Raw genomic sequence first — 54,453 nt, 5'->3', positions numbered from 1 at the left:
TGAAAACATGAGGCTCCCTCCCCATAAGACCAAGATAGTGGCCACCCTTGGACCGGCATCGATGAAGAAGGACACCATCGAGAAAATGATAAAAGCCGGTATGAGCGTTGCAAGGGTAAACTTCTCCCATGGCGATCTTGACCAGCACGCCCGAACGGTTGAACTTGTCAGGAAGGTATCGGAGAGGCTGAACCGCCCCGTGGCAATTCTTGGGGACCTTCCCGGCGTAAAAATCCGCGTTGGTGAAATACAGGGCGGTTCCGTTACGCTGAGACGGTGGCAGACGGTCGTTCTGACGACGAGGGACGTAATAGGGACCGAGGCCGAGATACCCGTCCAGTTCAAGGATTTTCCCCGGATGGTCTCCAAAGGGGACCTCATCTACCTGAGCGACGGCTTCATAACGCTCCGCGTGGAAGACGTTCGCGAGCAGGATGTGGTGTGTAAGGTCCTCGTGGGCGGAACGCTCTTCTCCCACAAGGGCATCAACGTGCCGAGGGCGAGAATGGCGATCGATGCGGTAACCGACAAGGACCTCGAGTTCATCAGGTTCGCCATCGAGACGGGCATAGATGCCGTGGGGGTGAGCTTCGTCGGTTCCGCCTACGACATCATAAAGGTCAGGAGGTTCGTCAGCGAGAACAACGGGGACCTGTTCATAGTGGCCAAGATAGAGAGGCCCGACGCCGTGAGGAACTTCGATGACATTCTCAACGCCTCCGACGGGATAATGGTGGCGAGGGGAGATCTGGGCGTTGAGATGCCGATTGAAAAGCTCCCGATCCTCCAGAAGAAGATGATAAGCAGGGCCAACGTTGCGGGCAAACCCGTCATAACCGCCACCCAGATGCTGGAGAGCATGACCGAGGAGAAGCTGCCGACGAGGGCGGAAGTTACCGACGTGGCAAATGCGATCCTCGACGGGACCGATGCGGTGATGCTCTCCGAGGAAACGGCCGTTGGAAAGTATCCCGTAGATGCCGTCAGGACGATGGCGAGGATATCGAAAGCCACGGAGGCCTACCGGGAATCCCAGTGGTCAACCCGCATACTCGAGTGGAAGATGACGGGCCTGAGCGAGAAAGGGCCCAAGAAGGGTACCATAAAGGACACGATCGCGAGGAGCATAATGGAGGCACTGACCTCGATGAACATCAAGTACATCCTGACCCCGACGAGGACCGGCGAAACGGCCCGCCTCATATCCCGCTTCAAGCCGAAGCAGTGGATTCTGGCCTTCGCAACGAGGGAGTCCGTTGCAAGGAGGCTGATGTTCTCCTACGGCGTTTACCCCTTCACCGTAAAGGAAACCAGCGAGGATGAGATACTGGACCTGATAAGGTCCCTCGGCATAGTGAAGGACAACGACGTCGTCCTCCTGACCAAGGGAACGCCGATAGGCAGAACCGCCGGGACGAACACCATCAGGATATTCATGGTATGAAGAGAAAAGGAACCCCCGGGGCTTTATTCCTCTTCCCTGAGCTTGAGGGAGGTGTGCTCCCTCTTCAGTTCCTCCACCTTCTCGATCATGTCCTCCACAGTCTCCTTGAGCCGAAGTGCCAGTTCCTCGAGCTCCTTCACGGTATTCTCGAGCTCCCTCTCGCGTTCCTCGACTTCTTCCATGGCCATCGCGAGGTTCTTCTCCCTGTCCTTTCTGTAGACCTCGACGTTCAGGCCCTCGTAGTCCCACAGGATGGAACCGTTCTCTATCCTGAAGGGTACCGTTATCCTCACGACGTCACCCCTGTCAACCCCGAGCTCCTGAAACCTTTCAAAGATCCTCTGGTTCAGTTCCCCCGCCGCCCTGAGAACTTCCCCCGGATCGACCTTCTTCTTCGTCAACGCAAAGAGGACGCGCCTCACCTTATGCGCGTATCCAGAAGCGCGGACGAAACCGGTGCTCAGCCTCATAGGGCATCCCGTAAAGGTTTTATCGTTTGATGCATAAATAACTACCGGTGATGGCATGAACGTCCTCATATTCGGCCCGCCCGGAAGCGGCAAATCAACCCATTCCCAGAGAATAACCGAGCGCTACGGTCTCACCTACATATCCTCCGGGGACATGATACGCTCAGAGATCGAGCGTAAGAGCCCCCTCGGGGTCGAGATGGAAAGGTATCTTGCGAGGGGAGAGCTGATACCGGACACGGTCGTCAACACCCTGATAATCTCCCGGCTCAGGCGCGATAGAAAAAACTTCCTAATAGACGGCTACCCGAGGACAGCGGAGCAGGTTCTGGCGCTCGAGAACTACCTCTACGACCACGGCATGAAGATAGACCTCGCCATGGAGATATCGATTTCAAAGAAGGAGAGCGTCGAGAGGATCTCCGGAAGGAGGATCTGTTCAAGCTGCGGTGCCGTTTATCACGTTAAATACAACCCTCCAAAGGTCCCGGGGAAATGCGACGTCTGCGGCGGAAGGCTCGTTCAGAGGGAGGACGACAGGCCAGAGGTGGTAAAAAAGAGGTACGACCTCTACGTGAAAAACATGGAGCCCATAATCAAGTTCTACAGGAAGCAGGGCATCTACGTCAGGGTGGACGGGCACGGTGGAATAGAGGAGGTCTGGGAGAGGATAAGGCCCCTTCTGGACTACATAAGCAACAGGGAATCCGTATCCGGGTAGGCAAAACTGCCTTAAAGGTTTCCGGGAATTAAAGACCGGTGATGGAAGTGAGGGTGAGGTTTTACGCGACTTTCCGGGAGCTTATGGGCACCAAGGAAGTTGAGGTCCACAGCGTTAAAACTGTGGGGGAGCTCATAGAGTACCTGTCAAAGCACTACAACCCTGAGATCAAAAAAGAGCTCCTTGAAACGGAGCGCGTCAACGAGCAGAAGCCCGTCGATGGAATGATACTCGTGAACGGGCACAACGTCCTCCACCTGAAGGGCCTTGAGACCGAACTGAAGGATGATGACGTCGTCCACATATTCCCTCCCGCGGGTGGTGGGTGATGGCCATAGCTGAGCTGTGCCTCTTCCCCCTTGGAACCTCCACGCCGGGCGTTGGAAAGTACCTCGAGCCCGTGATAGAGGTTATCAAGGCCAGCGGGCTCAAGTACAGGGTGTGCCCGATGGGGACGGTAGTCGAGGGTTCCGTGGAGGAGATTCTCAACCTCGTTAAGGCCTGCCACGAAGCCATTTTAAAAGCCGGGGCGAAGAGGGTCGTGATAAGCCTGAAGATCGATGACAGGATCGATAAACCCCTGACGATCGAGGGAAAGATGAGGGTCTAACATGGCGGAGTACTTCAACAGGATAGCCCGGAGGTACGACGACTGGTACGGGACGAAGACGGGCAGTTACGTGGACCGGACCGAGAAGTGGCTCGTTTTCTCGATGCTGCGCTCCAGATCCGGAAGGGCCCTCGACCTCGGCTGTGGAACCGGAAACTACACCCTCGAGCTTAAGAGGAGGGGTTTTGAAGTTATCGGTCTCGACGCCAGCGAGGGCATGCTCTCGGTCGCCCGTTCAAAGGGTCTGAACTGCATCAAAGGGGACGCCCGCGATCTGCCCTTCCCGGACGGGAGCTTTAACCTCGTTCTCAGCGTCACGATGTTCGAGTTCATCCACGAGCCCGAGGAGGTTGTGGAAGAGATATGGAGGGTTCTAAAACCGGGTGGAGAGGTGCTCATAGGCACGATGAACGGGAGAAGCGCGTGGTTTCTGTTCAAAAGGCTAAAAAGCCTTTTCGTTGAGACGGCCTACAGGTACGCCCGCTTCTACACACCGGGAGAGCTCGAGGATCTCCTCAGGAAGGCCGGTTTCAAGGACGTTGAGAGCGCCGGGGTGATATTCTTCCCCTCCTTCTGGCCCTTCCACGGCCTTGCGGAGAAAATTGACAGGAGGTTCTGCAGGGAATGGAAGAACATCGCGGCCTTTATAGCCGTGAGGGGGGTCAAGCCCTGAAGAGAACCCTACCAATAAGACTGGCGAGTCGGAACGGTCGAAAATAAGATATTGAAGAGAGGGTCAGCCCTCCCATACGACGTAGGCCTTCTTCGTTATGAAGATCGGCTCAACGCGCTTTCTGACCACGACGACCTTATCCTTACCGTACTTCTGGTAGAGTTCGTTGATGTAGGATTCGAAAACGTCCCGGGGCATCGATGCTTTAGCGGTTATCCCGTTGTCGCCAGCGGCGACGCTTATCCCCTTCTCCACCGGAACGTAGGCTACGATGTCCTGATGGGGTTCAAGGTAGAACTCATCCCGATAGATGTCCTTCCCGTTGGGCGCCACGTAATAGACGAGGCTCGCCCTCAGGTAGAGGTCAACGGTATGCTCCTTCCTGAAGGCGGCGGTGAGTTTGAGCTCACCGCTACTCCCTTCATCGAGAACGTAGCTCGGGTTAACGGATTTTCCGTCCACGTAGACGGGTCCGTCGAGCACCCCCACGGGGCCGTCCTGAAGGAGGAGGAAGCGGTAGCCGGTGGCGTTGGGCACCGTCAGGTTAACCTCTACCGGGACCTCGTTCAGGTGGTCCATGTTCAGCCCCCCGGCGAGGACTTCCCTCTCCACAAGCGAACTGCCGTTGTAGGCTTCGAAGATGAGCGTGGCGTTCTTAACGTCCCTTCCAAAGGCCGATATCCACAGCCTGAGCCTCTGCTCTCCAATGGGGAGCTTTCCGCCACTGAGGGTGCTGTAGAACGGCTCCCAGGTTCCGTTGTCGAACCTGTCGATCCTGTAAACCGCGAAGGGCCTGAACTCATAAGTGGAGACACCACCGGAGTTATGGGCCGGCTTGAAGTTGGCAAAGAGCTTCTGAGCGTCCCACTGCTGGAAGGAGAAGGGTATGTGGAACGCCAGCCGGAAGAAGTTGCTGAAGGCTATCTTCTGATAGGCCAGCAGCCCGTAATTGGAGAAGACGTAAAGGACGTAGGGGATGTCTCCACGGCCCGCTATCATCCGACCGTTCGTGAGATCGATGGTCATGGCGGGCTGGTAGGAGTACTCACCCGCGTTTATGTAAACGACCGTCTTCCCGCTCTCGTTTTTGTACTGGATGTAATTCCTCGGGAGGAGCTGGAACATCGGGTTGTGCTCGTATTCCCCGTAGGTTATGGCACCGCCGAGGTAGCTTATGGCGTTGAACTTGTATATGTCCTGCTGCCATGTTATCAGGTAGTTCAGTTCCCACGCCTCGAAATCCACCTCACTTTCGTTGCCGTAGTGGGAGAAGAAGTCCGCAACTATGTAACGCCTGTCGTAAGCGTGGCCACCGTCCGTGGCGCTCCTCCTGTGGCTGAGGAGGGAGCTCTCTATCCAGTAGCCGTAGTCCCACCAGCTCGTTGCACTGTCGAGGGAGTTGCTGTTGTTCCTGAGCCAGTTGAGTTCGTTCACCCAGTCCGTCGGAACCGACCCCCCGCTTTTCGCCGTGTTCTTCGCTATACCCCCCGTGTACTGGGCACCTATCAGCGGAAGCGGGACGAAGAGGAGCACCAGCAGGACCGCGTAGAGGGCTTTCGTGGAGACGCTTTCCCTCATGGCCTCAACGTAGAGGAAGATCTCCCCAACGGCCACTCCAGCGAGCAGGAGTATGGCTCCCGAAGCTTGAAACACGAAACGGACGGCTAAGATAAGAAGGTATACGGAACCGAGGTAGTAGGCGAAGAGGAATATCTCCTTATGGCCCGTAAGATCGTTCCTGACCAGCTTCCTCACGAACCTTGCGGCAACTATACCGAAGCCGACCACCGAGAGGAGGAACATCAGGGCGTCCTTACTCTTGACGCTGTAGTAGCCCTTTATCGTGTCCCAGTCGGTCTTTGCGAGCTCCGCCACCGTCTGGTAGAGCGGGTTCGACTGCGTGGCCCCCCCGAGGAACTTTGCAAGATCCCTGCCGAAGTAGCCGTAGAAAGCCAGAAAACCGACAACGGCTATGGCCAGAACCGTTCCAAAGCGATGCTTCCCGTCGGAGTAGTTGAGGCCGAACCTTTCACCGTAGAGCATTATCCCCGCCAGAAGGCTCAGGGCCACGAAGACCTCTATGGCGAAGATGAGGAAGCCCCTTATGCCCACGAAGCCCGTGTAGGAAAGGCCCAGCCCGAGGAGGAGCGACAGGCCGAAGAGGGGGAAGAAGTCCCTGACGAAGACCCTGAGGGCGTCGAGCTGGCCGAAGATGAAGTAAACGAGTATCGTGGTTCCCGCGAAGAGGAGGAGTATTCCAACGCCGAAGACGCTTCCTCCCCATGCCGCCATGTAGAGGACGCTTGCGATGAGGAAGAAGAGCCCGGAGGCTATTTTCTTCCAGTTCCACTCCTTCTCGTCGAGGTAAGCCATGAGCAGGAACACTGCTATAAGGAAGAACATCATGAAGGGCCCTTCACCGCGGTTGTTGCCCGAGTAGGTCTTGCTGAAGTTGGCGTAGGAGAACATCATGAAGGCGGCCGCCCAGAGGCCGGCCCAGTTTGAGTGGAGCTTCTTTCCGAGGAAGTAAATGGCTATTATGCTAACCGCCCCCACGAAGGGTGGCCAGAGCTTGAAGGCCCCGAGTTGATCGTAGCCAAATACGGAGACCACCTTATAAAAGGCCGCCTGTATGGTGTAGAGCCCAAGGTAACCGGCCGCCTTTACCCCCGTTGGGGGATCGGCGTAGGCGAAGTACTTCGGGATCCAGTCAGTTATCGCCTGCCTGTACATCTCGTAGTGGAAGAAGGTATCCGGGTCGAGAAAGGTCCTGTAGTTCGAGGTGAGGTTCCTTATCCTGAAACCCCAGTAAGCCAGCAGGAGGGCTATCAGGGGTAGCCCGTAGGCCTTGAACTTTTCATAGTAAGCTCCGGAAGAGGACTTTTCCCTCCTCCCCTTCCTTTTCTCCTTAACGTCCGTCTTGACCATTTTTACCACCTCATTCAACGGTAACGGATTTGGCAAGGTTCCTCGGTCTGTCCGGGTCGTTACCCCTCAGGACGGAGAGGTGATAGGCCAGAAGCTGCAGTGGAAGGGCGTAAACTATAGGAGTAAGGAGTTCGTCCATCCCGGGCATCTCGATGAAAACGTCCGAGATGTCGCGGAGCTCCGGCTCCTCCCCGAGGCCTATCACGTGGGCTCCCCTCGCCCGGGCCTCCTCGATGTTGGCCACCATCTTGTCGAAGGTCCTTCCACCCGGTGCTATCGCCACCACGGGAACACCGTTCTCGAGCAGGGCGAGGGGCCCGTGCTTCAGCTCACCGGCGCTCAGGCCCTCGGCGTGGACGTAGCTTATCTCCTTCAGTTTCAGGGCCCCCTCGAGGGCCGTGGGAACGTTTATCCCTCTGGCGATGTAGAAGAAATCCTCCCTCCCAAGGAGCCCTTCGGCGAGCTCCCTCAGTGCTCCATCGTGCCCGAGGACCTTCTCCATCAGCTCTGGAACGGCCTTAAGGTTCTCCTCCAGCCTCCTGAGTTCCTCTCCATCGGTTGTTCCGAGGATCCTCGCCAGCTCTATTGCCAGCATCGTGAGGACCGTCAGCTGGGTGGTGTAGGTTTTGGTCGCCGCCACCCCTATCTCCGGCCCCGCGTGGGTGTAGAGCGTAAGATCCGCCACCCTCGTGGCCATGCTCCCGACGACGTTGACGATCGCGAGAACCTTCGCCCCCCTCTCCTTGGCCAGCCTCATGGCGGCGAGGGTATCGGCGGTCTCCCCACTCTGGGTTATGGCCAGCACGAGGTCCCTCTCGTTCAGTATCTCACCGAACTCGTAACGGAACTCGCTTGCCTCCTCAACGATGGGGACCCTGCGGGTGAGCCTCTGGAAGAGGTACTTGGCGACGAGGCCCGCGTGGTATGAAGTCCCCATCGCCACGATGAATATCCTGTCGTATCCGGCTATCTCCTCGGCCACCTTCCTTACGACTTCGGCGTTCCCGTGTATGGCATCCCTCACGGCCCGGGGCTGTTCGTATATCTCCTTGAGGGTGAAGTGCTCGTAACCCGATTTCTCCGCCATCTCCAGATCCCATTCTATCTCCTGAACCTCCTTCTCAACGACCTCCCCCGTGTAGAGGTTCTTAACGATCCACGAGTCCTTCGTTAGGATGGCGTACTCCCCGTCGTCAAGGAAGACCGCCCTTTTGGTGTACTCAAGAAACGCGGGAACGTCGCTCGCGGCGAAGTTCTCGCCCCTCCCTATTCCCAGAACCAGCGGGCTCTCGTTCCTGACGAAGTAAAGCCTGTCCGGTTCCCCGGCGTATATTATGCCGAGGGCGAAGGAACCCCTGAGCCTCAGAAGGGCCCTGCGCATCGCCTCCTCAAAGCTCCCCCCTGACTTAAGCTCCTCCTCTATGAGGTGGGCTATGACCTCCGTATCGGTGTTGCTCCTGAAGGTGTGGCCCCTTTCCACGAGCCATTCCCTCAGGGAGGAGAAGTTCTCGATTATGCCGTTGTGAACGAGGGCTATCCTCCCCGTGCAGTCCGTGTGGGGGTGGGCGTTGGTATCGTCCGGAACGCCGTGGGTGGCCCAGCGCGTGTGTCCTATGCCGATCTTCCCGGGCATCTGGAGGAAGCCGAGCTTCTCCCTGAGCTCGTCAACCCTCCCTGCACCCTTCTTTATGTAAAGCCTCCCGTTATCCCCTGTGACGATACCCGCGGAGTCATAGCCCCTGTACTCGAGCCTCTTGAGTCCCCTGACTATAACCTCACAGGCCTTTCTATCTCCAACGTAACCGATTATGCCGCACATTGAATCCACTCTCCCCTTACTCCCTCCCCGGATAAACCCGGGGGGTTAAAAGGGTTTCTCACCTGAGCACGATATGGGGGATGGAAAAACCTTTATAGGGCGGAACGTACCTACGGGGGTGTGGCGATGGACGGAAAGCTCGACGACTTTCTCGCGAACGCGACCGGGAGTCAGGAAAGGGAACCGGATAAAAAGAAGAGGCGCCTGAAATCAACCAGTCTGGAATCTTTCCTACCCGAAGAACAGATAAACTACTTCAAAAAGCTCAGGATCGGCTCCAAGAAGATGAGGAACGCGAAGATAGACGGCCTATAATTCCTCGGCCACTATAGCCCTCTCGCCGAGTTTGAAGACGAAGGCCCTCCTTTCACCTCTAAGGTTCGCCTCTATCCTCTTTCTCAGCTTCCAGTAGTCCCGATCGGGCACGCTTACCCTGAGCGTTGCTCTGCCGAAACCCTCCCTCCTGAGGAGGTCGTTTATCCTGAGGGGATGGAACGGAACGATCCCAACTATGGCGTAGGTCCTTTTGAGATAGGGACTCCTGAGTTCTTCATCTCCCGTTGCAAGAACGCGCCTCTTCTCGCGCAGGAGCATCCTTACGTCCGCCCTCAGGGTGTGGAAGAGCTCGTTTATAAGGTCCGCACGATCGATGCCCTGAGGGATCTCGTAGAGGTACTCCCCGGGTTCATCCGACCATTCCACGATGTTCTCGAGGTTCGGATCGTTCTCGAGCCTGACCCCGGCCGGCAGGATCACGGCGCTCCTCTCGGCCCTGGCGAGGGGTTCGGTGTAGAAGGTCAGCCTGTTGAGGGCCCCGAAGAGGTCGATGTACTCGAACTCGCCCCGCCACGGGACCCTTTCGCGAGCCATCTGCGGCGGCAGGTCGAAGATGAACGAGTCGGTTCTGGCTCTGTAGAGCTCGTAAACCTTCAGGGGGCTCGGGAGCAGGTCCTCAAGCCTTCTCTCCGGCGCCTCGGGTGGTCTGGCCGGATCGGAGAAGATAACCTCCGCATCGATCCTCTCCACGGTTTCCGGGGACAGGGAATCGGCGTTGATGAACTCCACGTTGCTGACGCCGTAGATCTCGGCGTTCCTTCGGGCGAACTCGAGTTTTAGGGGGTCTATGTCAATCCCGTAGGCCCGCTTAACCTTCATGGCGTAGAAGATCAGCTGGATTCCAACACCGCAGGAGACGTCCGCTATGCTCTCAACCCCCATCTCACCCAGACGTTCGGCACGGTACCTCGCCACGGCCTCGTGGGTGGCGTAGCGAAGGCCCTCCAGGTCCATCCAGAGGTCGTTCCTCGAGAACTTGTCTCCGGCCCTTATTCTGGCCCTCGCCACCTCCACAACGAGCTCCCACTTCTCGCCGTGCTTCTCGCGGAGTTTTCTTTCCCTTCCGCCCTTTATCATCTCAACGGCTTCCTCGATATCCTCCGCGGTGATCCCTTCGAGCATGTTCTCCACTGGGAGAGAGACTTAAAAACGTTATCCGCCATGTTCCTCAGGTGGTGGAATGAACTGGAGAAAAATCACCTTCATCGTGCTTTCGGCCATCATGCTGGGGGGATCCTTCTGGTACCTCTACGACTTCGCCTCCCGGCCAGACCTGAGGGATTACATCGGTGACGAGGTGTGGTACGTCCCGGCGAGCAGGAACCTCCTCCACAGGCTCGGGGTTGAGCTCCACTACGTGAACGACACCACCGGCTCGGAGGGGATAAACGTCATCTTCTCAAACAAGAGTACCCGGATAAAGTACCAGTACGAGGTTGAAAAGCTGGCCATCCGCTACAACGCGACCTACGAGAGGGAATACCTCAAGTTCCCCGGCCTCTACTTTGAGATACCCGCGGGAAACGTTGGGGGCTTTTTGAGCGCCCTTTCGGAGAAGCTGCCTCCAGATGCCTACAGTGTGGTTAAGGGTTACAGGTATCCTGACAAGGAGAACATCCAGAACTACCTGAACACCGAGCACCCCTTCCTTGGAAAGGACCTCATAATGCTCGGCATGCTCATCGAGGACAGGCCGATAAACTGGCGCCTTCCGGGCATAGTGGCCTTCGTTTTGATAGCCATCCTCGTTATTTTAGCTACCTACAGGATTAGCGGAAGCTACCTCGCGGCTCTTATAGCGCTCCTCTTCACCATAGGGGACCCAACGCTCGAGGCCCCCGCAATCACCGCCATGCTTGACATCCACGTCGCCCTCTTCGTGGCCCTGTTCACGACCCTGCTCGTCTACGACATGAGGAAATCCTCCGCCTTCTCCCTCGGCCTCGCCGCCGCGGTCAAGCTCAGCGGGGCCTTCGGCTATCCGGTGCTCCTTATCAGGGCCTTCAGGGAGAGGAACCTGCGGAACTTCCTCCTCACCATAACCATTCTTCCCGGCATCGGGTTCCTCCTGCCGAACCTCGTGGCGATAGAGGGAATCGGCTTCGAGAAATGGCTGCGCGATCTTCTGGGCAGCTTTCGGTGGCACCTCTCCTCCAAGGGAGGCCACCCGGCCGCTTCGCCCGTCTGGGACTGGTTCATAAACAGGAAAGCCTTCCCCTTCCACTACAACCCCAACGTCTTCGCCCAGACCGATCCCTTCCTGCTCCTCAGCATGGTGCTCTTCCTGCTGGCCCTGCCGTGGCTTTACCGCAGGAGGGGAAAGCTACTGATACCCTACTCCGTCTTCTGGAGCATAGTTGCCCTCTTCGCCCTCCAGTACGTCCTCGGAGGAACGACGCAGTTCAGCTTCTACGCCACGATCCTCGTCCCGCCGGCGGCCATCGTCATGGGGGTCGCGCTGAAGGAACTCCTCCGCTGGGAGGCCTTTACCGATTCCCTGTGGCTCTATCTGGAGTGGCTTCTCGAGGTGAAGGACAGGATAAGGTTATGGCTGAGGAGATGAGCCTCCGATGAAACGGTCCAGCCCGTACTGTTTCCGGCTGGACTTCCTTCCTTTTATTTCCCCCTCGATCTTCCTCAGGGTTTTCCAGCTCCGCCTGACTATGGGCGGGAACTCACCGTGCTTTACGTAGTACTCCCGAAGGAATTCCCTCGTCCTCGGATCGCTCGGATAACCGCTCCCGATCTCGCCGTATTCCTCTCTGAGCCTCTCTATCGCCCTGTCACGGGTCACCTTTGCCAGTATCGAGGCCGCGGAAACGGGTATGAACCTGTCATCCGCCCCGTGCTCCGAGACTATTCTGGCCTTGAAGTTCAGCCTCGGCTCAATATCGGCGCCGAAACGGGCCTCTTTTACGTCCGCCGCGTCTACGTAAACGACGTCCGGCTTAACGCCCAGCGAGTTGAGGGCTCTGGCGAAGTTCTCAACCTCGAACTCGTTGAGCGTCCCACCGCGCGAATCTATCTCCTCGGGTGAAAGTTCAAGGATCACGTAATCGTCCAGAACTTTGATTATCTCATCGAAGAGCGCCGCCCTTCTCTTCGGCGTGAGCTTCTTGGAGTCCCTGACCCCGAGCTTCCTGAGTTCCTCGGTTTTTTCCTCATCAACCACAACGGCCGCCACCACCATGGGACCTATTACCGGTCCCCTCCCGGCTTCGTCGATGCCCGCGAGCTTCAAGCCTTCACCCCCCGGAGGAGAAGTCCGCCGTAAACCACTCCAAGCATTATCGTTGCCAGACCGCTCGGCGGTATGTCGGTCAGGTAAGCCAGAGCCACCGAGGAGAGCTGTACCGCAAGGGTGAGCGCCACGCTAACGGCGAGCACCTTCCTCACGTTCGAACTCACCATGAGGGCTATTGCACCGGGGAGGACGGCAACCACCTGCAGTGTGATCAGTCCGACCGTCTGAACTATCAAAGCCCCTGTCGCACCCACGAGGACGTAGAGGGTCATCAGGTAGGCCCCCACGTTGCCCCCGTAGCTCTCAATCCCCTCGGGATCGAAGCTGAGGTACAGGAAGTCCCGGTAGAGGAGGAGAAGGACGAAGAAGAGCAGTGCACCGCCGAAGACGAGCACCGTGAGGTCGTTCAGACTTATCAGGAATATCTCACCCGTGAGGTAGGAAACGATGTTCTGGCTAAGGGGAAAGTAGGGCCTGCTCGCCATGACCCTGTACAGAACGCCGAAGCCGAGGACGGTCAGACCCGCCACGAAGCTCGCAACTATCCCAACCGCTGAATCCGGGGAGAAGCCGGCCCTTTCGAGCCAGGCTATGAGGAGGACCACCAGAACCGTCACGATCAGGGCGGTGGCCGTTACGAGCGCGATGTTCGAGAGGAGGAGCCCGAGTATCATCCCGAGAACGGCGCCGAAGAGAAGTGCGTGGAAGAGGGCGTGGGTGAGGAAGGCCAGCCCCTTCGTGTTGATCAGGGGACTGAGCGTTCCGAGGAGGACGCTGACCACGATGCTGGCAAGGATCGCCCTCAGGAGATATTCGGGAATCAACTCATTTCACCCCCGTGGCGTGGACGTGCGCGTCCCCGGTTATGCAGAAGAGTCTGTCCTCAACGGGCACGACCCTCGCGAGGGGACCGTAGACGGACTTGATTAGGGAATCCTTCAGAACCTCTTCAGGCTTTCCAAAGGCTACCAGCCTTTTGCTCAGGAGCATGATCCTGTCGCCTATCTCGAGCAGGGGGTTTATGTCGTGGGTGGTCACCATCATGGTTATGCCCCTCTCGCGCTTTATTCTTCCAAGAACGGTTGCAACCTCAACTCTCGCGCTCGGATCCAGAGCGGAGAGGGGCTCGTCGAGGAGGAGCAGCTTCGGATCGCTTATCAGGGCCCTCGCCAGAAGAACCCTCTGTCTCTGTCCGCCGGAGAGCTCACGGAAGAGTTTTTCCTCAAGGTCCGACAGTCCCACGAAGCCAAGGACCCTTTTGGCCTTTTCTATGATCTCAGGTGGCAGTTTGAAGTGCACGAAGCCCCTCCTGTAAACGGCCCCCATGGCGACTACCTCCAGAACCGTCAGGGGGACCTTTACGTTTATCGTCTGGATCTGGGGGACGTAGCCTATCAGGTCCCTCGCCTCGCAGGGCGATCTATCGAAAACCCTGAGTTCCCCCGAGTACTCTCTGTGGAAACAGGCTATCGTTTTGAGGAGCGTCGTCTTTCCCGCCCCGTTCGGTCCGAGGAGGAGAAGCGTCTCTCCCTCTTTAAGTTCGAAGGTGACCCCTTCCACGGCTGGTCTGTTACCGTAGGTCACGGTTAGGTTCTCAGCTTTTACAACCGCCATCGGCCTCCCGGGTTTCTGGTTAAGGCGGCATCTTTTAAACCTTTACGTGCGGGAGAACCTGAAAGGGCAAACCGTTCGAGCGGTTAAAAAAAGCGAGCCGGAGGAAGGAAAATAAGAAGGTTCTGGGAGAGATCACTCAATGGTGTGCATCTGGGGGAGTGTTGAGACCTTTACTGGGGCGCCAAAGGCTCTATCCCCGGCATCTCCGAGTCCCGGGAGGATGTAGCCCTTTTTGTTGAGCTCCCTGTCCACCTTCGTGACGAATATTTCAACCTCTGGATTTTCCTTCTTTATCCGCTCTATCCCCTCGGGAGCGGCCAGAACTCCCAGAATTATGACCCTTTTTGGCTTCCCGTATTTTTTGACCTCTTCCAGCACCTTCGTTAGAGTCGAGCCCGTCGCGATCATGGGGTCCGCGATTATCAACGTGTCCTCAGGCTTTATCTGGGGAACCTTCACGTATTTCATCTCAATCTCAAATTCTGGCGCCTTCCCCCTCGAGGCTGAAATGATGCCCACCCTTGCGTTCTCAAAGACCTTTATCAGTCCTTCCATGAGTGGAATCGCAGCCCTTAGAACGGTTATTATCACCACGTTCTTTCTATCCTTCGCCACAACCCCTTCCGTTTCCTCAAGGGGGGTCTCGACCTTTATCTTCTCCACTTCCATCGTTTTCGTGAGCTCATAGCCCATGTACCTTCCGAGCTTCACAAGTCCCTTTCTAAAGGATATGCTGTCCGTATCCTTATCCCTCAGCTCCGTGAGTATCTCCATTATGAAGGGCGAATCCTCGAAGGAGTAAACCCCCTTCCATCTCTTATCCTCCATCATTTCCATCACCTCAACACCTGATCCAGTACCACAGCGGTCAGAGCTCCAACCGCCATACCCGATTCCAGTATGCTCCCTACAAGCCGGGGAAAGTGCTCCAGAAACTCGGGCGGCAGCTGGGGAGCTCCGAGCCCCAGTATGAGGGCGCTCGCTATTATCAGTGTGTTCCTATCGTTGAGCTCAACCCTGTCCTTTATTAGCCTTAACCCCGTTACGCTTATCATCCCGTAGAGCGCCGTCGTTAGTCCACCGAGCACCGGGGCGGGTATTGATGCCAGAATTCCCGAAAACTTCGGGATTAGAGAGGTTAAAATCAAAATCGCTCCTCCAATCTGCACAACCTGCCTGCTCGCAACCTTTGTTAGTGCAACGAGTCCTATGTTTTCAGAATAACTCGTGGTTCCACAGGCTCCCAGTGCACCCGCTATCATGCACGAGACCCCCTCGCTCATTATGCCCCTGTTTATGTTCGTGTTCTCTATGGGTGCCTCCGCTATCGCGGATATAGCATGGTAATCCCCGACGCTCTCTATTATACTCACCATGAAGGCGAAGAGGAGCGTTATTATTGCGGTTGCTTCGAAGGTCGGGGTTCCCCATGGAAGCGGCTTTGGAATGCTGAAGAGCGGGAGCTCTTTTACAAGGCTTAGATCGGCCATCCCAAGTATTAAACTAACCCCGTAACCAACAGACGCTCCTATAACAACGGGCATCGCCCTCAAGCTCCCCCTACCTCTGAGAGCTACGTATACTGTAGTTGCAAACGTTATCAGGGCTATTAGAGTCGCTTTTGGGATGCTCGCCCCGCTTGGGTCGGCATAGAAGTTGAACGTGTACTTCACGGCAACGTTGGCTAAGCTGAATCCTATGAGCATTATGGTGACTCCCGTAACCACAGGTGAAAAGAGCTTCTTGACCTTCCCGATTATGCCGAGACCACCGACCAAGGCTTCCAGGAGCCCTCCAACGAGGAGGGCTCCCTCAACCGCTGCCAGTCCAAGCTTTGCCCCTATGCTCATCAAACCCGGTATGAAGGCGAAGCTCGAGCCCTGCACTATTGGATAGCGTGAGCCCCACGTGGTCTGAAGGATCGTTGCTATGCCCATGGCCAGGAGCACTGCCTGAATTAAGAGCGCTATCTCCTGCGTCCGGAGTCCTATCGCTGTGCCCACAACAAGTGGCACCGTTACCGTCGCTCCAAACATCGCAAGGACGTGCTGGATTCCCAGAAGAAGGGCCTTTTTAGTTTCAACCTTCTCTTCGATTCCAACTTTCATTCCATTGGCCATTAAAGCCCGCTCGAGTGGAGTGGATTCTGGTTTAAAAAGTTTGCGGCAGGGATGCCCCGTGGCACAGTTCATTCACAGAGGTCCTATGCAAAAATTTTAAAAAACCGCCTCCTACTCCTGCTGAAAAATTTCTGCAAGGCTCAGGTTTATAAGGGTGGGCACCTATCTGCTGGAGGTGATGCTCATGGCGTATCACGGGGCAAACAACAGAAAAAAGAAGGACAACCGGCAGGTTCAGGGTGATGAGGTTATACGCGTTCGCCTGCCGAGGGAGGGGGAGCTCTTCGGAGTGGTTGAACAGGCACTCGGCGCGAGCTGGATGGACGTTCGCTGCGAGGACGGGAAGATCAGGAGGTGCAGGATCCCAGGCAAGCTCAGGAGACGGATGTGGACGCGCGTTGGTGACGTCGTCATAGTCCGTCCATGGCCCGTCCAGAGCGATAAGAGGGGCGACATAGTTTACCGCTACACCAGAACTCAGGTGGACTGGCTCCTCAGGAGGGGCAAGATAAGTCAGGACTTCCTTGCCGGCGGCGAAGGGCTCTTCTGAAGGGCAAGAGTGATGGGGATGCACGAGGATCTCATCGAAAGGGAGATCGAAAAGGTACTCGGCCTCAGGGAAAAACGGGAGAAGGGGGACGAGCTCTACAGGATAGTCAACGAGGTCTTCGACAAAACCACGAAGGAGAGCCTCGCCTATCTGCACAGGCGCGGGAAGATCGGAGAACTCCATGGGGTCATCAGCACCGGCAAGGAAGCCAACGTCTTTGCAGGCGTTGATAGCGAGGGGAATAGGATAGCGGTGAAGGTTTACAGGAGTTACACCACGCAGTTCAGGAAGATGTGGGAGTACCTTGCCGCGGATCCGAGGTTCGGCTACCTACCGAAGGACCTGAGGAAGCTCGTCTTCATCTGGACCCGAAGGGAGTACAAGAACCTTCAGCGGGCGATAAAGTACGCCGTAAGGGTTCCGGAACCGCTGGCCTTTCGCAACAACATCCTGGTGATGGAGTTCGTTGGGGATGAACTTCCAGCCCCGCGGTTGAAGGATGCGGAGAAGGAACTTGAGCCCCGGGACTTCAGGGAACTCTACGACTTCACGATCGATGCCATAGAGAGGCTCTGGAAAAGGGGAAGCATGGTCCACGGTGACCTGAGCGAGTACAACATCCTGATCCACGATGGACCCGTTATAATCGACTGGTCTCAGGCGACCGTAAGGAGGAACCGCATGAGCCTCGAACTGCTCAGGCGCGACCTGCACAACGTCATAAACTACTTCGGTAGGAAGGGCGTGGACGTTGACGATCCGGATGAGAAGTTCCGCGAACTCATCGAATAGAGGGTGAGGTTATGGACGAGTTTGAGAAACTCCTCAAAAAGTACGAACGTGTTGATAAGGACGGGGAACCGATCCGAAAGCCCCCCGCAGAGGGGACCTACGAGAGCCCGGGGGAGCAGGAGGAGTTTGTGAGGGTCCCGAAGAACAGGGTGGCGGTGGTCATAGGGAAGGACGGAAGGACGAAGAGGGAGATAGAGGAGAGGACGAAGACGAAGGTAGAGGTGGACAGCGAGACGGGAGAGGTGTTCATAACCTCCACCGAAGATACGGACGACCCTCTGGCGGTCTGGAAGGCGAGGGACGTTGTGATGGCGATAGGAAGGGGCTTCTCGCCTCAGAGAGCCTTCAGGCTCTTCAACGAGGGTGAGGTCCTCGAGGTTATCAACCTCCCCGACATAATAATCGGAAACGATAAAAACGCCCTTCCGCGGGTCAGGGGGAGGATAATCGGAAGGAAGGGAAGAACGCGCGAGATCATAGAGGAGATGAGCGGAGCGGACGTTAGCGTTTACGGTAAGACCGTTGCGATAATTGGCAATCCGGTTCAGGTTGAGGTCGCAAAAACCGCGATAGAAAAGCTCGTCAGAGGCTCCCCGCACGGCGCCGTTTACAGGTATCTGGAGCGGCGCAAGAAAGAGGTTGAAATGGAAAGCCTCAGCTACGAGGCCTCTGGTGAAGAAGAAAAACCCGGAGAGGAGTGAAAATGGCCGAGGCGAATCAGCTGTTCAAGGAGTTTAAGGTTCAAAGCGTCAGTGAGTTCTTCCGCAGGAACGCGGCCATGCTCGGTTACACGGGTAAAGTGCGTTCCCTCACCACCGTGATCCACGAGGCGGTAACGAACTCCCTTGATGCCTGCGAGGAGGCCGGAATACCACCGTATATCAGGGTTGAACTCGAAGAGCTCGGAAAGGAGCACTACAGGGTTATAGTCGAGGACAACGGTCCCGGTATCCCCGAGAAGTACATAAACCACGTCTTTGGAAAGATGCTGGCGGGCACGAAGGCCCACAGGAACATCCAGAGCCGTGGCCAGCAGGGTATAGGTATAAGCGGTGCGGTGATGTTCGCCCAGGTGACTAGCGGGAAGGCAACCCGCGTCATAACCTCAACGGGAGGGGACATCTTAGAAGCGTGGGTCAAGATCGACGTGGACAAAAACGAGGGAAAAGTCGTAAAGAAGGAGAGGCATCCAAATCCCCGAGGCTGGCGCGGGACGAGGATCGAGCTTGAGGTGAAGAACGTTAGATACATCCTCTCGAAGCAGGGCGTCTACTGGTACCTGAAACTAACGGCCATAGCAAACCCCCACGCCCACATAGAGCTCATAGAACCCGACGGCAGGCTGATAGTCTTCCCGAGGTCGAGTGACGAGGTTCCGGAACCGCCCGTCGAGATGAAACCCCATCCGAAGGGTGTGCTTACGGATGACGTTTACAGAATGGCCCGAAAGAGCCGGCGCACCACGGTAAAGCGCTTCCTGATCGGCGAGTTCTCGCGCACGAGCGAGGGTAAGGTGAAGGAGCTCATCGAGTACATCGCCGCCCTGAGGCTCATAAAGACGGAGACGGACAAAAACGTTCAGGAGCAGCTCTACGAGAGGCTCATGAACGGGGAAGTTAAGGAGGTCCTCCGCTCCTTCAGGGGTTACACGAAGGTTGTAAAGCAGGTCGCCAGGCTCATGGAAAAGCCCCCCGAAAAGCTCACATGGCACGAGGCCGAGGAGATAGTGGAGGCCTTTAAGTACATGAAGTTCCTTGCCCCGCCAACCCACGGGCTCAGGCCGATAGGGGAGGAGAACATCGAGAAGGGCCTTAAGGGAATCCTCAAGCCGGAGTTCGTGACGGCCGTAACGAGACCGCCGAAGGTTTACTCCGGGGGTATACCATTCCAGGTCGAGGTCGGCATCGCCTACGGCGGAGAGATCGAAAACGGCTTCGAGCTTTTGAGGTACGCGAACAGGGTACCGCTCCTCTTCGATGCCGGCTCCTGTGTAACGACCCTTGCTTCCAGATCCGTGGACTGGAAGCGCTACAGGGTGCAAGACCCGGAACATACTCCTCTGGTGCTGCTGATAAACGTCGTCAGCGTTCACGTTCCCTACACGGGCACGGGGAAGCAGAGCATAGCCAGCGTTGAGGAGATTCAGAACGAGATAAGACTCGCCATAATGGACGCGGCGAGAAGGCTTAAAACCTACATCAGCGGAAAACACAGGACGCTCCATCAGGTCAGGAGGAGGAAAACCTTCGAGAAGTACGTTCCCGAGATAGCGAGGGCCCTGAGCATACTCACGGGCGAGGACGAAGGGGTCATCGCGGACTACTTCCTGAAGTTTATAGAGAACCGCTTCAAAGCGAGGGAGACCCGGAAGGCGGAGGTGAGCGAGAGTGCCTAAATCGGTAAAACGGGAAAAGCCGAAGGAAAAGTTCTCCTACGATCCCACCAAGGTGCTGAGCAGACTTGAGGAGCACGGAAAGAGGATCCTCGAAGAGGTAAAGAACGGGAAGAACCCGTACTTCGACATCCCCATGCGCGGGCGTGGCAACGTCTACTTCGATGATAAGAGACGCGTCATCATGATGGGGGACAAGCTCTCGAGGCGCTATTTCCTCAACGTGGCCCACGCAAGGAAGTTCATGCAGACGCTACTCATGATGGCCTACGTCAAGCGCCTCGTGAAGGAGAGAAAGCACGCGAGCCTCCGTGAAGCCTACTACGCAAACAAGCACACCATACCCGGAACGAGGAAAAACACCTTCGAGGACCAGAGGGAGAGCGACCCCATCATAGAGGACCTCGAGAGAATGCTGGGGGTCCTGCGCGAGGAAATGCACCTCACAGCGGACAGGAGGGGCTACATATACGGGGACGTAACCATAAGGGACGGTGAGGACGAGTTCAACACGAGCAGGCTCGGAATGGGCGGCTGGGCCGTGCCGGGAACGGTTGAACACCTCCAGTTCGTCGAGGTCAACGTCGACTACGCGCTGGTCGTTGAGACGGCAGCCATGGCCGACAGGCTGATAGAGGAGAAGTTTCCCCGGCGGGAGAACGCCCTCATCGTAGCCACTCAGGGACAGGCTTCGCGCGGCGTCAGGAGGCTCATCCACAGGCTCCATTACGAGGAGGGATTGCCGATCATAGTCTTCACGGACGGGGATCCCTACGGATGGTACATCTACTCCACCATAAAGCAGGGTTCCATAAACCTCGCCTACCTCAGCGACAAACTGACCACCCCTGAGGCAAAGTTCGTGGGAATGACGATGGACGATATAAAACGCTACGGCCTCGAGAACGTTACGGAAAAGCTCAAAGGGATCCCACCGAACAAGAAGGGCGGTCCCACGGGCGACTACAAGCGCATTCTGGAGGAGATGGAATACCCGTGGTTCCAGAGGAAGGAGTGGCAGAGACAGCTCAAGATGGCCATCAAGATGGGGGTCAGGATCGAGCAGCAGGCCCTGGCCAACAAGAGCCTCGAGTTCGTGGCGAGGGAGTACCTACCCGAGAAGATAAACAACGGTGAGCTACTGCCATGACGACGACGGAGGAACTCGTCGCACGGGTGAACAAGACACTGGACGATATTGGAATAGACATGGATGGGTTATTCGAGACCTTCCACGTTCCCACCCTCTTTTACAGGCTTAAGGAGAACCTATCACTCCTTCAGGACCTTGAGAAGGAACTGTCAAGGCGCGTGGGCGGGACGGGTTTGCCCTCCTCCGGCAAACAGGAGAGGGATCCCCATCTCCAGTGGATCTACAGGAAGAAGCGCAACAGGATTCTGGCCCTTGAGAGACTCACCTCAGCGATAACCGCCCACAAGATGGCCCTGTCTCTGATATCGGCCAACTACACCTTTTTCCTCGGAAGGAAACCTCTAAGCTCCGAGGAACTGAAGAGGGATAACCTCGATAAAGTCGACGCCCTTCCCCGGAAGGTTTCCATCGGCAGGGTGGAGGTCCTTCCCCACCTCGCCTACTCCGGCGACGTTCTGAGGCTTCTGGCAAGGGAAAGCGTATCCGTCAGGGAATCCTTCAAAGCCATAAAGGGCAGACTCCGCGAGAAGGGAATCGTTAACGCCAGCAGTGTCAGAATAGAGGTGGATTACTGGGACAACAACAGGCTCAAAAAGGACAGAATCTACCTCCCGGCGGACGCTGACATAGAGGTCGAACTGAGAAAACGCTACGGTAAGAGATTCCGCTGGCACGTTCTAAACTTCGCCAAAACCCGGGGAACGCTCATAAACAACCACTACACCGTCGACAACCTTTCCCTCGCCTATTCCATCCTTGATCCGGAGGATGGAATGAAAAAACTCGGCCTCGACCTTTTCCGTTACTACTTCCTGACATCGAAGAACGAGAGGGAGACCCTCGGGATCTATCCCGGGATAAAGCTCTGCCTTAACTGCCACTACTCCATACTCGACGTTCCCTTCAGGGAGGAGCCGAACTTCAGGACGGGCTACGGGAGCATGCTCGTCATACGGAAGTGCGAGATGGAAAACTTCCTCGTGGGCAGGAGGAAGAAGATATTGAACACCCCCAACTACCTGCTCGGGGGGGTCCTCCTCTACGGCATGACCGATTACACCACGGACGAGGTGGCCGGACTCCTCGGCATTCCCGGGGACGAGCTTGAAGAGGCCATAAAGAAGTTCGTTATCTCCGGCCTTCACAAGACCCTCTTCGCCAGCACCGAGAGGTTCGAGAGGTTCCTGCCGGAGAGCGATAAGGCAAGGAAGTTTTTAGCCCTCCTCAGGGGATGAGCCCATGAGGGTGGAAGTCAAGGCCCGGAACGTTCCGGAACTCCTGAGGAAGCTCAGGAACCTTGACGAAAACGTTACCGAAGTCTACGTGAACCTCCGCCCGACGGCCGAGATAGTGGTGGCGATACTCGATCGCGCCCCAAACGTTAGGAGGATCTCCTGCCCCCCGAGCCTGTATCCAAAGGTTTCCAGGAGGGTTATCGAGGCCCTATCCCAGCTGGGGATAGAGCTCGTCCCCGAGGGCTATCCGCGGGGAAGGCCGAGAAAGTACGATGAGGGGACCGTTCGGAAGGTTCGGACGCTCTTCCGGGAGGGCGTCCCTGCGAGGGAGATAAGCGCCAGAACCGGCATTCCCCTCCGGACGGTCTACTACCTGATCGAACGGAATGGGGTTGAGTGATGGAAAGGACAAAGGTGCTTTACGCTCTCCTCTTCCTTTCCTTCCTCCTTATCTCCTCACTCATGGGCGGGGGCAGGATAGGAGGGGGAACGACGGTCTTCAACTTCGAGTGGATCTTTTTCTTCGCCAGCATCTTCCTGTTCGGGGCCGCAGGTTACACGTTAAAGCTTCTCCTCGAGGGGAAACTCCAGAGGGGGACCGGGAGGCCCAGCAGGGGAAACGTTCTTGCCGGTGCAATAACCCTGTTAGCCATCTTCGTTGCCCTTAAACTGCTCTTTGAAAAAAAGCCGGAAAAACTCGTGAGGGGCGGAGGGGTGGGGGAAACGATCCCGGGGATCCGGTACAACGTCACCCCAAACGATTTTGTGGTTACCCTGAGGGACCTTCCATGGATATTCTACGTCCTTCCCCTCGTCCTTTTCTTCGCGATCCTCCTGACCGTCAAGAAGCGGAAAACGGCAGGGGTCTTTGAGGTGAAGTTCGAGCCCGGCATGAGTTACGAGTCAATAGAGGGGACGCCCGAGGAGAGGGTGATAAAGATGTACAAAAACGTCACAGCGGGCCTCGTTATGAAGGGTTACCCCTACAGGAAGAGCTGGACGCACCGGGAGTACGAGGAGAGGCTGAGGGGGATCTTTCCCGACATCAAAGACCTCGACGTTCTCACGGAGGTATTCGAGAGGGCCAGATACGCCGGAAGGCTCGGGGAAGATGAAGTCATCAGGGCGAGGAAGAGCTACGACAGGCTCATGAAGATGTTGAGGTAGGTTTAAAAGGTCCCCGAATTAGAAGTCCCTAAAAAACCGAGGGTGATCCCATGCCCGTTGAAACTCAGGAGGAAAGGCCCGAGATAATGGAACGCCTTTACCGTGTCGGAATAACCGATCTGCGCACGGTGGCGAAGATAAACTGGAAAGGGAAGGTTTACACGTTTCTCCCTGTGTTCGAGGTGACCATAGACGTCCCGGCCGAGAAGAAGGGCATCCATATGAGCCGGCTGGTTGAGAGCATAACCGAGGCCATGAGCGAGGCCGTTGAGGAGGAAGTGGGCGGGGCTCACGGCTCCCTTGAGGAACTCGGGAGGTGCGTTATAAGGAGACTCGAGGGAAAGCACCCCCACAGGCGCGCGGAGGTCTGGATAAAGACCCACCTCATAATCCCCCGGGAGACGCCCGCAAGCGGAAGGACCACCTACGAGCCCTACGACGTTGAGGTCGGGGTGATAAAGCACGATGATAACTCCTTCGAGAAGGTCCTCCGCGTCAGGGTTATAGGAAACACGGTCTGCCCCCACGCCATGGCAAACAACAACGGAAAGACGCACATACAGAGGGCCAGGGGCGAGCTCGAGGTCAGGACGGCCTTTGACGAGGAGATATCCCTCGAGGAAATGATCGACGTCGTCGAAAGCTCCTTCAGCCATCCGACCTACACCCTTCTCAAGACCGTTGACGAGAACGCCGTCGTTCAGGGGATGTACAGGAACCCGAAGTTCGTCGAGGACGTTGCGAGGGAGATATTCTCCAAGGCAAGGGAGCGCTTTAAAGGTAAGATCCACGTCAGGGTGATCAGCGAGGAGAGCATACACAAGCACAACGTCATAGCCGAGACGTGGAGTTAGCGACCGGTTTTCTCCCGCTGGATTTTTTCCACCCGGACCTCAGGTGGCTTGAGCAGGAGTCTTCACTGGGAAAGATTTATAACCGGGCTTCTTTAGTGGGGGGTGAACAGGCTCATCAGTTAGAAGGTGGTGCGAATGGGAAGAAGGGAAGAGATGATTGCGAAGATTAAGGAGCTCATGAACCAGCCCGAGAGGATCAGGAACATGGGTATCGCCGCTCATATTGACCACGGCAAGACGACGCTCAGCGATAACCTCCTTGCCGGGGCGGGGATGATAAGCGAGGAGCTGGCCGGAAAACAGCTCGTTCTTGACTTCGATGAGCAGGAGCAGGCAAGGGGAATCACCATCAACGCTGCCAACGTTTCAATGGTCCACAATTACGAGGGGCAGGATTACCTCATCAACCTCATCGACACCCCGGGACACGTTGACTTCGGGGGTGACGTTACGAGGGCAATGAGGGCCATAGACGGTGCCATCATCGTGGTCGACGCCGTTGAAGGCGTCATGCCCCAGACGGAGACCGTTCTGAGGCAGGCCCTCAGGGAGTACGTTAAGCCCGTCCTGTTCATCAACAAGGTTGACAGGCTGATCAAGGAGCTCAAGCTCGGTCCGAACGACATACTCCAGAGGTTCGCCAAGATAATCACGGACGTCAACAGGCTCATCAAGAAGTACGCCCCGCCGGAGTTCCGGGGCAAGTGGATGGTTAAGGTCGAGGACGGAAGCGTCGCCTTCGGTAGCGCCTACTACAACTGGGCCCTCAGCGTTCCCTTCATGAAGAAGACCGGGGTGTCCTTCAAGCACATCGTTGACCTCACCAACAGCGGCGATCTCAAGAAGCTCAGGGAGATGGCTCCGCTCCACGTTGTCGTCCTCGACATGGTCGTCAAGCACCTGCCGAACCCCCTCGAGGCCCAGAAGTACAGGATCCCGCACCTCTGGAGGGGTGACATCGAGAGCGAGGTCGGTCAGGCCATGCTCGGATGCGATCCGAAGGGCAAGATGGTCATGGTCGTTACCAAGATAATCCTCGACAAGCACGCGGGTGAGGTTTCAACCGGCCGTGTTTGGAGCGGTACCGTCAAAACCGGTCAGGAGGTTTACCTCATCAACGCCAAGAGGAAGAGCAGAATACAGCAGGTTGGCATCTACATGGGTCCCGAGAGGGTCAACATGGAAGCCGTTCCTGCAGGGAACATAGTTGCGGTAACCGGTCTGAGGGATGCGATGGCCGGTGAGACCGTTGCTCAGGAGCCGATCGAACCCTTCGAGGCCCTCCATTACGCGAGCGAGCCGGTCGTTACGGTGGCCATTGAGGCCAAGAACGTTAAGGACCTGCCCAAGCTCATCGAGGCGTTGAGACAGCTCGCCAAGGAGGATCCGACGCTCCATGTTAAGATAGACGAGGAAACTGGCCAGCACCTCCTCAGCGGTATGGGCGAGCTCCATCTCGAGGTCAAGCTCGTCAAGCTCAAGGAGGACTGGAAGCTGGACGTGGACGTTTCACCGCCCATCGTGGTTTACCGCGAGAGCGTCAGCAAGATGAGCCCGATAGTCGAAGGTAAGTCCCCCAACAAGCACAACAGGTTCTACATAACCGTGGAACCGCTCCCGGACGAGATATACGAGGCCATCCACGAAGGATTCATCCCGGAGGGAAGGCCTAAGAACCCGAAGGAGGTCGCCAAGAAGCTCGCCGAGCTCGGCATGGACTACGAGGTCGCCAAGGGAATCGTGGACGTATACAACGGCAACCTGTTCCTTGACAACACGAAGGGTATCCAGTACCTCAACGAGGTCATGGATCTGCTCGTTGACGGTTTCCACCAGGCCATGGATGAAGGTCCCCTCGCAAGGGAGCCGGTCATGAAGGTGATGGTCCGCCTGCACGACGCCAAGATCCACGAGGACAACGTCCACCGTGGTCCGGCCCAGATATACCCCGCAATCAGAGGAGCCATCCAGTGCGCCATCATGAAGGCCGGTCCGGTGCTCTACGAGCCGTACCAGAAGGTCATCATCAACGTTCCCTATGAGTACATGGGTGCGGTGAGCAGGGAGATGAACCAGAGGCGCGGCCAGCTCATCGACATGCGCCAGGAAGGGGAGGTTATGATCATCATCGCCGAGGCCCCGGTTGCCGAGATGTTCGGGTTCGCTGGCGCCATAAGAGGAGCCACGAGCGGAAGGGCCCTCTGGAGCACGGAGCATGCCGGCTTCAGAAGGGTTCCCGCGGAACTCGCCCGGCAGGTGATCAGACAGATACGCCAGAGGAAAGGGCTCGATCCCAACCCGCCGACGGAACAGGACGTCTGCCCGCAGCAGTGAAGCCCTTCACCCTTTTTATTCCTCCGGCGACCTTCTTTTTAGCGGTCTTCGATGGGGATGGATCCCCGTTTTAGTTAACTTTTTAAAGGCTGTCCGTAACTTAAGGCGGAACTCATGAGGTCCTCCCGAGAAACGACGGGTTTCCCGTCCGAGGGGACCGAGGTTCGAAAGATTTAAAAAGCCGTCCTATTCAACGGGATTAGGTCAAAGTACGGAGGTGTATGGAAATGGCTAAGGAAAAGCCACACGTTAATATCGTCTTTATAGGCCACGTCGACCACGGAAAGAGCACCACCATCGGAAGGCTACTCTTCGACACAGCCAACATACCGGAGAACATCATCAAGAAGTTCGAGGAGATGGGTGAGAAGGGCAAGTCCTTCAAGTTCGCATGGGTCATGGACAGGCTCAAGGAAGAGAGGGAGAGGGGTATCACCATCGACGTTGCCCACACCAAGTTCGAGACCCCGCACAAGTACATCACCATCATCGACGCCCCGGGCCACAGGGACTTCGTTAAGAACATGATCACCGGTGCCTCACAGGCCGACGCCGCAGTCCTCGTCGTTGCCGCAACAGATGGTGTCATGCCCCAGACCAAGGAGCACGCCTTCCTCGCCAGAACGCTCGGTATCAACCACATCATAGTCACCATCAACAAGATGGACATGGTGAACTACGACGAGAAGAAGTTCAAGGCCGTCGCCGATCAGGTCAAGAAGCTCCTCACGATGCTCGGTTACAAGAACTTCCCAATCATCCCGATCAGCGCATGGGAAGGCGACAACGTTGTCAAGAAGAGCGACAAGATGCCCTGGTACAACGGCCCGACCCTCATAGATGCCCTCGACCAGATTCCGGAGCCGCCGAAGCCAGTTGACAAGCCGCTCCGCATCCCGATTCAGGACGTTTACTCCATCAAGGGTGTCGGTACGGTTCCCGTTGGCAGGGTTGAGACCGGAAGGCTCAGGGTCGGCGACGTTGTCATCTTCGAGCCGGCTTCAACGATCTTCCATAAGCCCATACAGGGTGAAGTCAAGAGCATCGAGATGCACCACGAGCCCATGCAGGAGGCCCTTCCGGGCGACAACATCGGATTCAACGTCCGTGGCGTTGGTAAGAACGACATCAAGAGGGGTGACGTTGCCGGACACACCACCAACCCGCCAACGGTCGTCAGGCCGAAGGACACCTTCAAGGCCCAGATCATCGTCCTCAACCACCCAACGGCAATCACCGTCGGTTACACCCCCGTTCTCCACGCGCACACCCTTCAGGTCGCGGTAAGGTTCGAGCAGCTCCTCGCCAAGCTCGACCCGAGGACCGGTAACGTCGTCGAGGAGAACCCGCAGTTCATCAAGACGGGTGACTCCGCAATAGTCGTCCTCAGACCGACCAAGCCGATGGTCATCGAGCCCGTCAAGGAGATACCGCAGATGGGCAGGTTCGCCATCAGGGACATGGGCCAGACGGTCGCGGCCGGTATGGTCATCTCCATTCAGAAGGCCGAGTGAGGTCTTCTACCCCCTTTAATTTCCCCATTTCCCGGAGGGACTGAAATGCAGAAGGCAAGGATAAAACTTGCGAGCACCAACGTTAAGGCCCTTAATGAGGTCACCCAGCAGATCAAGGAGATAGCGGACAGGACCGGCGTAAGGATGAGCGGGCCCATACCCCTTCCAACCAAGAGAATCAGGATCACCACCAGAAAGAGCCCTGACGGAGAGGGAACGGCCACCTTCGACAGGTTCGAGCTCCGCGTTCACAAGAGACTCGTTGACATAGAGGCGGACGAAAGGGCCATGCGTCAGATCATGCGCATTCGCGTTCCTGAAGACGTTACCATCGAGATCGAGCTCATCTCGTGATTCTCCTTTTTGTGCCGGGGTAGCCTAGCCTGGGAAGGCGCGGGCCTGGAGAGTCCGTGGGCGTTAGCCCACCAGGGTTCAAATCCCTGCCCCGGCGCCACCAAACTTTTTAACCGGGACGGATCATCCCCCGCTCAGAACGGGCATCACCTTGATCTCGTCTTTATCCTCAACCTCGGCATCGCCCCTCGCCGGGTGGCCGTTGATCATGATGATCTTATCGCGGAACTCACGATACCTCGGGATAACCTCCTCCAGAATCTCATCGACCCTTTTGGGGGCATCGATCCTGACCTCGATTTCCCTCGCCCTTGCGAGGTGTGCGAAAGCTCCCATGAGCTTAATCCTCACCATTGAAACCACCCGTAGCGGATTTTAAGCAAAAACCCATAAGTAAGGAATAAGAAAAAGAAGATCACTCGAGCTTCGTGACCTTCTCAAGTTCTGGAACAACGAAGTCGAGACCGAGCTCCTTAAGCGTCTCCCTCTTCGGGATCCCGCGCTCGTCCCAGCCTCTAAGTTTGTAGTACTCGCTGAGCAGTTCGTCGTACTTATCCTTTTCAAGGTGCTGTCCCCTGTGGGGCCCGCTCTTGAGTCCCTCTTTGAACCACCTCTCGGGCGGATAGTCCATCTTCCTGTCCCAGTTGCCGTTGAACTCCCTGACCCAGTAGGCCCTTATGAGGGCGTAAACCCTGTCGGCGGCTTTGTAGAGGTCGTCCCATGTGTATTTGACGCCGGTGATGGCCTCAATGAGCTTCGGATAGTAGTCTATGCTGAGCCCAACCTCAACCCACGGGAGCCTGCACGCGCTTAGCATCTCGAAGAGCCCGCCCCTGAGTCTCTGAAGCTCGATGACCTTTGCGGCCTTCTCCGGACCGTAGGTGATCTTGTATTCGACTTTCTGGGCCTTTTCACCCTCTATGGGGGCGGTTCCTATCTCCCATGCGATGACCCACGCTTCCTTGTGGTGCGCTCCGATGGAGCTGGTTCCGTAGGCGAGGGCCATTGCCGGATAGATGAAGCAGTTGTAACCGCTCACTTCGAGGCCCTTCACGTGCATCGCGAAGTCCTTAGCGTTAAGCTTCTCGCTCATGGCCTTGACGCCTTCAGCTGCGAAGTTTCCGAGCTCTCCCCTGCGGTACGCTATGTCTAGGGCGAGCTGCTTCGCCTTCTTGAAGTCCCCGAATTCGGGAGCGTCTTCCTTGATGAGGCCCTTCTCCCCGGCTTCCATTACGAACGCCAGCGAGCCGCCAAGGGATATCGTGTCCATACCCATCTCATCCGCTATCCTGTTGAGGACCGAAACCTCGTTGAGCTTTCCAATGCCCAGGTTGGCTCCCAGCAGGGCAACGTTCTCGTAGTCGAGCTCGCTCTCAAGCCCCTCGGCATCGAGGACGACGTTTCCACAGGGCATGTTACAGTAGGGGCACCCGCGCTGCTTGACCTTCATTCCCTCCATAGTGTAGCCGTCTATCGAGCGGGCGAACTCAAAGGAACCATCGCTGAAGTTCCTCGTCGGGAGCGCCGAGTTCTCGTTGGTCCACTCCACGGCCGCCATCGTTCCCTGCCTCTTCCAGAAGGGATAGCCGGGTGAGTTGAGTATCTCGTTGTAGGCTTCCTGTGAGAGCTTTCTGAGTTTTTCCTTATCTGCAACTGGAATTTCTTTAGTACCTTTTATAACGACGGCTTTGAGCTTCTTGCTTCCCATTACCGCACCCATACCGGGCCTTCCAGCGGCCCTACCCTCCTGTGAGATCACCACCGCGTACTTAACGAGGTTCTCTCCAGCCGGGCCGATACTCAGAACGCCCACGTTCTTTCCGTGTATCTTCTTGAGCTCCCTCTCGGTCTCGAAGGTCGTTTTGCCCCACAGACCCTCGGCGCTCAAAATAGCGACATCATCGTCCTCGATGTAAAGGTAAACCGGTTTTTTGGCCTTTCCTTCAACTACAATAGCGTCATAACCGGCCTTCCTCAGATGGACCGTTGCCATGGTACCGAGGTTGCCATCGCCGTAACCACCCGTGAGCGGGCTTTTTGCAGCTACCACCATCTTGCCCCCGCTTGGGGTTGGCAGACCGTTGAAGGGACCCGAAGCAAAGACGAGCTTGTTATCCGGGCCGAGCGGATCAACGTTCTTAGCCTCGTTCCAGAGGATCCAGGCGGCCAGACCCCTGCCACCTATGAAGTTTTTGGCCACCTCTTCGGGGTACTCCTGCACCCAAATCTTGCCACTGGTCAGGTCGACCCTGAGAATCCGCCCCCACCATCCTTTCATGCTCATACCAGAATCACCTCGAAAGATTTTCGATTCGGAGAATATAAGGTCTTCGCAAATTAAAGCGTTTGAAAATGATGAAAAATTAAGTCCATATGTTAATCTCACACGCTGGAAGCAGCGGCAGGGTGAGGGGTTCATTCGAGGAACCGTTTGAGTGCCGGGTTCATTCCCTGAAAACCCTAACATCCACCACCACGTGCCATACCCCGGGAGCGTAGCGCTTGATGACCAGTTCGTTGAGCTTCTCGACCCTGTAGCCGTGTTCCTCAGCCACCCTCCGGAAGGTCCCAAAGGGTTCCTCCGGCATCAGCTTCGCGGGAACCGTGTTGTGGTAATGTATGATTCCCCCATCCCTGACTATGCTCAGGGCCTTGGGTATGAACTCGTGGGTTTTCACCACGTAACCCATGAGCACCCTGTCGGCTATGTTCTCGCCCGGGAAGTCCCGGTTATCGATGTTGTAGGCCGTCATCCTGTCCCGAACCCGGTTCAGCTCGATGTTCTCGACCAGAAATCGGAAGGTGTAGGGGCTCTTCTCAAGGGCCACAACGCGGGCTTTTCCGTGAACTGCCATCGGAAGGCTCAGGTGCCCCACGCCGGCGAACATGTCCACCACCAGCTCGCCGGGCTTCGCCACGCCCGCCATCCTTATCCTCTCCCTGACGTTGGCGGGGGAGAACATTATCCTCGCAACGTCGAGCCTGTACTTCACTCCATTCTCCACGTGTGTGGTTACGGTGTCGTTCCCGTAGAGCACCTCGTAGTTGGTCTCCCTGAACTCGCCCTTTATTCGTCCCTTTCTCACCACGGTTTTAACGTTGAGAACCCGGGCGTAAACTTCCGCGATGCGTTCTTTGTAGGGCTCCAGCTCCGGCCTTAAAGGCAGAATGAGCACGTCACCTATCCGAACCCAGTGTTTTGGAAGCATATCCAAGAGCTCCGGCGTAAGATCCTCTGAAAGTATCTCCCTTATGCGGGGTTTTATCAGCTGTGTACCCGGCATCGACATGGATTCCCCGGAAACTTTAAAAGCCTTCTCCGTCGTTCTGACGGGAAAAGAAGGGAAATCCTTAAAAGGTGCGGATGATAAGGATTAATCGATAAACTCCGGGGGTCGATGAGAGGTATGGACGATGAGTCCTCGAGTAGTTGGTTTTCCCGCCTGTTGAGACCGCGTAAAAAATCGGCCCTTCTCGAGCAGAAACTGAGCCCCGAGGCATACGAGGACTACCGCAGGCTCCTGATGAGGGCCCGTCCTGAGGTGGATGGTTCAAAGCTTATCGTCCGGCTCCCGAACGGCATCGTGGAGCTTGAAAGAGACGCCCTCCGCATCAGGGCAAAGAACCGCGAGAGCGCAGAAAAGATACTCAGGAACCTGCACCACTACCGGCAGACACCGAGCCTGTGGCCTGTCTACGGTCTCAGCTACTCCCTCAGGAGGCAGGAAGGTAACATGTTCTGATTTTTACATATTCTCCCAAAGGTTTAAATGGGCTCGACTCTAACTTCCGGCGGATGAAGACCCTTGCCCAGTCTGATGGGTGATGACGTCGGTATTAGCTGACAGAGGGGCGGTGAGGTTCGCGGGCCGATGACCCGCCCCGTCTACGGAGGGGCGAGCGATGTCCACCGACGAAAACGACGGATTCCTCGAGTTCTACGCCAGCGAAGCGTTGACCTGTCCGAGGAGGATATACTTCCGCCTCAAGGGTTATCCCGAGAGATGGCCAGACTTCGTGAGGGTGAGGCTCAAACAGGGGATAAACACACACAACCTCCTCGGTGAGATCCTGCAGAAGAGGTTCGGGTTTGAGCTCGAGAAACACATGGTGCTTCGATCGCGGAGGCTCGGCCTTGAGATACACGGTAGGGTCGACGCCATAGGAGATTTTCCGATAGAGATAAAGGGTAAGACGAGCCTTCCGAAGGGCCCCTACGACTACCATCTGGCACAGCTCAACATCTACCTCCGGTGGGCGGAGGCAGAGTACGGTTACCTCTACTACATCAAGCTCCACGAGGAGCCCATGAAGGTAATAGGGAAGATCGATTTCTCGCGCTTCCCCATAGTTGAGGGGCCGAACTTCAGGGCCTTCGAAGTTCCCTACGACGGGAAGCTGTTCAGGGAGACCCTCAGGCATTTCTACTCGGTCAAGCGTGCCTACGAGAGGGGAAAGCCCCCGAAGGGCTGGAACAACTACGCGTGCAGGTTCTGCCCCTACAGGTACCTCTGCTATCCTGATGGAGGATAGCTCACTCAGAGGTTCTCCATTTCAACCCCCTATCCACGAAAGCCTCGATTTTTCCCTCGTTGTAGAGCGTTGCCACAAAGGCCCTCAGGGGAACGAGATTCAGTGCAAGCTTCTGTGGCGTGGGTTTCACATCGTAGCTCTGCATAATCCTGAAGGCCAGCTCGTCAAGGCTCATTGGCTTCCTGAGGAGCTCTGGTATCAGCCTTTCAACCTCTCCGATGCGTCTTGCGTTGAGATCGAGCAGTTCAACAGCTTCCTCCCCCTTCACGGGCTTTCCGTGGGAGGGAACGAGCAGAAAACCCTTTTCAGCGTAGTTCCGCAGTTTCTCAATCGAAGCTTTAAACAGCCCCGGCTCAACGAGGTAGGGAACTCCGACACTTTCGATGACCCTCTCCCCGAAAAAGGCGTCGCCCGCGTATATCACACCGTTCTCCCCGTCAAGAAAGCCCGTCATGCCCGGGGAATGGCCGTCCAGCCTTAGGGCCTTCAGACCATTTATCTCATCTCCCCATTCGAAGATCCCGTGGACTTTGACCTCATCCTGAAACTGAAAGACGAGGAACCCCTCGGGCGCTTTTGAGCCGAAGGTAAGCAGCTCCCTGTTAAGGGGGCTCTCGGCTATGGAGAACTCAAAGCGATGAAGCAGAAGCGGAGCCTCCAAGCGGGGGGCCACGGCAACGTGATCCGCGTGCCCGTGGGTTGCCAGTTGCAGTTCTATTCCAACCCCAAGCTTTTTAACTTCCCTTTTCAGGTCCCTGTGCCTTCCGCTCCCGTGACCGGGGTCAACTATCACGGCCCTCCCCTCAAAAACCCTCACAAAGGTCGAAGGGCTCCCCGGATAGAGATAGGCGGAATCACCCAGTTTTCTAAGCCCCATAAACACCACCAGAGCGCCGAAAGATAAAAGGTAAAGGACAAAAAGAGGTCAGACGTGCCTCGGGTAAAGGGTCTTCTTACCCTCTTCCTTGGCCCTCTTAACTGCCTTCTCGATGAGAACCTTGAGCTCGCCCTCAAGAGCGTCGTAGAACTCCGGGCTGACCCTCATCTCGGGCTCTATGGCCTTGACGGCCTCCTTAACCTTGGACTTAACTACCAGCTCTACCATTTTCCTGCACCTCCACTGGAGCCATCTCCAGCGGTTTCTTCTACTCCCGGATGTTTATTAACCTTTTCCCGTTACGCGGGGGGAAAGGTTAAATCCCCTTGGGAGCAAACCTCAGGGGTGGTGTTATGGGGGGAAGGCTGGTGCTCATAGACGGGGAGCACTATCCGGACGTCGTCGCATGGGCCGTCGGAAAGCTGGAGGATGTATGCTGTGCCCTTTTCCTCGGTGGAAGCGAGAAGATCGGGAGCGTGAGGGACATAGAGGAAAAACTTGATCTGAAGGTTTATCACGGGAGCGATTACGTTTCTTCCCTTGAAAGGGCCCTGAGGGAGGAGGACGTAACCGAGGTTGTGGATCTGAGCGACGAGCCTGTGCTTAACTATGAGGACCGCTTTGCCATCGCCTCCATCTGCATGCTCCACGGCGTTCCCTACAGGGGGGCCGACTTTTACTTCCGTCCAAAGCCCCTTAAAACCCTGAAGAAGCCCTCTCTGGCGATCATCGGAACGGGGAAAAGGGTGGGAAAAACCGCCGTCAGCGGGTTCATAGCGAGGACGCTTAAGGAGATAGCCAAGCCGGTGATAGTCACCATGGGCAGGGGAGGTCCGGAAAGGCCCGAGATCGTTGAGGGGGATAGGTTCGAGATAACGCCCGAATTTCTCCTGAAGCTCGCAGAGGAGGGAAGGCACGCGGCTTCAGACCACTTCGAGGATGCCCTAACCGCGAGGGTAACCACGGTGGGCTGTCGCAGGTGCGGCGGGGGGATGGCCGGGTTTTCCTTCTTCGATGTGATCGACGACGGGGTGAGGATCGCCGAGAGCCTGCCCAACGATCTCGTCATCCTCGAGGGAAGCGGAGCAACCTTCCCCGCTTACAGGGCGGACGGTTACGTCCTCGTAACCGGCGCGAGGCAGAAGCTCGACTTCATAAAGGGTTACTTCGGGCCGTTCAGGGTTAGGCTGGCAGATTTGGTCGTGGTTACGATGGCCGATTCCGTCGGTGAGGATCGCCTGAGGGCTCTGGAGGAGGTTGTAGAGTCGATAAACCCGGAGGCGGAGGTTCATCTCACGGCCTTCCGTCCGAGACCCCTTGGAGAGGTATCCGGAAAGAGACTCGGCCTCGTCATGACGTCCCGGGACGCCCTCCCGAAGGCAGGTAAATGGCTCGAGGGGATGGGCGCCGAGGTGGTGGCATCCTCGCCAAACCTGTCCCGGAGGGATGCCCTTATGAGGGATCTGAGGTCCTTCGAGGGCGTGGATGCGGTCGCGGTTGAGCTCAAGGCTGCGGCCGTTGACGTGGTTACGAGGTGGGCGCTGGAGAGGGGCCTCGAGGTGATATACCTCGACAACGAGCCCGTGAACGTGGACGGAAAGGACCTGAAAACGGCCGTTCTAAAGCTGGGACGTTCCATACTGGAGGGAGGGGGATGATAGTCGTCACCGATCCTGAGAGGAGAACTCGCCTGCCCTTCTCGAGGGGCATACTTACGCGCTCCCTAACGCTCGCAGGCGTTGACGTTGGCGTGGCTTACAGCATAGCAACCGAGATCCAGAAGGAACTGGCCAAAGGGGGACACAGGCTTATCACAACCGAGGATATAAGGGGGCTGGCCTATAGAAAACTCCTCGATCACGGCCTCAAAGAGGAGGCGAGGCGCTACCTCTTCTGGCGCCGGTTCAGGAGGCTCAGGATCCCGATAATCCTGCTTCTCGGGGGTGCAACGGGGGTGGGCAAGTCGACGATAGCAACGGAACTGGCTTTCCGTCTCGGCATAAGGAGCGTCATAGGGACCGACACCGTGAGGGAGGTAATGAGGAAGATAATCACGCCTGAACTGCTACCAGAGCTGCACACCTCATCGTTCCTTGCAGGAGTATCTAGCGACGGCGAAGGTTCCCCCATTATAGCCGGCTTTAAAAAGCAGGTGGAACACGTCTCGGTCGGCGTCTCCGCGGTTCTCGAAAGGGCCTACCGCGAGGGCTTTAACGCCATAATCGAGGGCATACACCTCGTCCCGGGCTACCTCGAGCTTGGGAGCAACAGCTTCATGTACGTCATAACTGTGGACGGAAGAAAGGATCTGGAAGCCCGGTTCTACGATAGAGAACGCTACAGTAAACGAAGGGCGGAATACTACATTGAACACATTGATGCGATAATGGAGATACAGGATTTCATCGTTGCAAAAGCAAGGGAACACGGGATCCCGGTCATAAAAAACGTTGAGCTCGAGAGGACAGTTAACAGGATAATGGAAGGGGTGATGGAGCGCCTCATGGAGCGTATCGGAGACGCTATAGAGGTTTAAAGGGCCCCTTTACCTTCCACATCCCGATGGGCCTTCTCGATCCCCACGTGGCCTGCATCTCGAAGGCCACCACCATGTCCGGGTAGACGTCTATGATGTTGAAGCTGTTTCCGTAGGGGTTCCTGTGGAGTTCCCAGCTTATCGAACCGGCGTTGATGATTGGCGTTTTCTCGATTTTGATCCCGAAGGAGTTACCGCCGTGGCCCGTGAGGACGAGGTTGGCCTCACCTTCTGTTATAACCCTGAGAACGTCCCCGGCATCCTCGAGGAACCCCACGTCCCTGCTCCTCGGCACGGGAACCACGTTATGGTGCATAACCACGACGGTAAAGCTGTCCCTGTACTCTTCAAGGAGCCGGGCGAGTTTTTTCTGTCCCATCCTGCCCACGACCCCTATGGGCGTCTCGTACTGGGCACTCAGCACGGGAATAAACGTGAATTTCCCCCTTTCCTTTACCTCGGGTTCGCCGAAGTACTCGGAGAAAAGGTCGTAGCCGAGATAGGTTATGTCGTTGTGGCCGGGAACGACGAGCTTTTCCGTCCTTACCATCTCGTAGAACTCCATGGCCCTTTCGTAGTAGCGTTCTATCCCCATGTCAACGACGTCACCGCAGTGGATCACTATGTCCGGCTTCAGCCTTTCGTTTATGGTCCTGATGGCGTTTTCAAGCACCTTTCTCCTGAAATAAATCCTGTCCGAAACGTTGCTCTCGCTTATCTGAACTATCCTGAGGAGGCGATTTCCCCTTGGAATGAAGAGCTTCGGCTTTACCGGCCTGTGCTCCCGGACCACTTGCCCTCCCGTAACCCTCTTTATCCTAACCTCCACCCGTCCATCTTCATGGAGGGTTACGATGTTGTAGCTGTTCACATCGCCCTTGCGGGTCTTTCTGCAGGAGGTGCAACCGGCGTTGTCAACCACCATGTCCTCTATCCTGTAAACGTTGGGCACGTGCTTGTGACCGCAGGTGTAGAGGTTCACGCCGTGTCTGAGGAGCAGATCGAGGACGTCGCCCGCGTTGAAGAGCACGTTCCTTTCCCTGCCGGTGTCCGGAAGGGGCACGAGGTGGTGGTGGGAGGCCACTATCTTGAACTTCCTGTCCGAGTACTCCTCCAGCTTCTCCCTGAGCCATCTGAACTTGTAACCGCCCAGTCTTCCGTCGCTCAGGTCCGGGATGGTGGAGTCCACCCATATAACCACTCCGTCTTTAAACTCGAAGACACCGTTCAGCGGCCCCACGAACTTCTCGAAGAGGGCGTAACCCACGTTCCTGACGTCGTGGTTGCCGGGAACCACAACGAGGGGTTTTTTGATCTTCCCGAGTTCGTAAGCTGCTCTCTCGTACTCCTCGCGGAGCCCCTGATTGGTGACATCACCGGTGTGTATCACGAAGTCGAAGTTCCCGGTGTTTATCTCGTTGACTATCAGGTCGTAGGCGTACCCCTTGTAGGCGCTCTCGCTCGTTATATGGGTATCGCTTATGTGGGCTATCCTTATCATGGCCATCACTCCGCCGCTATGGCCGTCTCAAGCTTTCTCCTGCTCGCCATGAGAAGATCCATCAGGCTGAATACCCCCACTATGTCCCCATCCTCTTCGATGAGCATGTGTTTGATTCCCTTCTTGGCCATCAGGTCGAGCACCTGACCGAGGGGGGTGTTTGAATCAACGGTTACCAGTTCCCGGGTCATTATCTCCTTGACGGGCGTGGTGTTCGGCAGGCCGGGGATGAGGACGCGTCTTATCAGGTCGCTCTTCGTGAAGAACCCAACCACCTTTCCGTTCTCAATCACGACCAGGGAGCCTATGTCGAACTCCACCATGATCTCGCAGGCCCGCTTCACGCTGTCCTCCGGCTCGACCCCTATCAGTTTCCGGGTCATGTAAACCTTGATGGGGGCTTTCGTGTCCATCCAACCACCCCTGAGTGTTAGGGCATCATTGTATATAAAGCTTCACAGGTGCAGACTTTTGACGTAAAAGGATTCCCTTCCGATGCGGACGTAAAAGGCCGTGTTGTTCGGCACGACGTCGTATTCGGCCCTGTAGTAGAGCCCCACCGTTGAAGATGCCACGGCGAAGAGGTTCTCCCTCCTGAGAAGGAGTAGCTTACCGTAGTCATAGCTCAAAGGATCCCTGATGTAGTTATCGCCCATCTTCGCGGTTAAGAAAGCCACGAAATCCCCGCTGGAGAGGTGAAAAATGCCCGCAGTGTTGAAGAGGGACCTCGTTGCTTCCGCCCCCCTTCTGTAGTGGAGCAGCAGCTCCTCCGGGGTTGGGTTTTGGAGCCTCCTGCACAGGTAGGTCGCGAAGGCGTAAGTATCTGATGCCCTTTCGAGCTCTTCAGCATCGAGCTCCGCGAGGTTCATTATTCTGGATTTGTCGAGGTCACCGTTGTGGATGAGCCAGAAGGTGAAGCCGTGCCTCGAGGAGAAGGCCAGTGGCTGAACGTTGAAGAGATCCTTCGAACCCTGCGAGGCAGCCCGTGCATGCACCATGAGGGTCACAAACCCATGGAGTTCCCCCCTGAGGGTTTCAAGGGCATCCCCGTCCTTGAAAAGGGGCGTCATGGACCTGTAGTGCCTCACACTTCCGTTTTTAATCAGGAGGTAGCCCCAGCCGTCCCGATGCTCCCTTCCCTTACCCCGTTTTTCCTTGTACGGATCGTTCCCGGAGGCCCTAACGAGCCCCTCGAGCAGGGGAATAACTGCCCTGCCCTCACCCGTCGCAAAGAGTATCCTGCACATTCCCCTTCACCGATGAGGATAGCTCTTTTCCCATAAAGCTTTTAGGCCGGTACACTCAAGGTACCCCATGCTGCTGAGGAAGGTTAAGCAGAGGGCCCTGAAGGCCATCGGAGAGGACTTTCGACTCGTGGATTTCTCCTTCGCACTCCCCTACACCTACGTTCTGATAGAGGGGCGGCGCAGAGCCCTCGGGGTGGCCATGACCCTCCCGGAGGAGGTCGGAAGGTACAGGAGTTCCATCGAAGAGCCCTCCCTCGAGGCTTTCATAGAGAGAGCCGATAGCATTAACGTGATAGAAAGAACCCTCGGAATGGCCGCGATAAACGCCCTTTCCCAGTACTACCTCGACCTTTCCGGGGCCCCGGATAAGGACGTCGTTGAGCTCCTCGGAGAAAACCCCAAGGTTGTGGCGGTGATCGGGAACATGCCCCCGGTGGTTTCGGGACTTCGCAGGAGGGGCTTCGAGGTTCTCGTCTTCGAACGCAACCCGAAGCTCTGGGACAGGGATACCCTGAGCGACGCCCTCGAGTACGACCTCCTCCCGGAGGCGGATGCGGTGGTGGTGAGCGGTTCCGCGGTGATCAACGGGAGCATCGACATGATACTGGAGAGGTCGAAGAAGGCCAGAGCGCTCATCCTCACGGGCCCGACCGCCCAGCTCCATCCGGACTTTCTCAGGGGCAGCGGGGTGACACACCTCGCGTCCATGAGCGTTACGAACGTTGAGCGGGCACTTCTAAAGCTCAAACTCGGCTCTTTCAGGGGGTTCGAGGGGGAGAGCAGAAAGTACGTGCTTGAGGTGGAACCCTAAACAACCTTCCAGAGCTCGTCGCTTTCGGGCCGTTCGAGGGGTTTCTCCTTCCCCTTCTCAACGATTACCCTGATGTCCCCCTCCTCGACGAACTCGCCTATGATGGAGGCTTTTATCCCTCTGGATTCCAGCGCTTCGACGAGCTTCCCGGCCCTTTCCGGGGGTGTAGCCACCATCAGCATGCCGGAGCTTATCAGGGCCAGCGGGTTCAGGTTGTAGAACTCGCATATCCTGAGCGTCTCCTCCCGGATGGGTATCCTATCCGCGTGAACTCGAAATCCCAGCCCGGCCGAGTCCGCCATCTCGTGCAGGCCGTTGGCCAGACCCCCCTCAGTGGGGTCGTGCATGGCGTGAACGCCAGCTTCAACGGCCGTTAGGGCGTCCTCAACAACGCTTATCATCCCGATGAACGAGGCTGCCCTCTCGACGAATTCCCTTCCAAATGATCTCTCAAGCTCCTCCGCACGCTCGCTCGCTATTATGGAAGTTCCCTCCAGACCGGCCCACTTGGTAACGACGATGGCATCCCCGGGTCTGGCACCGTTCGAGGTAACGAGCTTCCCCTTCTCCACCTCGCCGAGCATCGTCCCGACAACCACGGGCCTCCCGAGGGCCGGTGTTACCTCGGTGTGGCCACCGACCACGGTAATCCCGAGCTTCTCTGCACTCTCGTGGATCTCGCCCATTATCATGCCGAGAAGCCCCTCGTCACTTCCCTCCGGCAGGAGTACGGTCACCAGAAACCACCGGGGCACGGCACCGAACGTCGCAACGTCGTTGGCATTGACGTGAACGGCGTAGAAGCCTATCCCCTTTCCGGCACCGGTTATTGGATCGGTTGAAGCCACGAGAACGGAAGACCCGAAGTCGATGGCGGCCGCGTCTATCCCCGGCCCGGGGCCGATTATAACCCTCCCATCCTTTTTTCCGAGGTGGGTGAAAACGAGTTCCTCGAGTTTCTCCGGTGGAACTTTGCCCGGTGGCAGCATCCGAATCCCCGGGTTTATCGAATGGGGTTCGGGTTAAAAAACTTTTGAAAGAAAAGGGCGTGAAAAAAGGAAACCTTCACGGCTTCCCGTGACCCCTGTGAGCCGGGAAGACGATCCTTTCCCTGAGCTTAAACCTGCCCTGAGTGTAGATCTCGAGGAGCTTCTCCCTTATCCGGTGGATCAAAGAGTCTATGGCATCGTAATCCCTGTTTGCTATCGCGGTTTTGAGCTGTTCCACAAGCCCCTTCAGTTCCGTAACGTTGATTCCTGCCTTCTCAAGTACCTGAAGCTGCTTCTCGACCTTCCAGACGAATACCTCTGCCATTCTGGTCCTGTTTGCCTTGATCTGAACGTTCCATTCGTCCGAAGCTATCTTTATGACGAACTCCGCATGGGCCCCGGCAGCTATCGCCTGTCCGTACGCCCTTCCGTATTTGCCCTCGTTGTAGGCTTCCTTTGCCCTCTCAAGCTCCATCTCTGACAGGTTGAGCATTTTATCGGCCAGCTTTTCCCTGCTTGGGGGAAGGGTTACGTTCTGGAGCATTTCTCTGGCCGCCTCTATCCTCTCCTCACTCGCGTTGATCGCCTCAAGTGCCGTCTGGGCCGTCATGTTGACCTCAACTTCCTCCACTGAGGTGTTGAGGTGCTCCCGGATGTGTTCCCTGGCCCTCAGGAGGACCCTCTCCATCACGGGGGTTCCTATCAGTGTGACGTTTTTGGGCCTCATGTGGAGCTCTATGATCCTCTCGGTAACGTTATCCGTGCCGTTTACGAAGAGCAACAGGGCCCTTTTCCTCAGCGCTATTTTGACGGCCTTCTTTAGAGCCACGCTGTCGTTTCCCGGGACGATTATCACGCTCTCGTTGAAGCTGAGCCCGAACCTGGCCATGGCTTCCTTCATGACCTTGAGGTTGGTTTCGTATCTGTTCGCACCGCCCCAGCGTTCAACGGTTATGTTGAGCTCCTCTAAGTCACTTGCGTACTCCTCTGAAACCGCGACGGGCCCGCCGATTATTATGACCTCGTCGGGCGCGTAGGCGATGATCCTTGCAGTGACGTTCGGATCGTAGCGTCCCCACGGGGTGGTGACCACCACCGCTCCCGTAACGTTGGCGAGGTACTGGACCACGCTCCCGTCCGCTTCGTTGTCGCTCACCAGTATTACCGTGACCTTTGCGTTGCTCTCTGCCGCCGCCCTTCCAAAGGTCGGCACGGTCGCCAGCAGCATCAAACCCCAAAGCAGGGCGATTCCTTTCTTCCACATCATGCCAATCACCTAGATTCTTCCTATGAAAAAAGCCCTATTTAAGCTTTTTTCACGAAATCGTCGGTTTACATTCACGTTTATTTATCCCGACGGTTTTTTCTTCCTTTCTTCAGGTTCTACCGTTAAAAAACGTTATCCATGGTTTACTCCCGTTTAAGGAGCGGTTTTAAAGAACAAAATTAAAAACCGGGCTGTTGGGGGAGAGCTACCGGGAGAAGAAGGTTATTCAGGGGTTCAAGGGGAAGCATCAATCGACGTAGTAGTACTCCCCCCTCTCCTTCTGTTCCCTGTCCTTCACGGAGTTCTCCTTATTGGCCCTCGGTCTTCCCGTATCGGGATCGCGCCTGAAGGTTATCCCGATCGAGGCAAGGAACCTGTTCATCCCCTCCCTCATGCCCATCGGCGGCAGGGCCCTCCCCCTCCTTCCGGGCTCGCCCTCGAACACTATCAGCCTGTCGCTAAGGTAATCCACCATCATAACGTCGTGCTCTACTATCAGGGCCGTCTTCTCGTTCTTCGCCATGAGGGACCTTATGGCCTTGGAGACGGCCAGCCTCTGCTCAACATCGAGGTGGGCCGAAGGCTCGTCGAGGAGGTAGAGGTCCGCTTCCCGTATCAGGCAGGCCGTTATGGCCACCCTCTGGAGCTCGCCACCGCTAAGCTCGTTCACGTTCCTGTCGTAGAGCTCCGTTATCCCGAGGGGTTTCAGAAGCTCGGTCTTGTAGAAGTTGCTCAACAGCTTTGAAGAGTCTATGCCGCTCAGAAGGTCGAACACCGTCCCCTCGTAGTCCACCTTTATGTACTGGGGTTTGTAGCTAACCGTAAGCGTCCAGTCCACTTCCCCCTCCGTGGGCTTCTCCACACCGGCCAGCATCTTCACGAAGGTCGTTTTTCCGATCCCGTTGGGACCTACTATACCCACGACCTCGCCCGTGTAGAGTTCCCCACCCTCTGCCTCGAGCCTGAAGGGGCCGTAGTCCTTTACCAGAGCGGGATACTCGACGAGCACCTCGCCCTCCTGAGACTTCCTCTCGCTCTTCTTTGTGAAGCTGACTTCGTAGGGCCTGAAGCGGACGTTCTCATCCCTTAGATAACCCCGCAGGAACTCGTTTATGCCGTTGCGCGTGCTCTTCGGCTGGGAGAATATACCGTAAACGCCGCGCTCGCCGTAGACTACGTGGATTATGTCGCTCATGTAGTCGAGTATCGCCAGGTCATGCTCGACCGTTAGCACGGCCTTTCCGGAATCGGCCAGTTTCCTGATGGTTTTAGCAGCTTTCAGGCGCTGCCTTATGTCGAGGTAGCTGGAGGGTTCGTCAAAGAAGTAGAAGTGGGCTTCCCTGAGCATTGCAGCCGCTATGGCCACCCTCTGCAGCTCCCCGCCGGAGAGGTGCCTTACGTCCCTGTCGAGAACGTTCTCGAGCTCGAACTCCCTCACGACCTCCTCGAACCTTCCGCTTTCGTCCGCTCTCTTCAAAAGCTCCCTGACCCTTCCCCTGACCGCCTTAGGTATTAGATCAACGTATTGCGGCTTGACGACAGGCTTTATCTCGTTGTTCTTAAGCCTCTCGAAGTAGTTCTGAAGCTCGTTGCCCCTGAAGGCCTTTATCACACCCTCCCACGAATCGTTGTCCCGGCAGAGGTTCGGAACCATTCCGCCCGAGAGGATCTTCACGGCCGTGGTCTTACCCGTACCGTTGGGACCGAGTATGCCGACGACCATCCCGTCCTTGACGACAGGCAGTCGGTACAGAACAAAGGAGTTCACCCCGTAGCGGTGAACGCAGCCCTCCTCAAGCTTCTCCGGGAGGTTAACTATCGCTATCGCCCTGAAGGGGCATTTGTGCACGCAGATCCCGCAACCCGTGCAGCTCGCCTCCTGTATCACCGGCCTGTAGTTCTCCTCGTCTATGATTATGGCCTCGCCTCCCATCCTGTTGACGGGACAGACCCGCTCGCACAGGAAGTTACCGCATTTGTCCGGATTGCACCTGTCGTAATCGATGACCGCTATCCTCATTCCCACCACCGGGTTAGGCTGACGGGGAGGGTTTTAAAGGGTTGCGGGTTCCTCATCCCCTCAGGGTCGCCACGAGCTTTCTCTCGTCGAGGAGCATCCCCAGCGCGTCCCTTACGTCCCTCACAACCACGTCGCTCGCGAGGAGGGCATCGACGGTGGCCCCCTCGGGCCCTATCACGCAGAAGGCCAGTTCTGCCCCCTCAAGCATCGCCACGTCGTTGTTGCCGTTGCCCACGGCCGCGTAGGGCCTGTAGGATCGGGCTATCCTCGCCTTTTCCTCGCCGTTCGAGACCCTTTCGATCCTGATTGGGAGATCAGTGAGCTCCTCCAGCGTTCCGAAGGTATCGGCGCTCAGGACGACGACCGTGTACCTATCGGCCAGCCTTTTCAGCAGGTTCCTCGTGTCCTCATCGACCCTGCCCTTCTCTCCGAGCGTTCCGTTCAGGTCGAAGAGAACCGCCCGGAATTCTATTCTCCCGTAGTTCGGTACCTCCATGCTCCCACCGGTGGTGGTTGGGTATAAGGTTTTTAAGGGTTGGAGTTAAAAGCGGTAGCCGGGCCGGAATCCCCTTGAGTCCCGGGGAGGTAAAGCCATGGAGTCATTTCGGCGATTGATTCATGACCCCAAAGTGCTCTCAAGGCTCAACGCCTTCGCCCTTAGCTACTTCGGATGGATAACCTTCGGGATCCTCTACGGGCTCATCGGCCGTTGGAGTGTTGACATCACTGAGGAGTTCTTAAGGCTTCCCCTGACATCGAGGAACTTCGTTCTCGGGCTTTTGGAGTTCACAAGGTCCGTCCCGGGCCTTTATCCCCTCCTGAGGATCGTCTATTACGTAGGTTTCTCGGGTTCGATAGCCCTGATGGTGGCTTACCTCCTCCTCTACCGGAGGGATTTAAAGTCATCCGACGAGCTACTCGTCAGGTACATTCTGGCTTACCTTACAGCTGGTGCCGTCTATCTCGTTGCCCACATCTACGCTCCCCACTTCGTCTACAACCTTCCGGGCTACAGCTCCTCGAACAATCTCCTGACGAGGCAGGAGTTCGTACTGCCCTCCCTCCACAACACCATGGCCACAATAAACATCTTAACCGTCTGGAAGTACAGAAAAAGCCTCAGCGGGAAGGCTATCCTGCTGCTGAACTCACTTATACCCTTCGCAACGGTCCTGCTCGCCCACCACTGGATCTACGACGTCTTAACCGGCATCCTCCTTGGAGTGGTGGTATCGAAGGTCACAGCCGGCTGGAAAACCCGGATTCCCGCGAGACTCTGCGAGCTTGAGGTTGCCTACCTTAAGCGGGTGACGCTTGCGAACTTTCTCCTTGCGATTCTGGTTCTCCTGATAGCACTCGATCCCGGGGGTGGCTGAACCTCGTGAGGGGTTTCCTCCCGTAGCCTGAGAAAGATTTATAAACCTCCTTCGAACCTTAACATCGGGTGCCGGGGTAGCCTAGCTCGGTAGGGCGGCGGACTCGTAATCCGCAGGTCGCGGGTTCAAATCCCGCTCCCGGCTCCATAAACGTTCTCCCGTGAATTTTTTAAGACGAGAAAAAGAGCTGGCGTTTATGAGGAGGGAATCCACCGGAGTGCTCCTTGCCCTGATGGGGGCCTTCATCTACGGCGTTGAACCCGTGGTTATAAAGACCAACCCCTCCAACCCGCTGAGCTTCGCGGCCTTCTCAGCCCTCATCGCATCGGTTCTCCTCTGGGCTCTCCTCTGGATCTCCGGTAGAACCCGGGAAATCCGGGAAAACCCGGGAGGGCTTAAGGGGGCCTTTCTCGTGGGTCTCTCCGGGACGGCCCTTGCCTACGTGGCCTACTCCTTCGGGGTGCGGATGAGCACCGCCATAAACGCCGCCCTGATAACCCGGAGCGAGGTCCTTTTCTCCTTCATCCTATCGTGGCTCCTTCTCGGGGAGAGGATAACCAAGAGGCTTCTGCTTTACTCCTCCAGCATAATCACCGGACTGGTGCTCGTTATACTTCAGGGACGCTCTCTAACGCCTCATACCGGCGATCTGCTCCTCCTTCTGGTTCCTCTCTTCTGGCAGCTGGCCCACGTGATGGCCAGAAAACTCCCCTACAGTCCCCCGACGATAGCCACGCTCAGAAACACCTTCGGCTTTCTCCTCTTACTGCCCCTTGCGATCGTCACGGGCCTTGAATTCTCGCCTTCTGCCGTCGCGGAGGGCCTGATAATGGCCGCCGGTCAGGTAGTCTGGTACGGCTCCATAAAGCGGATCAACCTCTCAAAGGCGACCACCATAATAACGCCCGCCCCTGCGGTCGCCATAGGGATCGGAATCCTCCTCGGGGAGAGCTTTACCATCCACCACGCGGTGGGTTTTCTTCTCATCACCCTCGGAACGCTGGGAGCCGTAAGGGTTGAGAGCGAGCTCAGAACCTGAAGAGAACCCGAAGGAATCGAAAAACGTCCATCAAACCGAAGCGTCCTTCCCTGCGGGGGTCGTATATCATGCTCACCGGAACCTCCAGCACGCGAGCCCCCATCTTAACGGCCTTTATGAGCATCTCGGTCTCCACCTCGTAGCGGTCGCTCTCTACCTCCGGCAGAAACTCCCTTCTGAAGGCCCTGAAGCCGCTCTGGGTGTCGTAGATGTGGCGGTGTAGCTTGAACCTTATGAGGCGGGTGGTTATCACGTTGCTGAGCCTTCTGTGGAACGGCCTCCTGCCGGCCTTCTCGACCTTCCTGGATCCTATGACAACGTCGGCCTCGTTCCCCGCTATGGGTTCAACGAGTTTGATTATCTCCTCCGGTTTGTGCTGGCCGTCAGCATCTATGAACACCACAACGTCGCCCGTGGAAACCCCCATCCCCTCGCGCATTGCACATCCTTTACCGCAGTTTTTCTCCAGCCGGATAACCCTTATCCTTCCGTCCCCTTCGGAGGTTGTTCTGGCTACAGAATAGGTGTCATCCGTCGAGCCGTCGTCAACGACCACCACCTCGTCAACGAAGCCGGGTATACCCTCGAGAACCCGCGGAAGGTTTCGTCCCTCGTTGTAGGCGGGCACGATAACCGTGACCTTCAAACCCTTAAGCATCTACCCGTCCCCTTCAAGCCTTTTGAGGGCCCTCTGGGCCTTTCTCCTGAAGTCATCCTTGTCGAGGAACTCCCAGTAGTGGTCCCTCGCCGGGAACTGCCCGTTTTTAACTTCATTTCTGTAGTTCTCGAGGGCCAACCTCATCATTCCGGAGATGTCGGCGTATTTCTTGACGAAGGGCGGCGTCTTCTCGTAGATTCCAAGGAGATCGTGCCAGACGAGAACCTGACCGTCCACGTAAGGTCCGGCGCCGATTCCGATAGTGGGTATCGAGACCTCCTCGGTCACTAACTTGGCCACATCCGAGAGCGTGAACTCAATGACCACCGCAAACGCCCCAGCCTTTTCGAGGGCCCTCGCATCACGGAGGATCTCCTCTATCTCCTCTTCCGTCTCGCCCATGAGCCTGTAACCGCCGAGGCGGAGGTACCTCTGCGGCGTTAATCCCGTGTGCCCCATCACGGGAATCCCCATGCGCACGAGCTTCCTCACGAGCTCCCTGTGGTCGTAACCGCCCTCGATCTTGACCGCATCGGCCCCTGCCCGTATGAGCCGGACGGCGTTCCTGATGCCCTCCTCAACGCTGACCTCGTAGCTTCCGAAGGGCATGTCCGCAAGGACGAGGGCCCTCTTAACCGCCCTTGAAACGGCACGGGTGTGGAAGACCATCTGATCCATCGTGACATTGAGGGTGTTCTCCTCGCCGTAAACCACCATCCCCAGCGAGTCGCCGACGAACACGATGTCCATCCCGGATTCGTCCGCTATGAGCGCGGAGGGGTAATCGTAGGCTGTTACCATGGCTATCTTTTCCCTGCCCTTCATCTCGATTATTCTACGTGGCGTTATCTCCCTCATGTTCCCACCCTTAGGCTAATAAACCTCCATCTTATTAAGCCTTCTGGAGGTGGGCGAATGAGGGAATGGGAACACTACGAACACACAGCAGACGTTGGCATAAGGGGTTACGGTTCGACCCTCGAGGAGGCCTTCGAGGCCGTCGCACTGGCGCTCTTCGACGTGATGGTGGACGTGAGAAAGGTTGAGAAGAGAGAATGCCACGAACTGGAGGTCGAGGGAGAGGATCTCATGGGGCTCCTCTACAGCTTCCTCGAGGAACTGCTCGTGCTCCACGACGTGAAGGGACTCGTCTTCGGGGACTTCAGGGTTAAGATAGAGAAGGACGGCACCTACAGGCTGAGGGTGGTGGCCTGCGGGGAGCCGCTCGATTACGGGAAACACGAGCCCCGGGAGGAGGTAAAGGCCATAACCTACCACGACATGAAGGTGGAAAGACTGCCGGACGGGAGATGGATGGCCCAGCTGGTGCCGGACATATGAGGTGATCCCATGGGAGCTCGGGAGAAGATCAGGGAGACAAACCCGGCCTTTTACGAGCGCTACTCCCAGCTCGAGGACAGCGACGAGTTCTGGGAGTTCATGATCCGACCTTTAAGGCAGAGCGTGAGGGTCAACACCCTCAAGGCTCCCCTCGAGAGGGTCGTTGAAAGGCTCAGCGAGGAGTTCGAGCTCGAGCCGATACCGTGGGTTCGTGAGGGGTTCTTCATCGACGTTGACAACCTCGCGAAGGTTCCCGAGCACGGCCTCGGCCTGATCTTCGGTCAGGAGGCGAGCTCCATGATTCCGGCGGTCGTCCTCGATCCGGGACCCGGGGAGCTTGTGCTGGACATGGCCGCGGCCCCCGGCGGAAAGACGGGGCAGATGGCATCATACATGGAAAACGAGGGCTGCATAGTGGCCAACGATCCGGTGGTGGGCAGGGCCAACGTCCTAATCGCGAACCTGAACAGGCTTGGCGTTCTCATCGCCCGGGTAACCGTGAGGGAGGGGGCCTACTTCGGCCGCTTTGAGAACACCTTCGACAGAATCCTACTGGACGCTCCGTGTTCCTCGGTCGGGATGATAAGGAAGGGATGGCGTTTTCTGGAAGGCTGGCGCCTGAGGGGGGTTATCAGGTATATGAACCTCCAGAAGAGGCTCATAATGGCCGCGTACCGCGCTCTAAAGCCCGGGGGGACGCTGGTGTACTCCACCTGCACGATAGACCCCCTCGAGAACGAGGAGGTGGTCGATTACCTCCTGCGGAAGACGGACGCGAGGCTCGGGAGCATAGACCTGCCGGTGAGGAGTAGCGAGCCCGTGCTGGAATGGGAGGGGAGGGAATACTCCGGGGAGCTGAAGAAAGCCCTCAGGATACACCCGAACGACAACGACACCGAAGCCTTCTTCGTGGCCAGGATAATCAAACCGGAGGGGGGAGAATGAAGGAGAACCCGCGAGGGAAGATAGGACTGGAAAGCGACACGGAACTCGTCAAGAGGCTCCTTATGGAGAACTACGGCCATGCGCCGGAGCTCGTTTACAGGATAAGCGGGAGGGGGCACAGGGTCTACGCCTGGAAACCCTGTCCCCTCGAAGTTAGAGACGTGGAGCGCAGGGGGGTCTACTTCGGCAGGGTGGAGAGCGACGGGATAAGGCTGAGCATCGAGGGAAGCTTTCTCGTCGGACCGGGGGCAACCAGAAACGTCGTCAGACTCGACGATGAAAGGGCGAGAAGGTATCTGGCCGGTGAGAACGTGGAGATAACTGAGGAAATCCACGGCTGGGTCATAGTGGCGTGGAGGGACTACTTTCTCGGCTCGGCGAAGGCAAAGGATGGAAGGCTCATGAACTACATCCCGAAGGAGAGGCGGCTGAGGTTTAAAAAAAGCTTAAAATAACTTCAAAGACAATAGGATGGGGGTGGGGGTATGGTACCGCTGAAGGGGATCGATAAGATAAGGTGGGAGATCCCGCGGTTCGACGAGAGAATGCGGGTTCCGGGCAGGGTTTACGCAGACGATGCCCTGATCCAGAAGATGAAGAACGATAGAACCCTCGAGCAGGCTGCCAATGTAGCCATGCTCCCGGGAATTTACAAATATTCGATAGTCATGCCCGACGGTCATCAGGGCTATGGCTTCCCCATCGGAGGCGTGGCAGCTTTTGACGCTAAGGATGGCGTAATAAGCCCCGGAGGCGTCGGATACGACATCAACTGCGGCGTCAGGCTGATCAGGACCGACCTGACCGAGAAGGAGGTAAGGCCGAGGATTAAGCAACTCGTCGACACGCTCTTCAAGAACGTTCCGAGCGGGCTCGGGAGCAAAGGCAGGGTGAGGCTCCACTGGAGCCAGCTCGACGACGTTCTGGCCGATGGGGCGAAGTGGGGCGTTGAAAACGGCTACGGCTGGGAAGAAGACCTCAAGCACCTCGAGGAAGGCGGAAGGATGGAGGGGGCCGATCCGGAAGCCGTGAGCCAGAAGGCAAAGCAGCGTGGAGCACCGCAGCTCGGTTCCCTCGGCTCCGGGAATCATTTCCTCGAGGTTCAGGTGGTCGATAAAATCTTTGACGAAAAAACGGCGGAAGCCTATGGCCTCTTCGAGGGACAGGTTGTGGTCATGGTGCACACCGGCTCGAGGGGGCTCGGCCATCAGGTGGCGAGCGACTACCTCAGGGTGATGGAGAAGGCCAACAGGAAGTACAAAGTGCCGTGGCCCGATAGGGAACTCGTCAGCGTCCCCTTCCAGAGCGAAGAAGGGCAGAGGTACTTCAGCGCCATGAAGGCCGCCGCCAATTTCGCGTGGGCCAACAGGCAGATGATAACACACTGGGTCAGGGAGAGCTTCGAGGAGGTCTTCAAGAGAAAGGCGGAGGACATGGGGATGGAGATAGTTTACGACGTCGCCCACAACATAGCCAAGGTGGAGGAGCACGAGGTGGATGGAAGAAAGGTCAGGGTCGTGGTCCACAGGAAAGGCGCAACGAGGGCGTTCCCGCCGAAGCACCCGGACGTTCCGGCGGCTTACAGGGAGGTTGGCCAGCCCGTTCTCATTCCGGGCTCCATGGGAACGGCGAGCTACGTTCTGGCCGGTGCGGAAGGATCGATGAGGGAAACCTTCGGCTCGAGCTGCCACGGTGCGGGGAGGCTCATGAGCAGGCATGCCGCTACGAGGAAGTGGCGGGGCGAGAAGATCGAGCGCGAGCTCGCCCAGAGGGGTATATACGTTAGAGCCGCAAGCAAACGTGTGGTTGCGGAGGAAGCTCCCGGAGCCTACAAGAGCGTTGACAACGTCGTTAACGTCGTCCATGAGGCGGATATAGCCAACCTCGTGGCGAGGATGAGGCCCATTGGGGTGGCGAAGGGCTGAATCCTCCCTATTCCCATTGTAAACTTGTAGAGAAAGCTTGGGTGGTGTTATGGACCTAACTCACGTGGATGAAAAGGGCGTTAAAATGGTTGAAGTGGGCCACAAGGAAGAGGTTTTCAGGAGGGCCGTGGCAAGGGGAAGGATAAGGCTTAAACCGGAGACGATAGAGCTCATAAAGGAAGGAAAGACCAGAAAGGGCAACGTTCTGGCAAGTGCGCAGATAGCCGGCATACTGGCGGTTAAGAGAACCCCTGAACTTATTCCCCTGTGCCACCCGATTCCCCTCACGGGCGTGGACATAAGTTTTGAGGTTGGGGAAGATTACATTGAAGCAACCTGCGAGGTCAGGGCGTACTACAAGACGGGTGTCGAGATGGAGGCGCTGACGGGCGTAAGCGTCGCGCTTCTGACCATCTGGGACATGGTGAAGGCCGTTGAAAAGGACGAGAAAGGCCAGTACCCCACCACGAGGATCTACGACGTAAGGGTCGTGGAGAAGGTTAAGGGGGATGTTTAAGCTGGAGTTTTCGAAATTTTGTCCGTTCCGTGAGCCCTTTTATGCCTTTATTTCATCCATTTCCTCTCCCTTACGTATCTGCCCCTGCTCTCGATCTCCTCTATCTTTTCATTCAGTGCTTCAGCTTTTTCCTCCCCTCTAACCTCCGCATAGCCCTGAAGTACCGCCTCAAACCCCTTATCGAACCATCTGTAGTGGGTGCTCTCCATAGCACGCTTTAAAAGGTGCAAATCAACCCCCTGAGCCTCCAGTGTTGGGTCAAAGTCAGCAAGACCAAAATCTATGAAATAAACATCCTCCCCTTTCAGAATCATGTTTGAAGTCGTTAAATCGCCGTGTACAATTCCGGCTTCGTGTAGTTTTCCAAGCTGCCTTCCGATTTCACGACAGAGCTTTAAACGGTCTTCCATGGGGACCTTTTCGAGAACTTCCTTAAGCCTCTCGCCTTCAATAAACTCCATCACTATTTTCATGTCTTTTAAATCAATCTCATAAACATGGGGAACCCTGACTCCAAACTCCTTGGCCCTGTGCAGTATTCTGGCCTCCATAACGGTTCTTTCCTTCCTGAGCTTTTTATCTATCTCTCTTATCCGGTATCTTTTACGTATCCTGTCCTTTATTATAACCTTCTCTGTGCCCAATGGGAAGTAAAGCTCTTCAAAACTGGCCAGATATATCCTGGCTTCGGCGCCCTGCTTTATCAGCTCCATCCCCTCACCTTAATCTGATGTAGAAATTGTTCATTTAAAAATCCTATTCCCGGAGTTCCTTAAACTTTTGATATTTCGACAGGAATTAGCACCAAATATTGATTTTTAGCTTTAAATTAGCCAGTATTTTTGCCAAATTAAACGAAAAATTTTTATAGAGCGCTAACGTAGGTATTCCGAAAACAAGATTTAGGAGGAATGAAAGATGGCTCAGTTAGTTGGACAAGGTGGACAGCCGGTTGTTATTCTGCCTGAGGGGACCCAGAGGTACGTTGGAAAGGACGCCCAGAGGCTGAACATCCTCGCGGCAAGAATAATAGCCGAAACCGTCAGAACAACCCTCGGACCCAAAGGAATGGACAAAATGCTCGTAGACAGCCTCGGAGACATCGTAATCACCAACGACGGCGCCACAATCCTCGACGAAATGGACATCCAGCACCCGGCTGCAAAAATGATGGTTGAAATCGCCAAAACCCAGGACAAAGAAGCCGGCGACGGAACCACAACAGCCGTCGTCATAGCCGGCGAACTTTTGAAGAAAGCCGAAGAACTCCTCGACCAGAACATTCACCCAAGCATAATCATCAAAGGTTACACAATGGCCGCCGAGAAAGCCCAAGAAATACTCGACAACATGGCCAAGAAGGTAACCCCCGACGACGAGAAAACCCTGAAGAACATAGCCATGACCGCAATCACCGGCAAGAACGCCGAGAGCCACAAGGAGCTCCTCGCAAACCTCGCGGTTGAGGCGGTTAAGCAGGTGGCCGAGAAGGACGGTGAAACTTACAAGGTGGACATCGACAACATCAAACTCGAGAAGAAGGAAGGAGAGAGCGTCGAGGAGAGCGAGCTCATCCGCGGCGTCGTCATCGACAAGGAGCGCGTTCACCCGAGGATGCCCAAGAGAGTTGAGAACGCCCGGATTGCCCTCATAAACGAGGCTCTCGAGGTCAAGAAGACCGAGACGGACGCCAAGATAAACATCACCAACCCGGATCAGCTCACGAGCTTCCTTGAGCAGGAGGAGCGCATGCTGAGGGAGATGGTTGAGAAGATTAAGGATGCTGGGGCGAACGTTGTTTTCGTCCAGAAGGGTATTGATGATCTCGCCCAGCACTACCTCGCCAAGTACGGCATCCTTGCAGTGAGGCGCGTTAAGAAGAGCGACATGGAGAAGCTCGCCAAGGCAACTGGGGCCAAGATAGTGACGAACGTCCGCGACCTCACCAGTGACGACCTCGGTGAGGCCGAGCTTGTCGAAGAGCGCAAGGTTGCGGGAGAAAACATGATCTTCGTTGAGGGCTGCAAGAACCCGAAGGCCGTCACCATACTCATCAGGGGCGGAACGGAGCACGTTATTGACGAGGTTGAGAGGGCCCTCGAGGATGCTATAAAGGTTACGAAGGACGTCATGGAGGACGGTGCTATCCTCCCAGCGGGCGGTGCGAGCGAGATTGAGCTCGCCATTAGACTCGACGAGTACGCGAAGGAAGTCGGCGGCAAGGAGGCCCTCGCCATCGAAGCCTTTGCGGAAGCAATCAAGGTTATTCCGAAGACGCTGGCGGAGAACGCTGGGTTGGATCCGATAGAAGTGCTCGTTAAGGTGGTGAGCGAGCACAAGGAGAAGGGGCCGAACGTTGGCATTGACGTGTTCGAGGGCGAGCCGGCCGACATGATGGAGCGCGGCGTCATAACACCCCTTAGAGTCCCCAAGCAGGCCATCAAGAGCGCCAGCGAAGCAGCAATAATGATACTCAGAATCGACGACGTAATAGCGGCCAAGGTGAGCAAGCCGGAGGGCGGCTCTCAGGGAACCCCCGGCGGAATG

At 56.5% G+C, this 54,453-nt stretch carries 56 protein-coding genes and 2 tRNA genes (1 of these 58 cut by a window edge); 34 read left to right on the top strand and 24 right to left on the bottom strand.

From position 1 onward, the window contains the following. The first annotated feature begins 7 nt into the window (after window positions 1-7). Window positions 8-1,444 carry a pyruvate kinase gene (pyk, locus tag A3L12_RS08055; RefSeq protein WP_088883135.1) on the top strand — a complete coding sequence of 479 codons (1,437 nt, stop codon included), beginning with the start codon at window positions 8-10 and terminating at the stop codon, window positions 1,442-1,444. A 23-nt stretch (window positions 1,445-1,467) separates the two neighbouring features. Here pyk and A3L12_RS08050 read toward each other — a convergent pair whose 3' ends face one another. After that, window positions 1,468-1,914 (bottom strand): single- stranded DNA-binding family protein, encoded by a 447-nt coding sequence (locus A3L12_RS08050; protein WP_088883134.1) that lies wholly within the window; start codon window positions 1,912-1,914, stop codon window positions 1,468-1,470. A gap of 55 nt (window positions 1,915-1,969) precedes the next feature. Here A3L12_RS08050 and A3L12_RS08045 point away from each other — a divergent pair, with 55 nt between their 5' ends. Genes A3L12_RS08045 through A3L12_RS08030 form a run of 4 tightly spaced genes read left to right on the top strand, consistent with a single transcriptional unit; the run spans window position 1,970 to window position 3,918 of the window. After that, on the top strand, window positions 1,970-2,635 hold the full coding sequence (locus tag A3L12_RS08045; protein WP_088883133.1) for an adenylate kinase: 666 nt from the start codon (window positions 1,970-1,972) through the stop codon (window positions 2,633-2,635). Window positions 2,636-2,676: 41 nt separating this feature from the next. Continuing rightward, entirely contained in the window at window positions 2,677-2,964 is a 288-nt protein-coding gene (locus A3L12_RS08040; RefSeq protein ID WP_394335077.1) for a ubiquitin-like small modifier protein 1, read from the top strand. Continuing rightward, window positions 2,964-3,245 carry an MTH1187 family thiamine-binding protein gene (locus tag A3L12_RS08035; protein ID WP_088883131.1) on the top strand — a complete coding sequence of 94 codons (282 nt, stop codon included), beginning with the start codon at window positions 2,964-2,966 and terminating at the stop codon, window positions 3,243-3,245. Before A3L12_RS08040 ends, A3L12_RS08035 begins: the two co-directional genes overlap by 1 nt. 1 nt (window position 3,246) lies before the next feature. Further along, a complete protein-coding gene (locus tag A3L12_RS08030) occupies window positions 3,247-3,918 on the top strand; it encodes a class I SAM-dependent methyltransferase (RefSeq protein WP_088883130.1) in 672 nt (223 codons plus the stop codon). Between the two features lie 63 nt (window positions 3,919-3,981). Here A3L12_RS08030 and A3L12_RS08025 read toward each other — a convergent pair whose 3' ends face one another. Then, a complete protein-coding gene (locus tag A3L12_RS08025) occupies window positions 3,982-6,846 on the bottom strand; it encodes a peptide transporter (RefSeq protein WP_088883129.1) in 2,865 nt (954 codons plus the stop codon). A gap of 10 nt (window positions 6,847-6,856) precedes the next feature. Further along, window positions 6,857-8,665 carry a glutamine--fructose-6-phosphate transaminase (isomerizing) gene (gene glmS, locus A3L12_RS08020; RefSeq protein WP_088883128.1) on the bottom strand — a complete coding sequence of 603 codons (1,809 nt, stop codon included), beginning with the start codon at window positions 8,663-8,665 and terminating at the stop codon, window positions 6,857-6,859. 126 nt (window positions 8,666-8,791) lie between these two features. On the opposite strand from glmS, the gene A3L12_RS08015 reads away from it, so the two are divergent. Continuing rightward, the gene (locus A3L12_RS08015; RefSeq protein WP_088883127.1) at window positions 8,792-8,980 is read left to right on the top strand and encodes a PCNA-inhibitor; all 189 of its coding nucleotides are present in this window, start codon (window positions 8,792-8,794) and stop codon (window positions 8,978-8,980) included. Here A3L12_RS08015 and A3L12_RS08010 read toward each other — a convergent pair. Beyond that, window positions 8,975-10,123 (bottom strand): methyltransferase domain-containing protein, encoded by a 1,149-nt coding sequence (locus A3L12_RS08010; RefSeq protein WP_088883126.1) that lies wholly within the window; start codon window positions 10,121-10,123, stop codon window positions 8,975-8,977. The genes A3L12_RS08015 and A3L12_RS08010 overlap by 6 nt on opposite strands. 58 nt (window positions 10,124-10,181) lie before the next feature. On the opposite strand from A3L12_RS08010, the gene A3L12_RS08005 reads away from it, so the two are divergent. After that, the gene (locus A3L12_RS08005) at window positions 10,182-11,564 is read left to right on the top strand and encodes a dolichyl-phosphate-mannose--protein mannosyltransferase (protein ID WP_088883125.1); all 1,383 of its coding nucleotides are present in this window, start codon (window positions 10,182-10,184) and stop codon (window positions 11,562-11,564) included. On the opposite strand, the gene rnhB is transcribed toward A3L12_RS08005, so the two are convergent. The 5 genes from rnhB to A3L12_RS07980 form a co-directional block, all read right to left on the bottom strand. Then, window positions 11,547-12,242 carry a ribonuclease HII gene (gene rnhB / locus A3L12_RS08000; RefSeq protein ID WP_088883124.1) on the bottom strand — a complete coding sequence of 232 codons (696 nt, stop codon included), beginning with the start codon at window positions 12,240-12,242 and terminating at the stop codon, window positions 11,547-11,549. The genes A3L12_RS08005 and rnhB overlap by 18 nt on opposite strands. Beyond that, window positions 12,239-13,069 (bottom strand): metal ABC transporter permease, encoded by an 831-nt coding sequence (locus tag A3L12_RS07995; RefSeq protein ID WP_088883123.1) that lies wholly within the window; start codon window positions 13,067-13,069, stop codon window positions 12,239-12,241. Before A3L12_RS07995 ends, rnhB begins: the two co-directional genes overlap by 4 nt. 1 nt (window position 13,070) lies before the next feature. Then, the gene (locus tag A3L12_RS07990) at window positions 13,071-13,859 is read right to left on the bottom strand and encodes a metal ABC transporter ATP-binding protein (protein WP_088883122.1); all 789 of its coding nucleotides are present in this window, start codon (window positions 13,857-13,859) and stop codon (window positions 13,071-13,073) included. Between the two features lie 132 nt (window positions 13,860-13,991). Further along, complete coding sequence (gene upp, locus A3L12_RS07985; protein ID WP_088883121.1) at window positions 13,992-14,690, bottom strand: uracil phosphoribosyltransferase; 699 nt, start codon at window positions 14,688-14,690, stop codon at window positions 13,992-13,994. A gap of 5 nt (window positions 14,691-14,695) precedes the next feature. Beyond that, on the bottom strand, window positions 14,696-15,979 hold the full coding sequence (locus tag A3L12_RS07980) for a uracil-xanthine permease family protein (RefSeq protein ID WP_088883120.1): 1,284 nt from the start codon (window positions 15,977-15,979) through the stop codon (window positions 14,696-14,698). A 184-nt stretch (window positions 15,980-16,163) separates the two neighbouring features. On the opposite strand from A3L12_RS07980, the gene eif1A reads away from it, so the two are divergent. From eif1A to A3L12_RS07915, 13 genes are all read left to right on the top strand, one after another. Beyond that, window positions 16,164-16,529, top strand: coding sequence for a translation initiation factor eIF-1A (gene eif1A / locus A3L12_RS07975; RefSeq protein WP_088883119.1), 366 nt, complete (start codon window positions 16,164-16,166; stop codon window positions 16,527-16,529). An 18-nt stretch (window positions 16,530-16,547) separates the two neighbouring features. Next, the gene (locus A3L12_RS07970; protein ID WP_088883118.1) at window positions 16,548-17,321 is read left to right on the top strand and encodes a serine protein kinase RIO; all 774 of its coding nucleotides are present in this window, start codon (window positions 16,548-16,550) and stop codon (window positions 17,319-17,321) included. Window positions 17,322-17,332: 11 nt separating this feature from the next. Then, window positions 17,333-18,022 (top strand): KH domain-containing protein, encoded by a 690-nt coding sequence (locus A3L12_RS07965; RefSeq protein ID WP_088883117.1) that lies wholly within the window; start codon window positions 17,333-17,335, stop codon window positions 18,020-18,022. 2 nt (window positions 18,023-18,024) lie between these two features. Next, a complete protein-coding gene (gene top6B / locus A3L12_RS07960) occupies window positions 18,025-19,716 on the top strand; it encodes a DNA topoisomerase VI subunit B (RefSeq protein WP_088883116.1) in 1,692 nt (563 codons plus the stop codon). Continuing rightward, window positions 19,709-20,863 (top strand): DNA topoisomerase IV subunit A, encoded by a 1,155-nt coding sequence (locus A3L12_RS07955; protein ID WP_088883115.1) that lies wholly within the window; start codon window positions 19,709-19,711, stop codon window positions 20,861-20,863. Before top6B ends, A3L12_RS07955 begins: the two co-directional genes overlap by 8 nt. Continuing rightward, a complete protein-coding gene (locus A3L12_RS07950; RefSeq protein ID WP_088883114.1) occupies window positions 20,860-22,101 on the top strand; it encodes a DUF530 family protein in 1,242 nt (413 codons plus the stop codon). Before A3L12_RS07955 ends, A3L12_RS07950 begins: the two co-directional genes overlap by 4 nt. A gap of 4 nt (window positions 22,102-22,105) precedes the next feature. Further along, complete coding sequence (locus tag A3L12_RS07945; protein ID WP_088883113.1) at window positions 22,106-22,501, top strand: DUF1699 family protein; 396 nt, start codon at window positions 22,106-22,108, stop codon at window positions 22,499-22,501. Then, a complete protein-coding gene (locus tag A3L12_RS07940) occupies window positions 22,501-23,268 on the top strand; it encodes a DUF4129 domain-containing protein (RefSeq protein ID WP_088883112.1) in 768 nt (255 codons plus the stop codon). Before A3L12_RS07945 ends, A3L12_RS07940 begins: the two co-directional genes overlap by 1 nt. A 50-nt stretch (window positions 23,269-23,318) precedes the next feature. After that, window positions 23,319-24,122, top strand: a complete 804-nt coding sequence (locus A3L12_RS07935; protein WP_088883111.1) for a GTP cyclohydrolase IV — start codon at window positions 23,319-23,321, stop codon at window positions 24,120-24,122. 135 nt (window positions 24,123-24,257) lie between these two features. Next, a complete protein-coding gene (locus tag A3L12_RS07930; protein ID WP_088883110.1) occupies window positions 24,258-26,456 on the top strand; it encodes an elongation factor EF-2 in 2,199 nt (732 codons plus the stop codon). Window positions 26,457-26,683: 227 nt separating this feature from the next. Further along, window positions 26,684-27,970, top strand: coding sequence for a translation elongation factor EF-1 subunit alpha (gene tuf, locus A3L12_RS07925; protein WP_088883264.1), 1,287 nt, complete (start codon window positions 26,684-26,686; stop codon window positions 27,968-27,970). Between the two features lie 45 nt (window positions 27,971-28,015). After that, window positions 28,016-28,324 carry a 30S ribosomal protein S10 gene (rpsJ, locus tag A3L12_RS07920; protein ID WP_088883109.1) on the top strand — a complete coding sequence of 103 codons (309 nt, stop codon included), beginning with the start codon at window positions 28,016-28,018 and terminating at the stop codon, window positions 28,322-28,324. Between the two features lie 13 nt (window positions 28,325-28,337). After that, window positions 28,338-28,424 (top strand) — tRNA-Ser (locus A3L12_RS07915). Between the two features lie 23 nt (window positions 28,425-28,447). Here A3L12_RS07915 and A3L12_RS07910 read toward each other — a convergent pair. The 3 genes from A3L12_RS07910 to A3L12_RS07900 form a co-directional block, all read right to left on the bottom strand. Further along, complete coding sequence (locus A3L12_RS07910; protein WP_088883108.1) at window positions 28,448-28,678, bottom strand: MoaD/ThiS family protein; 231 nt, start codon at window positions 28,676-28,678, stop codon at window positions 28,448-28,450. A gap of 61 nt (window positions 28,679-28,739) precedes the next feature. Next, a complete protein-coding gene (gene for, locus A3L12_RS07905) occupies window positions 28,740-30,602 on the bottom strand; it encodes a tungsten-containing formaldehyde ferredoxin oxidoreductase (protein ID WP_088883263.1) in 1,863 nt (620 codons plus the stop codon). A gap of 166 nt (window positions 30,603-30,768) precedes the next feature. Further along, window positions 30,769-31,608 carry a class I SAM-dependent methyltransferase family protein gene (locus A3L12_RS07900; protein WP_088883261.1) on the bottom strand — a complete coding sequence of 280 codons (840 nt, stop codon included), beginning with the start codon at window positions 31,606-31,608 and terminating at the stop codon, window positions 30,769-30,771. 123 nt (window positions 31,609-31,731) lie between these two features. Here A3L12_RS07900 and A3L12_RS07895 point away from each other — a divergent pair, with 123 nt between their 5' ends. Together A3L12_RS07895 and cas4 are read left to right on the top strand one after the other, a co-directional pair. Next, complete coding sequence (locus A3L12_RS07895) at window positions 31,732-32,067, top strand: hypothetical protein (protein ID WP_088883262.1); 336 nt, start codon at window positions 31,732-31,734, stop codon at window positions 32,065-32,067. Between the two features lie 160 nt (window positions 32,068-32,227). Next, window positions 32,228-32,857, top strand: coding sequence for a CRISPR-associated protein Cas4 (gene cas4, locus A3L12_RS07890; RefSeq protein WP_088883107.1), 630 nt, complete (start codon window positions 32,228-32,230; stop codon window positions 32,855-32,857). A 1-nt stretch (window position 32,858) separates the two neighbouring features. Here cas4 and A3L12_RS07885 read toward each other — a convergent pair whose 3' ends face one another. Beyond that, entirely contained in the window at window positions 32,859-33,734 is an 876-nt protein-coding gene (locus A3L12_RS07885) for an MBL fold metallo-hydrolase (RefSeq protein WP_088883106.1), read from the bottom strand. Between the two features lie 48 nt (window positions 33,735-33,782). Then, window positions 33,783-33,962: a hypothetical protein gene (locus A3L12_RS07880; RefSeq protein ID WP_088883105.1), complete on the bottom strand. Its 180-nt coding sequence runs from the start codon at window positions 33,960-33,962 to the stop codon at window positions 33,783-33,785. A gap of 125 nt (window positions 33,963-34,087) precedes the next feature. On the opposite strand from A3L12_RS07880, the gene A3L12_RS07875 reads away from it, so the two are divergent. Both A3L12_RS07875 and A3L12_RS07870 read left to right on the top strand, forming a co-directional pair. After that, window positions 34,088-35,392 (top strand): 2,3-diphosphoglycerate synthetase, encoded by a 1,305-nt coding sequence (locus A3L12_RS07875; protein WP_088883104.1) that lies wholly within the window; start codon window positions 34,088-34,090, stop codon window positions 35,390-35,392. Further along, the gene (locus tag A3L12_RS07870; RefSeq protein ID WP_088883103.1) at window positions 35,389-36,270 is read left to right on the top strand and encodes a 2-phosphoglycerate kinase; all 882 of its coding nucleotides are present in this window, start codon (window positions 35,389-35,391) and stop codon (window positions 36,268-36,270) included. The genes A3L12_RS07875 and A3L12_RS07870 overlap by 4 nt, the downstream gene beginning before the upstream one ends. Here A3L12_RS07870 and A3L12_RS07865 read toward each other — a convergent pair. From A3L12_RS07865 to A3L12_RS07855, 3 genes are read right to left on the bottom strand one after another with little or no spacing between them, the layout of a single operon-like run. After that, window positions 36,257-37,771, bottom strand: coding sequence for a metallophosphoesterase (locus A3L12_RS07865; RefSeq protein ID WP_198300079.1), 1,515 nt, complete (start codon window positions 37,769-37,771; stop codon window positions 36,257-36,259). The two genes, A3L12_RS07870 and A3L12_RS07865, sit on opposite strands and share 14 nt — an antisense overlap. 5 nt (window positions 37,772-37,776) lie before the next feature. Next, entirely contained in the window at window positions 37,777-38,184 is a 408-nt protein-coding gene (locus A3L12_RS07860; protein ID WP_088883102.1) for a cyclic nucleotide-binding/CBS domain-containing protein, read from the bottom strand. 42 nt (window positions 38,185-38,226) lie between these two features. Continuing rightward, window positions 38,227-39,018, bottom strand: coding sequence for a class II glutamine amidotransferase (locus A3L12_RS07855; protein WP_088883101.1), 792 nt, complete (start codon window positions 39,016-39,018; stop codon window positions 38,227-38,229). A gap of 67 nt (window positions 39,019-39,085) precedes the next feature. On the opposite strand from A3L12_RS07855, the gene A3L12_RS07850 reads away from it, so the two are divergent. Continuing rightward, on the top strand, window positions 39,086-39,829 hold the full coding sequence (locus A3L12_RS07850; RefSeq protein ID WP_088883100.1) for a Rossmann-like domain-containing protein: 744 nt from the start codon (window positions 39,086-39,088) through the stop codon (window positions 39,827-39,829). On the opposite strand, the gene A3L12_RS07845 is transcribed toward A3L12_RS07850, so the two are convergent. The 4 genes from A3L12_RS07845 to A3L12_RS07830 form a co-directional block, all read right to left on the bottom strand. Next, on the bottom strand, window positions 39,826-40,818 hold the full coding sequence (locus tag A3L12_RS07845; RefSeq protein WP_088883099.1) for an AIR synthase family protein: 993 nt from the start codon (window positions 40,816-40,818) through the stop codon (window positions 39,826-39,828). The genes A3L12_RS07850 and A3L12_RS07845 overlap by 4 nt on opposite strands. Before the next feature lie 76 nt (window positions 40,819-40,894). Then, complete coding sequence (locus A3L12_RS07840) at window positions 40,895-42,085, bottom strand: hypothetical protein (protein ID WP_088883098.1); 1,191 nt, start codon at window positions 42,083-42,085, stop codon at window positions 40,895-40,897. 247 nt (window positions 42,086-42,332) lie between these two features. Further along, complete coding sequence (locus A3L12_RS07835; protein ID WP_088883097.1) at window positions 42,333-44,105, bottom strand: ribosome biogenesis/translation initiation ATPase RLI; 1,773 nt, start codon at window positions 44,103-44,105, stop codon at window positions 42,333-42,335. Between the two features lie 52 nt (window positions 44,106-44,157). Further along, the gene (locus tag A3L12_RS07830) at window positions 44,158-44,601 is read right to left on the bottom strand and encodes an HAD family hydrolase (protein ID WP_088883096.1); all 444 of its coding nucleotides are present in this window, start codon (window positions 44,599-44,601) and stop codon (window positions 44,158-44,160) included. Window positions 44,602-44,698: 97 nt separating this feature from the next. Here A3L12_RS07830 and A3L12_RS07825 point away from each other — a divergent pair, with 97 nt between their 5' ends. From A3L12_RS07825 to A3L12_RS07815, 3 genes are all read left to right on the top strand, one after another. Then, the gene (locus A3L12_RS07825) at window positions 44,699-45,481 is read left to right on the top strand and encodes a phosphatase PAP2 family protein (RefSeq protein ID WP_088883095.1); all 783 of its coding nucleotides are present in this window, start codon (window positions 44,699-44,701) and stop codon (window positions 45,479-45,481) included. 70 nt (window positions 45,482-45,551) lie between these two features. Then, window positions 45,552-45,628, top strand: a tRNA-Thr gene (locus A3L12_RS07820). Window positions 45,629-45,677: 49 nt separating this feature from the next. Then, complete coding sequence (locus tag A3L12_RS07815; RefSeq protein ID WP_088883094.1) at window positions 45,678-46,520, top strand: DMT family transporter; 843 nt, start codon at window positions 45,678-45,680, stop codon at window positions 46,518-46,520. On the opposite strand, the gene A3L12_RS07810 is transcribed toward A3L12_RS07815, so the two are convergent. Together A3L12_RS07810 and panB are read right to left on the bottom strand one after the other, a co-directional pair. Then, window positions 46,510-47,178 carry a glycosyltransferase family 2 protein gene (locus tag A3L12_RS07810; protein WP_088883093.1) on the bottom strand — a complete coding sequence of 223 codons (669 nt, stop codon included), beginning with the start codon at window positions 47,176-47,178 and terminating at the stop codon, window positions 46,510-46,512. The genes A3L12_RS07815 and A3L12_RS07810 overlap by 11 nt on opposite strands. Beyond that, window positions 47,179-48,036 (bottom strand): 3-methyl-2-oxobutanoate hydroxymethyltransferase, encoded by an 858-nt coding sequence (panB, locus tag A3L12_RS07805; RefSeq protein ID WP_088883092.1) that lies wholly within the window; start codon window positions 48,034-48,036, stop codon window positions 47,179-47,181. A gap of 57 nt (window positions 48,037-48,093) precedes the next feature. On the opposite strand from panB, the gene A3L12_RS07800 reads away from it, so the two are divergent. The 5 genes from A3L12_RS07800 to moaC are packed head-to-tail and all read left to right on the top strand — an operon-like array spanning window position 48,094 to window position 51,906. Beyond that, the gene (locus A3L12_RS07800) at window positions 48,094-48,519 is read left to right on the top strand and encodes an archease (RefSeq protein ID WP_088883091.1); all 426 of its coding nucleotides are present in this window, start codon (window positions 48,094-48,096) and stop codon (window positions 48,517-48,519) included. Window positions 48,520-48,528: 9 nt separating this feature from the next. Beyond that, window positions 48,529-49,464 carry a tRNA (cytosine(49)-C(5))-methyltransferase gene (locus A3L12_RS07795; protein WP_088883090.1) on the top strand — a complete coding sequence of 312 codons (936 nt, stop codon included), beginning with the start codon at window positions 48,529-48,531 and terminating at the stop codon, window positions 49,462-49,464. Next, window positions 49,461-49,919 (top strand): hypothetical protein, encoded by a 459-nt coding sequence (locus A3L12_RS07790; protein ID WP_088883089.1) that lies wholly within the window; start codon window positions 49,461-49,463, stop codon window positions 49,917-49,919. Before A3L12_RS07795 ends, A3L12_RS07790 begins: the two co-directional genes overlap by 4 nt. A 30-nt stretch (window positions 49,920-49,949) precedes the next feature. Next, a complete protein-coding gene (locus A3L12_RS07785; protein WP_088883088.1) occupies window positions 49,950-51,389 on the top strand; it encodes an RtcB family protein in 1,440 nt (479 codons plus the stop codon). A 49-nt stretch (window positions 51,390-51,438) separates the two neighbouring features. Then, the gene (gene moaC / locus A3L12_RS07780; protein WP_088883087.1) at window positions 51,439-51,906 is read left to right on the top strand and encodes a cyclic pyranopterin monophosphate synthase MoaC; all 468 of its coding nucleotides are present in this window, start codon (window positions 51,439-51,441) and stop codon (window positions 51,904-51,906) included. Window positions 51,907-51,953: 47 nt separating this feature from the next. Here moaC and A3L12_RS07775 read toward each other — a convergent pair whose 3' ends face one another. Continuing rightward, entirely contained in the window at window positions 51,954-52,619 is a 666-nt protein-coding gene (locus tag A3L12_RS07775) for a Kae1-associated kinase Bud32 (RefSeq protein WP_088883086.1), read from the bottom strand. 205 nt (window positions 52,620-52,824) lie between these two features. Between A3L12_RS07775 and thsB the strand changes: the two genes are divergently transcribed. Further along, window positions 52,825-54,453: the 5' portion of a thermosome subunit beta gene (gene thsB / locus A3L12_RS07770; RefSeq protein ID WP_088883085.1), read on the top strand. It continues 33 nt past the right edge of the window; the window shows 1,629 of its 1,662 coding nt (coding positions 1-1,629); it begins with the start codon at window positions 52,825-52,827; its stop codon lies beyond the right edge, outside the window.

The sequence above is a fragment of the Thermococcus sp. P6 genome, from assembly GCF_002214525.1.
Lineage (GTDB): Archaea > Methanobacteriota_B > Thermococci > Thermococcales > Thermococcaceae > Thermococcus.
Note: the sequence above shows the minus strand (reverse complement) of the source record. Positions and strands in the feature narration are given on the sequence as shown.

Bases quoted from the DNA above. Each gene is read 5' to 3' on its own strand.
- pyk (WP_088883135.1), top strand. From the start codon at position 8: ATGAGGCTCCCTCCCCATAAGACCAAGATAGTGGCCACCCTTGGACCG.
- A3L12_RS08050 (WP_088883134.1), bottom strand. From the start codon at position 1,914: ATGAGGCTGAGCACCGGTTTCGTCCGCGCTTCTGGATACGCGCATAAG.
- A3L12_RS08045 (WP_088883133.1), top strand. From the start codon at position 1,970: ATGAACGTCCTCATATTCGGCCCGCCCGGAAGCGGCAAATCAACCCAT.
- A3L12_RS08040 (WP_394335077.1), top strand. From the start codon at position 2,677: ATGGAAGTGAGGGTGAGGTTTTACGCGACTTTCCGGGAGCTTATGGGC.
- A3L12_RS08035 (WP_088883131.1), top strand. From the start codon at position 2,964: ATGGCCATAGCTGAGCTGTGCCTCTTCCCCCTTGGAACCTCCACGCCG.
- A3L12_RS08030 (WP_088883130.1), top strand. From the start codon at position 3,247: ATGGCGGAGTACTTCAACAGGATAGCCCGGAGGTACGACGACTGGTAC.
- A3L12_RS08025 (WP_088883129.1), bottom strand. From the start codon at position 6,846: ATGGTCAAGACGGACGTTAAGGAGAAAAGGAAGGGGAGGAGGGAAAAG.
- glmS (WP_088883128.1), bottom strand. From the start codon at position 8,665: ATGTGCGGCATAATCGGTTACGTTGGAGATAGAAAGGCCTGTGAGGTT.
- A3L12_RS08015 (WP_088883127.1), top strand. From the start codon at position 8,792: ATGGACGGAAAGCTCGACGACTTTCTCGCGAACGCGACCGGGAGTCAG.
- A3L12_RS08010 (WP_088883126.1), bottom strand. From the start codon at position 10,123: ATGCTCGAAGGGATCACCGCGGAGGATATCGAGGAAGCCGTTGAGATG.
- A3L12_RS08005 (WP_088883125.1), top strand. From the start codon at position 10,182: ATGAACTGGAGAAAAATCACCTTCATCGTGCTTTCGGCCATCATGCTG.
- A3L12_RS07990 (WP_088883122.1), bottom strand. From the start codon at position 13,859: ATGGCGGTTGTAAAAGCTGAGAACCTAACCGTGACCTACGGTAACAGA.
- upp (WP_088883121.1), bottom strand. From the start codon at position 14,690: ATGATGGAGGATAAGAGATGGAAGGGGGTTTACTCCTTCGAGGATTCG.
- A3L12_RS07980 (WP_088883120.1), bottom strand. From the start codon at position 15,979: ATGGCCAATGGAATGAAAGTTGGAATCGAAGAGAAGGTTGAAACTAAA.
- eif1A (WP_088883119.1), top strand. From the start codon at position 16,164: ATGGCGTATCACGGGGCAAACAACAGAAAAAAGAAGGACAACCGGCAG.
- A3L12_RS07970 (WP_088883118.1), top strand. From the start codon at position 16,548: ATGCACGAGGATCTCATCGAAAGGGAGATCGAAAAGGTACTCGGCCTC.
- A3L12_RS07965 (WP_088883117.1), top strand. From the start codon at position 17,333: ATGGACGAGTTTGAGAAACTCCTCAAAAAGTACGAACGTGTTGATAAG.
- top6B (WP_088883116.1), top strand. From the start codon at position 18,025: ATGGCCGAGGCGAATCAGCTGTTCAAGGAGTTTAAGGTTCAAAGCGTC.
- A3L12_RS07950 (WP_088883114.1), top strand. From the start codon at position 20,860: ATGACGACGACGGAGGAACTCGTCGCACGGGTGAACAAGACACTGGAC.
- A3L12_RS07945 (WP_088883113.1), top strand. From the start codon at position 22,106: ATGAGGGTGGAAGTCAAGGCCCGGAACGTTCCGGAACTCCTGAGGAAG.
- A3L12_RS07940 (WP_088883112.1), top strand. From the start codon at position 22,501: ATGGAAAGGACAAAGGTGCTTTACGCTCTCCTCTTCCTTTCCTTCCTC.
- A3L12_RS07935 (WP_088883111.1), top strand. From the start codon at position 23,319: ATGCCCGTTGAAACTCAGGAGGAAAGGCCCGAGATAATGGAACGCCTT.
- A3L12_RS07930 (WP_088883110.1), top strand. From the start codon at position 24,258: ATGGGAAGAAGGGAAGAGATGATTGCGAAGATTAAGGAGCTCATGAAC.
- tuf (WP_088883264.1), top strand. From the start codon at position 26,684: ATGGCTAAGGAAAAGCCACACGTTAATATCGTCTTTATAGGCCACGTC.
- rpsJ (WP_088883109.1), top strand. From the start codon at position 28,016: ATGCAGAAGGCAAGGATAAAACTTGCGAGCACCAACGTTAAGGCCCTT.
- A3L12_RS07910 (WP_088883108.1), bottom strand. From the start codon at position 28,678: ATGGTGAGGATTAAGCTCATGGGAGCTTTCGCACACCTCGCAAGGGCG.
- for (WP_088883263.1), bottom strand. From the start codon at position 30,602: ATGAAAGGATGGTGGGGGCGGATTCTCAGGGTCGACCTGACCAGTGGC.
- A3L12_RS07900 (WP_088883261.1), bottom strand. From the start codon at position 31,608: ATGCCGGGTACACAGCTGATAAAACCCCGCATAAGGGAGATACTTTCA.
- A3L12_RS07895 (WP_088883262.1), top strand. From the start codon at position 31,732: ATGGACGATGAGTCCTCGAGTAGTTGGTTTTCCCGCCTGTTGAGACCG.
- cas4 (WP_088883107.1), top strand. From the start codon at position 32,228: ATGTCCACCGACGAAAACGACGGATTCCTCGAGTTCTACGCCAGCGAA.
- A3L12_RS07885 (WP_088883106.1), bottom strand. From the start codon at position 33,734: ATGGGGCTTAGAAAACTGGGTGATTCCGCCTATCTCTATCCGGGGAGC.
- A3L12_RS07880 (WP_088883105.1), bottom strand. From the start codon at position 33,962: ATGGTAGAGCTGGTAGTTAAGTCCAAGGTTAAGGAGGCCGTCAAGGCC.
- A3L12_RS07875 (WP_088883104.1), top strand. From the start codon at position 34,088: ATGGGGGGAAGGCTGGTGCTCATAGACGGGGAGCACTATCCGGACGTC.
- A3L12_RS07870 (WP_088883103.1), top strand. From the start codon at position 35,389: ATGATAGTCGTCACCGATCCTGAGAGGAGAACTCGCCTGCCCTTCTCG.
- A3L12_RS07865 (WP_198300079.1), bottom strand. From the start codon at position 37,771: ATGATAAGGATAGCCCACATAAGCGATACCCATATAACGAGCGAGAGC.
- A3L12_RS07860 (WP_088883102.1), bottom strand. From the start codon at position 38,184: ATGGACACGAAAGCCCCCATCAAGGTTTACATGACCCGGAAACTGATA.
- A3L12_RS07855 (WP_088883101.1), bottom strand. From the start codon at position 39,018: ATGTGCAGGATACTCTTTGCGACGGGTGAGGGCAGGGCAGTTATTCCC.
- A3L12_RS07850 (WP_088883100.1), top strand. From the start codon at position 39,086: ATGCTGCTGAGGAAGGTTAAGCAGAGGGCCCTGAAGGCCATCGGAGAG.
- A3L12_RS07845 (WP_088883099.1), bottom strand. From the start codon at position 40,818: ATGCTGCCACCGGGCAAAGTTCCACCGGAGAAACTCGAGGAACTCGTT.
- A3L12_RS07840 (WP_088883098.1), bottom strand. From the start codon at position 42,085: ATGATGTGGAAGAAAGGAATCGCCCTGCTTTGGGGTTTGATGCTGCTG.
- A3L12_RS07835 (WP_088883097.1), bottom strand. From the start codon at position 44,105: ATGAGGATAGCGGTCATCGATTACGACAGGTGCAATCCGGACAAATGC.
- A3L12_RS07830 (WP_088883096.1), bottom strand. From the start codon at position 44,601: ATGGAGGTACCGAACTACGGGAGAATAGAATTCCGGGCGGTTCTCTTC.
- A3L12_RS07825 (WP_088883095.1), top strand. From the start codon at position 44,699: ATGGAGTCATTTCGGCGATTGATTCATGACCCCAAAGTGCTCTCAAGG.
- A3L12_RS07815 (WP_088883094.1), top strand. From the start codon at position 45,678: ATGAGGAGGGAATCCACCGGAGTGCTCCTTGCCCTGATGGGGGCCTTC.
- A3L12_RS07810 (WP_088883093.1), bottom strand. From the start codon at position 47,178: ATGCTTAAGGGTTTGAAGGTCACGGTTATCGTGCCCGCCTACAACGAG.
- panB (WP_088883092.1), bottom strand. From the start codon at position 48,036: ATGAGGGAGATAACGCCACGTAGAATAATCGAGATGAAGGGCAGGGAA.
- A3L12_RS07800 (WP_088883091.1), top strand. From the start codon at position 48,094: ATGAGGGAATGGGAACACTACGAACACACAGCAGACGTTGGCATAAGG.
- A3L12_RS07795 (WP_088883090.1), top strand. From the start codon at position 48,529: ATGGGAGCTCGGGAGAAGATCAGGGAGACAAACCCGGCCTTTTACGAG.
- A3L12_RS07790 (WP_088883089.1), top strand. From the start codon at position 49,461: ATGAAGGAGAACCCGCGAGGGAAGATAGGACTGGAAAGCGACACGGAA.
- A3L12_RS07785 (WP_088883088.1), top strand. From the start codon at position 49,950: ATGGTACCGCTGAAGGGGATCGATAAGATAAGGTGGGAGATCCCGCGG.
- moaC (WP_088883087.1), top strand. From the start codon at position 51,439: ATGGACCTAACTCACGTGGATGAAAAGGGCGTTAAAATGGTTGAAGTG.
- A3L12_RS07775 (WP_088883086.1), bottom strand. From the start codon at position 52,619: ATGGAGCTGATAAAGCAGGGCGCCGAAGCCAGGATATATCTGGCCAGT.